This window comes from Methylibium sp., from assembly GCF_965279545.1.
GTDB lineage: Bacteria > Pseudomonadota > Gammaproteobacteria > Burkholderiales > Burkholderiaceae_C > Methylibium.
The window spans coordinates 283,545-340,828 of record NZ_OZ257250.1 but is presented as its reverse complement, the minus strand read 5'-3'; the positions used below and the strand labels follow the sequence as shown (position 1 = coordinate 340,828).

52 protein-coding genes and 2 pseudogenes (2 of these 54 cut by a window edge) are annotated in these 57,284 nt (G+C 64.8%); 28 read left to right on the top strand and 26 right to left on the bottom strand.

The annotated features are described in order from the left end of the window. The 3 genes from ACQY9S_RS01590 to ACQY9S_RS01580 all read left to right on the top strand — a co-directional run. Positions 1-12: the end of a hypothetical protein gene (locus ACQY9S_RS01590; RefSeq protein ID WP_428422824.1), read on the top strand. 1,791 nt of this gene lie to the left of the window's left edge; only the last 12 of its 1,803 coding nucleotides appear in the window; the start codon falls outside the window, past its left edge; its stop codon occupies positions 10-12. A 79-nt stretch (positions 13-91) separates the two neighbouring features. Next, positions 92-1,261, top strand: a complete 1,170-nt coding sequence (locus ACQY9S_RS01585) for a hypothetical protein (RefSeq protein ID WP_428422823.1) — start codon at positions 92-94, stop codon at positions 1,259-1,261. 158 nt (positions 1,262-1,419) lie between these two features. Further along, on the top strand, positions 1,420-2,355 hold the full coding sequence (locus tag ACQY9S_RS01580) for a hypothetical protein (RefSeq protein WP_428422822.1): 936 nt from the start codon (positions 1,420-1,422) through the stop codon (positions 2,353-2,355). A gap of 28 nt (positions 2,356-2,383) precedes the next feature. Here ACQY9S_RS01580 and ACQY9S_RS01575 read toward each other — a convergent pair whose 3' ends face one another. The 3 genes from ACQY9S_RS01575 to ACQY9S_RS01565 form a co-directional block, all read right to left on the bottom strand. Further along, positions 2,384-3,313: a hypothetical protein gene (locus ACQY9S_RS01575; RefSeq protein WP_428422821.1), complete on the bottom strand. Its 930-nt coding sequence runs from the start codon at positions 3,311-3,313 to the stop codon at positions 2,384-2,386. Between the two features lie 72 nt (positions 3,314-3,385). Next, a complete protein-coding gene (locus ACQY9S_RS01570; RefSeq protein ID WP_428422820.1) occupies positions 3,386-4,255 on the bottom strand; it encodes a hypothetical protein in 870 nt (289 codons plus the stop codon). Beyond that, positions 4,252-6,009, bottom strand: coding sequence for a hypothetical protein (locus ACQY9S_RS01565; protein WP_428422819.1), 1,758 nt, complete (start codon positions 6,007-6,009; stop codon positions 4,252-4,254). The genes ACQY9S_RS01570 and ACQY9S_RS01565 overlap by 4 nt, the downstream gene beginning before the upstream one ends. Before the next feature lie 404 nt (positions 6,010-6,413). Here ACQY9S_RS01565 and ACQY9S_RS01560 point away from each other — a divergent pair, with 404 nt between their 5' ends. Genes ACQY9S_RS01560 through ACQY9S_RS01550 form a run of 3 tightly spaced genes read left to right on the top strand, consistent with a single transcriptional unit; the run spans position 6,414 to position 9,012 of the window. Further along, positions 6,414-7,403, top strand: coding sequence for a hypothetical protein (locus ACQY9S_RS01560; protein WP_428422818.1), 990 nt, complete (start codon positions 6,414-6,416; stop codon positions 7,401-7,403). Positions 7,404-7,416: 13 nt separating this feature from the next. Then, the gene (locus ACQY9S_RS01555) at positions 7,417-7,659 is read left to right on the top strand and encodes a hypothetical protein (RefSeq protein ID WP_428422817.1); all 243 of its coding nucleotides are present in this window, start codon (positions 7,417-7,419) and stop codon (positions 7,657-7,659) included. A 21-nt stretch (positions 7,660-7,680) separates the two neighbouring features. After that, entirely contained in the window at positions 7,681-9,012 is a 1,332-nt protein-coding gene (locus ACQY9S_RS01550) for a phospholipase D-like domain-containing protein (RefSeq protein ID WP_428422816.1), read from the top strand. A 45-nt stretch (positions 9,013-9,057) separates the two neighbouring features. On the opposite strand, the gene ACQY9S_RS01545 is transcribed toward ACQY9S_RS01550, so the two are convergent. After that, on the bottom strand, positions 9,058-9,633 hold the full coding sequence (locus ACQY9S_RS01545; protein ID WP_428422815.1) for a poly-gamma-glutamate hydrolase family protein: 576 nt from the start codon (positions 9,631-9,633) through the stop codon (positions 9,058-9,060). 97 nt (positions 9,634-9,730) lie between these two features. Then, positions 9,731-9,868: pseudogene (locus ACQY9S_RS01540) on the bottom strand (hypothetical protein); the annotation flags it as partial. 47 nt (positions 9,869-9,915) lie between these two features. Here ACQY9S_RS01540 and ACQY9S_RS01535 point away from each other — a divergent pair. Continuing rightward, positions 9,916-10,254 (top strand): hypothetical protein, encoded by a 339-nt coding sequence (locus tag ACQY9S_RS01535; protein WP_428422814.1) that lies wholly within the window; start codon positions 9,916-9,918, stop codon positions 10,252-10,254. Between the two features lie 125 nt (positions 10,255-10,379). Here the strand turns inward: ACQY9S_RS01535 and ACQY9S_RS01530 are convergent, their stop codons facing one another. Then, positions 10,380-11,156, bottom strand: coding sequence for a hypothetical protein (locus ACQY9S_RS01530; protein ID WP_428422813.1), 777 nt, complete (start codon positions 11,154-11,156; stop codon positions 10,380-10,382). Between the two features lie 210 nt (positions 11,157-11,366). Continuing rightward, positions 11,367-12,833, bottom strand: a complete 1,467-nt coding sequence (locus tag ACQY9S_RS01525) for a caspase family protein (RefSeq protein ID WP_428422812.1) — start codon at positions 12,831-12,833, stop codon at positions 11,367-11,369. Between the two features lie 464 nt (positions 12,834-13,297). Between ACQY9S_RS01525 and ACQY9S_RS01520 the strand changes: the two genes are divergently transcribed. Beyond that, positions 13,298-18,292 (top strand): Eco57I restriction-modification methylase domain-containing protein, encoded by a 4,995-nt coding sequence (locus ACQY9S_RS01520; protein ID WP_428422811.1) that lies wholly within the window; start codon positions 13,298-13,300, stop codon positions 18,290-18,292. A 61-nt stretch (positions 18,293-18,353) separates the two neighbouring features. Here ACQY9S_RS01520 and ACQY9S_RS01515 read toward each other — a convergent pair whose 3' ends face one another. After that, positions 18,354-18,740, bottom strand: a complete 387-nt coding sequence (locus ACQY9S_RS01515; RefSeq protein WP_428422810.1) for an H-NS family nucleoid-associated regulatory protein — start codon at positions 18,738-18,740, stop codon at positions 18,354-18,356. 108 nt (positions 18,741-18,848) lie between these two features. Then, the gene (locus ACQY9S_RS01510) at positions 18,849-19,199 is read right to left on the bottom strand and encodes an HU family DNA-binding protein (RefSeq protein WP_428422809.1); all 351 of its coding nucleotides are present in this window, start codon (positions 19,197-19,199) and stop codon (positions 18,849-18,851) included. 629 nt (positions 19,200-19,828) lie between these two features. Between ACQY9S_RS01510 and ACQY9S_RS01505 the strand changes: the two genes are divergently transcribed. The 3 genes from ACQY9S_RS01505 (at position 19,829) to ACQY9S_RS01495 (ending at position 21,734) form a co-directional block, all read left to right on the top strand. Beyond that, positions 19,829-20,059, top strand: a complete 231-nt coding sequence (locus ACQY9S_RS01505) for a hypothetical protein (protein ID WP_428422808.1) — start codon at positions 19,829-19,831, stop codon at positions 20,057-20,059. A 326-nt stretch (positions 20,060-20,385) separates the two neighbouring features. Beyond that, positions 20,386-20,907, top strand: a complete 522-nt coding sequence (locus tag ACQY9S_RS01500; RefSeq protein ID WP_428422807.1) for a hypothetical protein — start codon at positions 20,386-20,388, stop codon at positions 20,905-20,907. Positions 20,908-21,149: 242 nt separating this feature from the next. Beyond that, positions 21,150-21,734, top strand: coding sequence for a hypothetical protein (locus ACQY9S_RS01495; protein WP_428422806.1), 585 nt, complete (start codon positions 21,150-21,152; stop codon positions 21,732-21,734). Positions 21,735-21,818: 84 nt separating this feature from the next. On the opposite strand, the gene ACQY9S_RS01490 is transcribed toward ACQY9S_RS01495, so the two are convergent. Next, positions 21,819-22,061, bottom strand: a complete 243-nt coding sequence (locus tag ACQY9S_RS01490; protein WP_428422805.1) for a hypothetical protein — start codon at positions 22,059-22,061, stop codon at positions 21,819-21,821. A gap of 413 nt (positions 22,062-22,474) precedes the next feature. On the opposite strand from ACQY9S_RS01490, the gene ACQY9S_RS01485 reads away from it, so the two are divergent. Next, the gene (locus ACQY9S_RS01485) at positions 22,475-23,059 is read left to right on the top strand and encodes a JAB domain-containing protein (RefSeq protein WP_428422804.1); all 585 of its coding nucleotides are present in this window, start codon (positions 22,475-22,477) and stop codon (positions 23,057-23,059) included. A 43-nt stretch (positions 23,060-23,102) separates the two neighbouring features. On the opposite strand, the gene ACQY9S_RS01480 is transcribed toward ACQY9S_RS01485, so the two are convergent. Further along, positions 23,103-23,348 (bottom strand): helix-turn-helix domain-containing protein, encoded by a 246-nt coding sequence (locus ACQY9S_RS01480; RefSeq protein ID WP_428422803.1) that lies wholly within the window; start codon positions 23,346-23,348, stop codon positions 23,103-23,105. A 396-nt stretch (positions 23,349-23,744) separates the two neighbouring features. Here ACQY9S_RS01480 and ACQY9S_RS01475 point away from each other — a divergent pair, with 396 nt between their 5' ends. Both ACQY9S_RS01475 and ACQY9S_RS01470 read left to right on the top strand, forming a co-directional pair. After that, positions 23,745-24,053, top strand: coding sequence for a hypothetical protein (locus ACQY9S_RS01475; RefSeq protein WP_428422802.1), 309 nt, complete (start codon positions 23,745-23,747; stop codon positions 24,051-24,053). A gap of 116 nt (positions 24,054-24,169) precedes the next feature. Then, a complete protein-coding gene (locus ACQY9S_RS01470) occupies positions 24,170-24,868 on the top strand; it encodes a hypothetical protein (protein ID WP_428422801.1) in 699 nt (232 codons plus the stop codon). Here the strand turns inward: ACQY9S_RS01470 and ACQY9S_RS01465 are convergent. The 8 genes and pseudogenes from ACQY9S_RS01465 to ACQY9S_RS01430 all read right to left on the bottom strand — a co-directional run bounded on the left by ACQY9S_RS01465 (position 24,828) and on the right by ACQY9S_RS01430 (position 34,830). Further along, on the bottom strand, positions 24,828-25,370 hold the full coding sequence (locus ACQY9S_RS01465; protein WP_428422800.1) for a hypothetical protein: 543 nt from the start codon (positions 25,368-25,370) through the stop codon (positions 24,828-24,830). The two genes, ACQY9S_RS01470 and ACQY9S_RS01465, sit on opposite strands and share 41 nt — an antisense overlap. Continuing rightward, complete coding sequence (locus ACQY9S_RS01460) at positions 25,370-27,868, bottom strand: DNA repair protein (protein ID WP_428422799.1); 2,499 nt, start codon at positions 27,866-27,868, stop codon at positions 25,370-25,372. The genes ACQY9S_RS01465 and ACQY9S_RS01460 overlap by 1 nt, the downstream gene beginning before the upstream one ends. Positions 27,869-27,920: 52 nt before the next feature. Then, positions 27,921-29,222, bottom strand: a complete 1,302-nt coding sequence (locus ACQY9S_RS01455; protein ID WP_428422798.1) for a metallophosphoesterase family protein — start codon at positions 29,220-29,222, stop codon at positions 27,921-27,923. Continuing rightward, positions 29,219-30,499, bottom strand: a complete 1,281-nt coding sequence (locus tag ACQY9S_RS01450) for a hypothetical protein (protein WP_428422797.1) — start codon at positions 30,497-30,499, stop codon at positions 29,219-29,221. The genes ACQY9S_RS01455 and ACQY9S_RS01450 overlap by 4 nt, the downstream gene beginning before the upstream one ends. A gap of 179 nt (positions 30,500-30,678) precedes the next feature. Further along, a complete protein-coding gene (locus tag ACQY9S_RS01445; protein ID WP_428422796.1) occupies positions 30,679-31,944 on the bottom strand; it encodes a DUF1173 family protein in 1,266 nt (421 codons plus the stop codon). A 6-nt stretch (positions 31,945-31,950) separates the two neighbouring features. After that, the gene (locus ACQY9S_RS01440) at positions 31,951-32,892 is read right to left on the bottom strand and encodes a site-specific integrase (RefSeq protein WP_428422795.1); all 942 of its coding nucleotides are present in this window, start codon (positions 32,890-32,892) and stop codon (positions 31,951-31,953) included. A gap of 327 nt (positions 32,893-33,219) precedes the next feature. Further along, positions 33,220-33,363: pseudogene (locus tag ACQY9S_RS01435) on the bottom strand (DUF1427 family protein); the annotation flags it as partial. Between the two features lie 390 nt (positions 33,364-33,753). After that, positions 33,754-34,830 (bottom strand): LacI family DNA-binding transcriptional regulator, encoded by a 1,077-nt coding sequence (locus ACQY9S_RS01430; RefSeq protein ID WP_428422794.1) that lies wholly within the window; start codon positions 34,828-34,830, stop codon positions 33,754-33,756. A gap of 276 nt (positions 34,831-35,106) precedes the next feature. On the opposite strand from ACQY9S_RS01430, the gene ACQY9S_RS01425 reads away from it, so the two are divergent. From ACQY9S_RS01425 to ACQY9S_RS01360, 14 genes are all read left to right on the top strand, one after another. Continuing rightward, entirely contained in the window at positions 35,107-35,985 is an 879-nt protein-coding gene (locus ACQY9S_RS01425; RefSeq protein ID WP_428422793.1) for a dioxygenase, read from the top strand. Between the two features lie 11 nt (positions 35,986-35,996). Then, positions 35,997-36,767, top strand: coding sequence for an SDR family NAD(P)-dependent oxidoreductase (locus tag ACQY9S_RS01420; protein ID WP_428422792.1), 771 nt, complete (start codon positions 35,997-35,999; stop codon positions 36,765-36,767). 21 nt (positions 36,768-36,788) lie between these two features. Then, entirely contained in the window at positions 36,789-37,679 is an 891-nt protein-coding gene (locus ACQY9S_RS01415) for a 3-keto-5-aminohexanoate cleavage protein (protein WP_428422791.1), read from the top strand. Positions 37,680-37,808: 129 nt separating this feature from the next. Continuing rightward, positions 37,809-38,804, top strand: coding sequence for a quinone oxidoreductase family protein (locus tag ACQY9S_RS01410; RefSeq protein ID WP_428422790.1), 996 nt, complete (start codon positions 37,809-37,811; stop codon positions 38,802-38,804). A 10-nt stretch (positions 38,805-38,814) separates the two neighbouring features. Continuing rightward, positions 38,815-39,213 carry a cupin domain-containing protein gene (locus ACQY9S_RS01405; RefSeq protein WP_428422789.1) on the top strand — a complete coding sequence of 133 codons (399 nt, stop codon included), beginning with the start codon at positions 38,815-38,817 and terminating at the stop codon, positions 39,211-39,213. After that, positions 39,210-40,238, top strand: a complete 1,029-nt coding sequence (locus tag ACQY9S_RS01400; RefSeq protein ID WP_428422788.1) for a Bug family tripartite tricarboxylate transporter substrate binding protein — start codon at positions 39,210-39,212, stop codon at positions 40,236-40,238. The genes ACQY9S_RS01405 and ACQY9S_RS01400 overlap by 4 nt, the downstream gene beginning before the upstream one ends. A 28-nt stretch (positions 40,239-40,266) precedes the next feature. After that, complete coding sequence (locus tag ACQY9S_RS01395) at positions 40,267-40,722, top strand: RidA family protein (protein WP_428422787.1); 456 nt, start codon at positions 40,267-40,269, stop codon at positions 40,720-40,722. A 37-nt stretch (positions 40,723-40,759) separates the two neighbouring features. After that, positions 40,760-42,109: an FAD-binding oxidoreductase gene (locus ACQY9S_RS01390; RefSeq protein WP_428422786.1), complete on the top strand. Its 1,350-nt coding sequence runs from the start codon at positions 40,760-40,762 to the stop codon at positions 42,107-42,109. A gap of 130 nt (positions 42,110-42,239) precedes the next feature. Beyond that, positions 42,240-42,860 (top strand): FMN-dependent NADH-azoreductase, encoded by a 621-nt coding sequence (locus ACQY9S_RS01385; RefSeq protein WP_428422785.1) that lies wholly within the window; start codon positions 42,240-42,242, stop codon positions 42,858-42,860. 78 nt (positions 42,861-42,938) lie between these two features. Next, positions 42,939-44,306, top strand: a complete 1,368-nt coding sequence (locus ACQY9S_RS01380; RefSeq protein ID WP_428422784.1) for an amidohydrolase family protein — start codon at positions 42,939-42,941, stop codon at positions 44,304-44,306. 81 nt (positions 44,307-44,387) lie between these two features. Then, a complete protein-coding gene (locus ACQY9S_RS01375; protein ID WP_428422783.1) occupies positions 44,388-46,085 on the top strand; it encodes a DUF1302 domain-containing protein in 1,698 nt (565 codons plus the stop codon). 14 nt (positions 46,086-46,099) lie between these two features. Next, complete coding sequence (locus ACQY9S_RS01370) at positions 46,100-47,461, top strand: DUF1329 domain-containing protein (protein WP_428422782.1); 1,362 nt, start codon at positions 46,100-46,102, stop codon at positions 47,459-47,461. A gap of 1 nt (position 47,462) precedes the next feature. Next, positions 47,463-48,533, top strand: coding sequence for a WD40/YVTN/BNR-like repeat-containing protein (locus tag ACQY9S_RS01365; protein ID WP_428422781.1), 1,071 nt, complete (start codon positions 47,463-47,465; stop codon positions 48,531-48,533). Beyond that, complete coding sequence (locus tag ACQY9S_RS01360; RefSeq protein ID WP_428422780.1) at positions 48,530-50,992, top strand: efflux RND transporter permease subunit; 2,463 nt, start codon at positions 48,530-48,532, stop codon at positions 50,990-50,992. Before ACQY9S_RS01365 ends, ACQY9S_RS01360 begins: the two co-directional genes overlap by 4 nt. A gap of 379 nt (positions 50,993-51,371) precedes the next feature. On the opposite strand, the gene ACQY9S_RS01355 is transcribed toward ACQY9S_RS01360, so the two are convergent. From ACQY9S_RS01355 to ACQY9S_RS01325, 7 genes are all read right to left on the bottom strand, one after another. Further along, a complete protein-coding gene (locus ACQY9S_RS01355) occupies positions 51,372-52,136 on the bottom strand; it encodes an MHYT domain-containing protein (RefSeq protein WP_428422779.1) in 765 nt (254 codons plus the stop codon). Positions 52,137-52,230: 94 nt separating this feature from the next. Next, positions 52,231-53,280 (bottom strand): XdhC family protein, encoded by a 1,050-nt coding sequence (locus ACQY9S_RS01350; protein WP_428422778.1) that lies wholly within the window; start codon positions 53,278-53,280, stop codon positions 52,231-52,233. Between the two features lie 2 nt (positions 53,281-53,282). Then, a complete protein-coding gene (locus ACQY9S_RS01345) occupies positions 53,283-53,756 on the bottom strand; it encodes a hypothetical protein (protein WP_428422777.1) in 474 nt (157 codons plus the stop codon). 607 nt (positions 53,757-54,363) lie between these two features. After that, positions 54,364-55,068: a putative 2OG-Fe(II) oxygenase gene (locus ACQY9S_RS01340; RefSeq protein WP_428422776.1), complete on the bottom strand. Its 705-nt coding sequence runs from the start codon at positions 55,066-55,068 to the stop codon at positions 54,364-54,366. Further along, positions 55,068-55,742, bottom strand: coding sequence for a nucleotidyltransferase family protein (locus ACQY9S_RS01335; RefSeq protein ID WP_428422775.1), 675 nt, complete (start codon positions 55,740-55,742; stop codon positions 55,068-55,070). The genes ACQY9S_RS01340 and ACQY9S_RS01335 overlap by 1 nt, the downstream gene beginning before the upstream one ends. A 3-nt stretch (positions 55,743-55,745) precedes the next feature. After that, complete coding sequence (locus tag ACQY9S_RS01330; RefSeq protein WP_428422774.1) at positions 55,746-56,708, bottom strand: XdhC family protein; 963 nt, start codon at positions 56,706-56,708, stop codon at positions 55,746-55,748. 23 nt (positions 56,709-56,731) lie between these two features. Beyond that, on the bottom strand, positions 56,732-57,284 hold the 3' portion of the coding sequence (locus ACQY9S_RS01325) for a VWA domain-containing protein (RefSeq protein ID WP_428422773.1). Its footprint extends 617 nt past the window's final position; the window shows 553 of its 1,170 coding nt (coding positions 618-1,170); its start codon lies beyond the right edge, outside the window; the stop codon is at positions 56,732-56,734.

Here is a 57,284-nt window from a genome sequence, read left to right as displayed (position 1 = left end):
GCTCCGGTTTGATCATGACGAACGCACCTTCCGCCATGGCGCGCAATCGCGACACCATCGGGCCAACCCCACGCTTGAAACTGGTCGCGTCGTGATCCTCGACCCTGCCGAACTGCTGGATCTGGTCGACGAAGGCCTTGCCGCGTTGCCCGCAGCGTGCGCCCCACCGGCGAAATGGAAGTTGCGCCAGCTTGCGAACGCAGCGACCCAGCAAGTGTCCTCGTCGTCGCCGGCAACCCGGGACCTGGCCGCAGCCATGCAGCCCTTCGGCTTCCTGATCCTCGACCGCTCGATCGACGCAGCCGCGAAGCGTGTCGTCGTCTCCGTGCCGTTGCCCCTCTGCAATGCGGTCGCCAAGGTGCGGCAGGGACTGGACTGCATCTTTCTCTTCGATGGCCTGTTCGACGTTGCGGTGGCGAACATCGCCATGAGTCATGCGCTGCAGGGCCTCCCGTCGCTGTTCGACACGAACTTCCCGAAGCCTGACTACCCCGACGTATCCGCGCGGGCGTGGGTCAGCGTCCTGTTCGGCGCCTTGATCAATCGCTTCGTGACGCATGCTGAACCGCTGCCGGACTTCCGTCTCCTCATCGCGCCACCGGGCGTTGACGTCGAACTCCACCACACGCTCATGGGCGCCGCTTGGTGGACCCTGCTGCACGAGTTGGGTCACTTCGAGCTCGGACACCTGCAGGCCGAGTCGACCGCCACCCGCCCCTCGATCAGTGGCGAACTCGTGCTGGACGAACACCTGTCCACCTATCAACTGGAAGAGTTCGCGGCAGACGACTTCGCCTTCCAGTCGCTCACCGACACCGGCCAGGCCCTCGCCTATGGCTGGGCAACCTACGCGCTGGCGCCATCGATGATGCTGGAGACACTCGCAGCGTCGGAAGGCGCGCCAACACACCCACTGTCGGTCAATCGGCTCGAACGCGCGCGGAGCTTGTCGTCGGCGCGAGACGCTATCCAATCCGAGATCGGTGCCGAGGAGCATCTGCGGCGACACGGCGGCGCCCACGTCAATATCCGCCGCGAGCATGCCAACATCCGCTCGATGGACGATCAGCCCATGTTCGATGGTTGGCCGGCCGAGGCTCTGCACGCCGCGCTGGGCGGGATGAGTGGGCTGTTCGAAGCCTCTGGCTTGGATCTCGAAGTCTTTCGGGAGTCAACGTTCAGCTGGCGCAACCTGGCGGGCCTGGGCGTTGCCCGTGCCGAAGGTGATCCGAATTCAATCTCGCAAGGCGGCAAGGAATGACATCGGGCTCAAGCGCGCAGTCCCTGGGCGCCGCGCTGTTCGAGCGCGCAGCCCGCCACTTCATCGCCCGGTACTGGCCGGGCGAGTTGCTCCAAGCCTCCGCCAGCGGCAAGTCGGCAGACCCCTGGCCGACGCGCGCACTTCGACGGACCGCCCATGTGGCCAAGTCGCTGCAAACGTTCGTCGAATCCGCGCCCCTGGTCTCTCAGACGCACTTCCTGCGCCACCTCATGGTGGTGCCGGTCGCCGGCCCGGTCGCGGCGGCCATGCCGCCTTTCGAAGGAATGGAGTTCATCGTCGTGGGCGAGCAGTTCATCGACCTGCTCAAGTTCCACTACCAGGTCACAGCCGGCTTCCGCATGGCCGATTACCTTGCACAGACCGGCGCGCTCTCAGAGCCGATGTTGCAGACCCGGTCGCTCGCTTACTGGGCTGGACTGGAGTGGATCCACGACTGGTTCAGGGGTGACGGCGGCGAGGTGCCCGACCTGTCGGACCAAGTTGCTTCCAAGCTTTCGCTCGGCCTGGACTCGGATGCGCTCATGCAGGGCTTGTTGTTCATGGTCCTGCACGAATGCGGACACTTTGCGCTAGGCCACGTCACCGACGGCCCGAGCAACCACGGCGTGGCCGCATTTCGTCAACTCTCCGAGTGGCTGCTGACCGAAGAGCAGGAACAGGAACTCGCTGCCGACGCATGGGCCGTTCGCGCGATGCACTGGCCGAACCCAGGTTGGCAATGCACGGCCATCACGCGTCTGTTCGTCCTGTTCGGCATTGCCCATGCCGCGCTCGGCACGCGCTCCCCGGAGCACCCCTACCTGCCCGATCGCTGCGCGCACCTCGTGGCCGCTCTGCAGGCGAACGGCGTCGCAGTTCCTGCCGACACGCTGCGCTTGCCCGAAGTGATCGCACAGGAGTACGACTACCGAAAGCGCAAGGCGGGCGACGCATCTCCGCCGACTCGCGACGAAAACCTCGCATTGCTCATCGGCTACCTGTCGACGGTGTCGCGCCAGTTCGAGGACGCCGGCGGCGACGCCGCGCTGCTCGCTTGGATGCGCTCGCGCAACGCCATTACCCGTCCCTGGTAGTGGTGCGCGGCGGTCGCCCCTGGGCCTGTCAAACCAGATCGTCAGGCAGGCCCTCGACGAACCGGTCCAGGCGCGGTCCGATCGTGTTCACGAAGTAGCGCCACATCCGCTTGAACTGCAGATCCCCGCGACGTGAGCCCGAGTCGCCCCACCACCGGTTCTTTACCAGACCCGCGGCCTGCGCAGCGACGCTGGCCTCCCACCATGCCTGGTTCTGCACGTTCAGCATCGCCTTGCGAGGCAGTTGGTAGCGGTCCATGAACGTGCCGAATAGCATCTGGTCGAAGAGCATGGCGCGATGGATCGCGGCCGGATGCGTGGTCCGCCCACGTCGCAGCACGGGACCGCCATCGCGGTCGTAGGCATGGTGGAGCAAGATCAGGGTCAGCAGCTTCTGGAAGTAGAGGTCGAGCCGGAGGTCGTCTGAGGCAGGAAAGTCGTCTGCCGCCTCGGTGATCGCCAGCCACATGTCGACGGCATGCACATCGGCATCCAGTTCGATGTAGCGACGCTGCCAGCGGAACCTCTCGTCCACGGTGGTCTCGCCCGTTGTCCGCTCCAGGTACAACAAATGCCCGCGCAGCGCGTGTGCGGCCTCATGCAGATAGACGTGCTCGACCACCATGCCGAGAAAGCGCAGCGCCCACTCCTCGCGCTCCTGCGCCGAGAGGTAGAGCTGGAGGAACTCTCGTGCGTCCAGCGCCGCCGTGATGTACCCGTGGATCAGCTCGGGGAGGCCTGCGTAGAGGGCAATCCCATAGCGGTCACCATGGCGGATGAGATGCGCATTGGCATCCGGGTTGTCGACGAAGAAGACATCCAGCCTCTCCAGGCGCCAATCGAAGCGTTGCTCGAGTTCGCGTCGGGTGGTGCCGATGACTTTCAGACAATATGCCCGCCGATCGCGCGCGGACTCGCCAGACGCGTGAGGATCGATCAATCCGCCGAGACGGAGCACCTCGGGGTGCTGCCGCCATGTGCGCTGAACACGAGCCACAAGACCGGGCACGAGGAGCGGGATCCGCCTTCGCTACTCCGACAAGCCCTCGGCGATCCAACGCGCGATCACCGGGTCGTCCAGGTAGCCACTGATGCCATGGCGGTTGTCGGTGTGGTTGTCGACCGTGCTGCGATTCTCGATCGGCGGATCGATGTCCCACGTGCCCCGGTCCAACGGGCGCAAGGCCACGACATCGCGTCGATCGAACGCGTTGAACCATGCCGACACGCCTTCCGGCCTGGCGAGGGCGGGCGGCAGCAAGTGCTCGCGGATTGCAGTCACGCCCAGCGGCGACCCCACGGTGATAAAGCGACGCACATTGGCCCGAGCACCCAACTGCCGCAGGCTGCGGTAGGTGACGATGGAGCCCAGGGAATGCGCCACAACGACACTCGGCTCATCGCCGATGGCATCGACGACCAATTTGTCGATGGTCCGGCCGACAACATCGTTGGTCAGGTAGACGTACACATCCCTTGTGAACGCATCTATGCTGGCCTCGCCCAGAGGCGTCCGATCCAGCGCCCGCAGGATCGCCTGCACCCACGGCCAGTTCAGCGGCCCCTTCTCAGCAGGCAGGCCACCCAACTGCTCGGCGATCGCAAGCTCCGAGATTCCGGCGCCGGCCGCCAGTTCGGCCAGCAGACGGCCACGAAAGTCTGCCTCCGCAGTGTCGGGGTTGTCACCCCGCGTACGCACATCGGCAACCAGCGGCGTCCCCAGCGCCTTCACCAATCGCTCCAGTTCGTCGCCGTAGTAGGGAAATGCCACCGACATCCCCTGCGGCCGCGGAAGGCCCGCGTTTGCGAGGCCTACGTCCAGCGCTTCCTCCCAGACACGTTGCAGATCGGCGCGGACCTTCCCCTGCTGGTCTCGGCCATGGACGAACACGAGCTTCATGGCTCCCTCCCAAACGCCGTCTCAAGCATGTCGGCCCCCTCTGGCGCGAACGTGGACCACAGCGAGGGCAGCAGGTGCTGCCTCGCAGTGCGAAGAATCGGCGGCATCACGTCCTCGAACCGCCCCAGCAGGGTCCACCCCTGGGTCAGCATCGGCATCCAGGGTGGATAGTTCAGCATCACTTGCGCAGCGGTCGAAGATTGAAGCGCCAGCATCGCGACATCGAAGGGCACCGGTTCGGGCTCATCGCGCATGTACTGGAACACCGACTCGACGCCGCGTGCATCGCCGGCCTGGGCGTAGGCGTAGGCCGCGTAGATTCCCAGCGTCGGGTCCACGCGCTTGAGCACGCGCAGGTAGCGGGCGTGTCGGGCCGCGGGCCCCCGGTCAGGCCGGAACGACCCGTGGCGCGCGGCCACCGCGACGAACGCTCGCCGCAATTCCAACTGTTCGGCAACGTGCTCGTACTCCCGATAGTTGCGAGAGCCCCGTGCAGGCGTGTAGTTGACGGTGACCACGCGACCGTTCTCGACCACCACCGTGCCCACATAGCCCGGCAGGACGCAGAGCACAACGGCTCGGCCATCGGCGAAGCGAATCAGCGCCGCACGGGGCACATACGCGTTCTTCCGGTAGTCCTCGTGCACGCGCACCTGGAAGGCGCCGGCCTCCTCGAAGACATCGGACCCGGTGCCGGTGACCACCGCCGAACGAACACCGACACCGTGCACCGTGAACCCTGTGCGCGTTTCGAAGCTCACCCGCCCCTTGGCATCGAGGATGGCGCTCATCTGCCCACGCAGGCCCACGGGATCCGGCATCGCCTCGAGGTTTGGCGTCCGCGCCATGAACGGTGTCGGATCATTCAGCAGGCGACTCTGGAACCGGCCGATCGTGCCGGCCAAGCCGGGCAGCAGTTCGGCGCGGTCTTCCGAAGCACCGAGCCCCGTCAAACTCCGCGCCGGTTCTGCGGACTCGGTGACGTCCGACAGAAACTTCGGCAAGGCCGACTCAACCCGCACGTCGGGATCCTGCTTCAACGCGATCGACACCGCCGCTGCGGCCTCCGGCACGGCGTTGGCGAGGTGCATGCGCAGGGGGCGCGAGGGCACGACCTGTCGCGACGCCGCGCCGTCCTGCCAAAGCTGTACGACAGTAGGCTCGCGACCCTGCAGCGCTTCGATCAGGCATTGCGTCAGCAGGCCGCGGTGAGATCGAATCGCCTCGTCAGGCGGCACCTCGAGCGCCGGATCACCCGGAAGCGTAGCGTAGAAGACATCCACCTCTGGGAGCGGCTTGCGCGGCGTTTTCGTCGGGAAGATGACTCCCGGCGACAACATGCCCACCCGAAGGTTGGCGGGTAAGGATCGACATGCGTCGGAAATCACCACGACATGCTCGATACCGCATGTACGGGACCGCGCGATCGAACCGTTGACGTTGATCGACTCGTTCGGGTTGTCCGGCGCCCCCGACAGCAACCAAACCTCGCAGTCGGGCGCCTGGAGGACACCGTGGCCGGAGAAGTAGACGATCAGCTGCGAGTAGACGCCGCTCGCAACAATCTTGTCGACCGCTTCGTAGACATCCGATTGCCGGACCCTGCTGCCGCCGGCGTCGGTCAGCAACGTGCACTCGACGCCCTGCCCGCGCCCCCAGGCGACGATTTCGTCAGCGCCTTTCGCCGCGGCCTGCAAGGGCGGGAAGGCGCTCGCAGTCCTGTCGACGCCGATGGCCACCATGGCTTTGCGCACAACTCATCCCTCCGTTGAAGCACCACCGCGACTGGCCGGACCAAGCGCGCTGGCGGAATCCCTTGCGATGACGGTGAGACAGGCCGGCGACGCAACGTGCAGGGCATTGTCGTCAAACCTGCGTGCTTCTATCAATGGGGCGAGCGGCAGCCCAGGGATAGCCCGGAAACCAGCCCTTTCGCGCCGCGCCGCGATGGGAGCCGGCGAGAGCCGGCCTGGTGCGCTCGCAAATACCGGCGGGCATGTCACACAACCGTCATCGCGCGCGCGACCTTTCGCGAGATGATCACCATAGCACCGCGTGTTGACGTCACCTATGTTGATGATTTGGTGCGGTTCCCCAGCAACGAGAATTCCAGATGCCGCAGTCCGCCAGGCGGCGGAAGCACACTGGGAGGGCAGACATGGCAAACACATCCGCGACACTGCTGAAGGCGCTTGACCTCCTGACTCGCGCCCCGGAACCCGAGATCGAAGCGCTAGGCGCAGTGCGCCGATCGCACATCTCGCGCGTCCGGTCGATCACCGAAGACAAGAACGTTGTGGCAGTCGGAATCAGCGAAAAGGAGTCCGATGGCGAGCGCACGGGTGAACTGAGCGTCTGCTTCTACGTCAGGAAGAAGATCGCGCCGAGCAAGGTCAAGGCCAGCCACGCGCTCCCTCCGGTGCTCAACGTGCCGGGCGACAAGGCCGTGTTCACCGATGTAAAGGAGATCGGCGAACTGGCGCCCGAGGTGGCAAAGAAGGGAAAGCCGTTGCAAAGTGGCTTCAGCGTCGGACATGTCCGCTCGACAGCCGGGACGCTGGGCGCCATCGTCAAGCGAGACGGCAAGCTCTTCCTGCTCAGCAACTCTCACGTCCTGGCGCGAAGCGGCAAGGGCAAGCCCGGAGACCAGATCGTCTATCCCGGGCCTGCAGATGGCGGGGCAATCCCCGCTAACCTGGTCGCCACGCTGACCCATTTCAACCCGTTCGACACGACCGGAGCGATGATCAACCGGGTAGATGCCGCACTGGCGGAGATCGACGCTTCCCGCCTGGGCGCGCTTGTGTTCGACATCCACAAGGCGACCGCGCCGCTGGGCGTCATCAAGCCGAAGCGCGGCATGACCGTCGCGAAGGCAGGCCGGACCACCGGCAAGACCACCGGCGAAGTGATCGACGTCAACTTCCGCTTCGCTCTTCAGTATCCGGGTGTCGCCGGCAAGGTTGGCTACCTGGACCAGGTGCTGTGCACGCGCTACACGGACGGCGGCGATTCAGGCTCGATCGTCGTGGACACCGAAAGTGGCAAGATCGTCGGGCTGCACTTCGCTGGCGCGAACGGCGGCAGCGTGTTCAACCCGATCCACCCCGTGATGAGTGCTCTGAAGTTCAAGTTCACGGAGTCATGACGCAACGCACATGGTGTCCGAGAAGACCGCAAACAAGGCACGCGAGCTGTTTTCCGATCAACTGTTCGGAAGCGGAGCGCATGCCATCGCGGTCGACAAGGTCAACATCGAGGGACAAGAAACCTTCGCCCTGATCGCGATGGTGCCGCCATCGCATAAGCGGAAGCTGCCCACGGCGGTCTCGGTCACCGTCGGTAAGAAGCAATTGAGTGTTCCGGTGGTCGTGAGGAAGACCGAACCGTTCAAACCCGAATGATTCAACCAGGGAGGTAGCAGCATGCCCGCATTCGTCCTTCGTCCCGGCGCAGCCCCGGAGTCACTGGTCGGCGAGCCGACCATCGAGGCTTTCCGAGGCTGCCAGCTCGAGGACTACAAAAAGAAGAAGATCCCCGCGTTCAACGTCGACGAAGAGATCATCGCGTACGCGTCGCCGGACTCGACCTACGCCGTGACGAAGCGCCTGCTGGATGCAGCGAAGAAGTCGATCCTGATCGGGATCTACGACTTCACGGCGGCACACATGAAGACCATCCTGCTCAACGCTCTGGCGCGCGGGGTCAAGGTCACGCTGATGCTGGATGTCGAGACCACCGGCGGCGAAGAGGATCTGTTCAACGAGCTGATCGAACTGGGCGTCGACGGCGTGCGCGCGCCCGCGTGCACGAGCGAGCGAGCGCACTACTTCGCGTCGTGCCACGAGAAGTTCATCGTCGTCGACGGCGTGTGGACGCTGGTTCAGAGCGGCAACTACTCGAACAACAGCATCCCGCTGAACGAGCATGACGGCGGCGACCCGGATGCCTTCGTCAACGGCAACCGCGACACGGGGCTGGCCGTCAAGTCGCGCGTGCTCGCGAAGTTCTTCACCGAGGTGCTGCGCTCGGACATCGCGCTCGAGTTGAATGCCCCGGAAGGCGTTGTCGAAAGCGTGCAGCCGGAGGAGCCCGATGTCGGCTGGGTCGAGGCTGCACCGAAGAGCCTGCCGTCGCAGTTGTTCCCGAGTAAGACATTCACCTTGACCGAGCCGCTGAAGATCCAGCCGGTCCTCAGCCCCGACAACTACATGAGCACGATGCCGGACGCGCTGAAGGCGGCCAAGAAGTCCATCCTGATCGAGCAGCAGTACATCCGTGGAAGCCAGCCAGACATCTCCATCCTGCTCGCGGCGATCAAGGCAGCGACGGACGCGAACGCGGACCTCGACGTCCGCATCGTGCTGGGCAAGATCTTCGGGGCTGATGATCTGAAGAAAGAGGAGAAGAACCTCGACCTCCTGAAGAAGAAGTACGGGTTGAAGCTGGGACCGAACATCCGCTTCATCAACACCAATCGGTTCGTCCACTGCCACAACAAGCTGATCATCATCGACGGCCGCCAGGTGCTGGTGAGTTCGCAGAACTGGTCGGACTCTGCGGTCAGCAAGAACCGCGAGGCCGGTCTGCTGCTCAGCCACAAGGGCATAGCCAAATACTTCACCGGCATCTTCGAGAGTGACTGGAGCACCGCCTTCACGAAGTTGCCGAAATTCGGTCCGCCTCGGGTCGAGTTGGCGACCCTGCGCGAAGGCGGCTACGTCCAGGTCGTGCCGGCCGACTACCGCGAAGTGTGAGTTGACGGTTTTCGCGGTGCCGACACCTGGGGTGCCGGGCCGCGGTCAGCCAGACAGCGCGTTCCTCACCGCGCGCACCAGCACCGCGCGACGGTGGGATCGCCGCAAGCCCAAGGAGATCTCCAACTGCACACCGCCACCCGCATCTCCCCGGTTGCAGATGTTTTGCGGGTCGGTGGCGTCGAGCCCAGGTGGCGCATCCTCACAAGCCAGTCCTGCGGCCTTCAGTTCCGAGGCAATGGCGCTGCGCAGCGCGCTGTCCAAGCCACCTATGAGGACGACTTCGCCCGGCGCTCCGCAGCCGTGCACCGATACCACCCGCCAGCACGCCTGCAGCATCTCGAGGCATCCCGGCTCGTCGAACAGATGGCTCGACAGGTGAAACGCCGCGAAGTTCCCCGCCCGCAGCAAGCCCTCGAAGAGGTACAGACCGAACTCCTCGCCTGCGATGGCACGGGCAATGTCCGATGTGTATGCTTCGATTCCTCCGCCGTGCGGAGCGACGATGGCCGTCGAGGATCCCGGGCGCGGTACCTGGACGATCCGATAGTCCTTGTCTTGCTCGTAGGCAGCAGCCAGGTCGGCAAACGACTCGAAATCCCTGGCAAGTTTGGTCGGCATGCAGCATTGTGTTGTGTCGGGAAGGCAAGCACGCGGCGTATCCAACCCCATTGCTTGTGCCTTCTGGCGCAAGTGACCGGCTCACCAAACCCACAACGTTGCCAGCCCTGTCGACGACAGGCCCGCCGCTCATGCCCGACGGCCAATCCGCCGAGACCTCGAAGACCGGCGTGGGATTGGCGAGGTCACGGCCATGAGGAAACACCCTGGTGATCGTTCCATAGGCAGCGAACAAACCGCAACTTCACCGAACACGAGACCGATTCCGAGCAGGGCAACCGCATGGTTGTGCTGCTTCGGGTCGACTTCATGGCTGCGCGCTCCCGTCAGGCCGGCGTCGGGAAGGCCTGCACGAAGAAACTCAACCACATGCTCTGCGGTCAGGCAACCGCCCCAGCCGTCAACATGGAACGCCGTGCCCAGTCCAACCAGATCCCCAAGAGGCGCGCGCTCGAACACGGGGAAGACGGCCTTGCGCAGGCCGAAGGGGTCACCGACCTCGAACGGCACACTCGGCTTCCCGGCGGGGGCGGTAAACGGGACCTGCCGAGCGCCGTTCGCTCTTGCCTCGCAAGTCTGAACCAAAAAGCATGGGTCAGCCACAGGGCGGCCATCGGCTGACTCTTGCACGGCCGATGCTCTCTTCCTTGCCATCGCCCAGAGTTCGGTGCCCAGAACTCGACACGAGCACGACGAAGTCGTTCAGGTGCATCCGATCAAGACCGACGGCTTGATGTGCCAACACATCATCCACCGGAAGTGACGCCTCGTCGAGCGCGCGCAACGGCTCGCTGAATGCGCTTGGCCTCGTGACGCAGGCTGAGCCGATTGATCTCGCGCTTGCTCGCAGCGATGAGCACGATGCTTACATCGCCGGGTGGCGCGCTCGCTGGAGTTGCTGATGTCTGCACGTCGGGCACACGATCAGCTCGCGCACAGAACATCGGCACTTCAATTCCCTGAGCTCTCACCCGTTCACGAACGGCGATCGCTTCATAGTAGAGATAGTTCAGGATCGAATGCATCCTGCCGATCTGCTGTTGGCACGCGAGATGGGCATCACGCGCGACAAACGGTGTTGCCGCCAGCAGCATGTCAAGGACTCGACCACACTCCCTGAGCCCGTCGCTACGCGCCTCGAAGTTGGCTGCGGCTCTGTACTCCCACTCGCGACACGACTCTCGAAGCCAAGCAAGTTCCTCGAAGGTCAAATGCTTCTCTCCATCCGCGAGGCGTGCCTTGAACCGCTTCGCACCGTGTTCGAGTCGCCCAAGTTCGAGAATCAGTGCCTCGTCAAGATGTTCGAGTTCTTTCGCGAGCGAAGGATCGATCCACTCCAGCCATGGCGACAGGACCTCATCGCCTTCATGGAGTTCCTCGTAGCGGCCCGCGCCGACCCAACGCACGCCCGTCGCAAACTGGTGGTCGTACTTGTAGATGCGCAGCGGAGCGAAGGCGCCCCGGAGCCGCTCGATACTGCCCCCGAATTCCTCCTCAAACTGCGCCGGACCGATCGATGACATGCTGCCCCCTTGCCGTCTTCGCGATGGAGTTTGCCGCAAGGCCTGATGGTATCGGTCGCCCTCGCTGCGAACGCACTTCTGGCAGAGAGCGCCCTTCGAGTGCGGAGAGGGCACGCGTTGCCGAACCGCGAAAGGACCGCGGTGCGGCCACCTGCCGTTCCTCTTCCGGCGAGCTGGCCATAGGTCGCCCTGCCTCTCGCGCGACTCGACTCAAGTGCGGCGCTTGCGCACTGTGAACCCCTTGGGGAATCGCACCGATGCCGGGTTGGTCTTGCCCGGCGAGTAGGTCACGGTCAGGAGCCGGCTGGGCACGATGAGTTCCTCCGCGAGGAACAGTTCGAACGTGTCCCGATCCATCGTTTTGTAGCTCATCGGATTCTGGTCCTCGTCGACAAGATCGGCATCCTCGACCCAGAGGATGTTGACGGAGGCGATGAAGACGCCCTCCACCTTGAGCACCTTGCTGTCCCCTGCCCTCAGGACTACGTCCACGGGTACCGCGTGTTTCTTTCCGGGCAAGGCATGAAATCGGTCGACGTAGGGCAGCAAGCACTCGGAGATGAACTCGAAGCTCTCCGACAGTTCTGCGTGGCGCTGAAGCTGGAACACCTCGTCGAAGTACCGGCCCTTGATCACCTCCCGGATTCGACCGTTGGAGTCGAAGAAGATCTCGAACAGCATTCCATCCAGCACCGCCTTGCGCCGGTCCTCGCCCATACCCTGGACTTGCCCAACAAAGCTCTTGATGTACGCGAGCGCGCTGTTCGCGTTTCCGCATGCGGCCTGGTAGACGTTCCGCCCTATGACGAACAGCGAGTTCACGTTGAACTTTCTCGCGGCCGCAGGCGTGAATTCGTCGATCGCAGCGTTCTGCTGCGACCAGGTCAGGACCTTGAGCTTTCGGATGACCCGGTGCGACGCCCGGGACTCGTCGAGAATCAGCAGGCTGTCGCTAAGCGCCGTGTCGCCGTAGGCGTCGATGCGCGCGCCCACGCTGAGGTTGAAGAAGAATTCCCCCGCGAGCGAGGTGTGCTCCCACGAGATTTGCTTTTGCTTCGTCGCGGCACTCAGCGTATTGCGCACGCGCTTGAACATCGCCTCGATCGTGCAATCCTCGGCGTCGATGTGCTGCAGCAGTGCCTCTGTGTAAGAACCATTGCGCCCCTTGCCGTCACTCGCGACCTGCCCGGGCGAAGTCGCGAACGCGACCAATGTGCCTCGAGGTGCGTAGACCGATGCCAGCCCGCGAGTGGCGGCGGAGCGATGCCAGCCGCGCTCGAACGGGTTGTTGCGACAGGCATCGAGCATGATGATGCTCGTCGACGTGGGCGCCTTCTCCATTGTGTCGATCACCTTGTCCAACGACAGGGAACTGTGTTTGGCGTCCGTCTCGGAAGAGGTGTCCGTGTCCAAGGCGATCAAGTAGTTGATGCCTTCGATCTGGATGCCATGCCCGGCGAAGAAGAACAGCCCGACCTCGGCGTCAGCCAGGTCTCGCTTGAACGCCTTCAAGGCCAGGTCCATCTCCTTGTTGGAGCAATCGACAGCCCTGCGAACCGAGAAGCCGAACGTCTCGAGTCGCTTCGCGACATCGATCGCGTCGTTCGCAGGATTCTTCAGGGCAGCGCCTGGATAGTCGGCGTTCCCAATGACGAGTGCCGTTCGGGAATTCTTCATGGCGTCGCGAAGGTTAGCAAACATCTGCCGGCCTGCCGCCGACGAGTTTCTCGCACGCCTGCCCCGAGCCGATTCCGGTGCCGCAACGTCACTTGCCACGCTCAATCGCCGGGAAATCGCGCCCGTTGACGCGGCGCACGTCCGATCTGCCTTCGGCGCCGAGACGTTTGCCCCGACACTGAGCGGGCTCTCGGCCCCCGGGCCATCGCGCCCATCGCGGCGCACCTGATTGCTTCAGGCGTTGCGGTCGTTACCCGCCCTCTCGCCAGCGACGAACCCGTCGCGAGCCTGACGCCGGAGTCCTGACTCTGGCACGTGACTGCGCTTCAGCGCGCGGTACCTCGACGAGTGCTATCCGCGCCTCGTCTGTCTTCACGTGAGTCGACCGCGACTCCATTCATCCATCCCACCGGGAGCACGTCTCCCGAGGGTGGCGGTGTTCCCCATTCCCCTGGAGAACACCCATGGCCCGTACCACCGCGCCGTCCCTGTGGCTACCCGGCTTCGAGCCGGACGCCGTTGAGACCTCTTCCGATCCCACCGAAGTTGCCCACGGCGCTCAGGTCGTTGCCGAAGCCATCGCAGGCCAGGCCGCCGAAGGGCCGGAACACATCGCGTCGCCTGCCCGCACCAGTTGGCGCGTCACGAGCAAACGCAGTGCCGAGGAACCGCCACGCGTCCCGTGGCCGCACCTGCACCGAGACCATCTGCTCGACCTGAGCGGCGCGGTCACCAAATTCGACGCCAACCTGGCGGCGATCGACACCCTGCGTCACATCGAGCAGGAGCAGCGCCCGCCGACGCCGTCGGAACGCAGCACCCTGCTTCGCTACACCGGTTGGGGCGGCCTGCCCGTGAGCTTCAACCCCGAAGCGAACGACAAGTCCTGGGCGGCACGTGCAGACCGTCTGCGCCAAACCCTGGGCGACGCTGACTACGACTCGGCGCGTGCGTCGGTCAACAACAGCCACTACACCGAGGTTCACGTGATCGAGGCGATGTGGCAGGCGGTGGAGCGCTTCGGCTTCACCGGCGGACGCATCCTCGAGCCTGCGGCCGGCGTCGGTCACTTCATCGGGGCGATGCCACGCGCGCTCGCCGAGCGCAGCACGACGACCGCCATCGAGATCGACCAGGTGTCTGGCCGCCTTCTCAAAGCGCTCTACGCACCTGGTGGCGTGGACGTGCGGATTGCACCGTTCGAGAAAGCACCCCTGGCCGACAACTGGTTCGACCTGGTCATCGGCAACGTCCCCTTCGGCAAGTACAAGGTCGCCGACGTGAGCAACCGGGCCTATGCCCGTTTCAGCATCCACAACTACTTTTTCGGCCGCGCACTCGACCTGGTGCGGCCCGGCGGACTGGTGTGCTTCATCACCAGCAGCCACACGATGGATGCCCAGTACGACGGCGTACGCGAGTACATCGCAGCGCAGGCTCACCTGGTGGGTGCGATCCGCTTGCCGCAGGGTGCATTCGCCGGACTCGCTGCGACGGAGGTGCAGACTGACATACTGTTCCTGCGCAAGCGGCATCGCGCCGAGGAAGTGGCGAGCGAATGGGTGGAGTTGGGCATAGTGCCCGACAGCCTGCGGCATCCGCAGTGTCACGAGCGCTACCTTCAGATCAACGCCTGGTACGCACGGAACCCCCAGTTCTGCATCGGCCGCATTCGCCGCCAAAGCAACGGCTACGAAGAAGTGCCGGTCGCGGTCTTTGAAGGCAACCTCGAGACCGCGCTGCTTGAGCGCATCGCACAGTTGCCTGCAGGCGACTACCAACCTGCTGTGGCCAAGACAGCGCCACTGCGAGTGGTCGTCCCAGCGCAAGCCGGAGCGCGCCCTGGCAGCTACCGCCTCCATCAGGGGCGGGTGCATCGGGTCGAGGGCAGCGAGATGGTCGATGTCCATGACCAACTCAACGCCACGCAGCGCGCCCGCGTGACGGGCCTGTGCGCGATCCGCGACCATGCCCGGGCCCTGCTCGATGCGCAACTGGCGGACGACGACGATGGGCGTTTGAGGCTCCTGCGAGCCATGCTCAACGGGACCTACGACCGCTATGTCGCCCGGCACGGGTGCCTGTCCACACGGGCGAACGCACTGGCGTTCCGGCGCGACCCGGACTACCCGCTGCTGCTGTCGCTGGAGTACTACGACGAAGAGAGCGACACCGCGCGCAAGGCGGCGCTGTTCACACGGCGCACGTTGACGAGAGTGGTAGAGCCAAGCACGGCGGGCGAGCCGGCCGAAGCGTTGGCCGCGTCCATCCAATGGCGCGGCCGGGTCGATCCGGCCTACATGGCGGCGCTGCTGGCGGCGCCCGAACGGGATGTGCTGGACGCGCTGGCCGAAGCGGGCCAAGTCTTCCTTGACCCCGCCGACGGAGAGTGGAGAGCCGCCGACGACTACCTGTCGGGCAACGTGAAAGCGAAGCTCAAGCAGGCGGCGATGTCCGGCTCGGCCTACCAGCGCAATATCGACGCACTGGAACAGGTGCAGCCGGAAGACCTGTTGCCTGCGGCCATCGAGCCGCGCCTGGGCGCGGTGTGGATCCCTGCGATCGACGTGGAGGGTTTCGTCCGGGAGGTGTTGGAGCTCAAGGACTGCCAGGTGAGCTACTCGGCCGAAGCCGGCGCCTGGTCGGTGAAGTACGGCGAGTGGGAAGCGCGTCAGAACGTCAAGGTGACCCAGGAGCTCGGCACCTCGCGAATGAACGCGATCGAGCTGGTGCAGTGTGCGCTGAACGTGCAGGTGCCGACCGTTCGGGACCGCGATCCGGAGACTGACAAGTATTTCGTCAATCCCGACGAGACGCTGGCAGCACGCGAGAAGCTGGGGCTGATCAAGGAACGCTTCGCGGCCTGGGCCTTCGAGGACACCGAACGCCGCGAGAAGCTGTGCAGGATCTACAACGACCTCTTCAACGCAACGCGGCCGAGGCGCTTCGATGGTTCGCACCTGAAGCTGCCGGGGTTCTCACGCTGCTACGAACTGCATCCGCATCAGCCCGATGCCGTCTGGCGCATCGTGCAGTCCGGCAACACCGGGCTGTTCCATGTGGTCGGCGCCGGCAAGACGGCGGTATGCGTGATTGCGAGCATGGAGCTGCGTCGGCTGGGGTTCGTCAGCAAGCCCTGCCACGTGGTCCCCAATCACATGTTGCAGCAGTACACGGCCGAGTTCGTTCGGTTGTATCCGAGTGCGTCGGTGTTGATGGCGAGCAAGGAAGACCTGGAAGGCGACCGACGGCGCGAGCTGGTGTCGCGCATCGCCACGGGCGATTGGGACGCGGTGGTCATCACGCACTCGAGCTTCGAGCGCATCAAGATGTCGCCGCAATTCACCGAGAGTTTCATCAAGGAGATCATTCGCGAGATAGAGATGGCGGTACGCGCAGAGAAGAGCAACGACAAGTCCAACCGGATCATCAAGCAGCTCGAGGCGATGAAGAAGAACTGGGCAGCACGGCTGGAGAAGCTGCTGTCCGACAAGAAAAAGGATGGCCTGCTCACGTGGGAACTCCTGGGCATCGATTGCTTGTTCGTCGATGAGGCCCATCTTCACAAGAACCTCTACCGGTTCACGAAGATGACCCGGGTGGCGGGCCTGCCGATGACCAGCTCGGAGCGCGCGTTCGACTTGTTCCTGAAGACGCGCTACACGATGCAGATCCATGGGCATGCACAGCGTGGGGTGGTGTTCGCAACCGCGACGCCGGTGGCCAACACCATGGCCGAAATCCACACGATGATGCGTTACCTGCAGCCTCGGCGCCTGGAGGAACTCGGGCTGCAGCAGTTCGATGCCTGGGCGGCCACTTTCGGCGAGAGCGTCACCGCGCTGGAGATTGCGCCCGACGGCAGCGGCTACCGCATGCACACGCGCTTCGCGCGGTTCATCAACGTGCCCGAGCTGATGGCCGTGTTCGGCGAAGTGGCCGACATCCGCACGGCGGAGATGCTGAACCTGCCGGTGCCCAAGCTGCGTGGTGGCAAACCGCGCACCGTGGCGTGCCCGGCGAGCCAGGCGTTGAAGGCGTTTGTGCAAACACTCGTAGAGCGGGCCGAAGCGGTCCGAAACGGAAGGGTGAAGCCGCTGGACGACAACATGCTGGCGATCACCACCGATGGCCGCAAGGCTGCGTTGGACTTCCGGCTGGTGGCACCCGGCGCCCGCTTCGACGAGACCGGCAAGGTCGCCGTCTGCGTGCGGGAGGTCCACGCCATCTGGCTGCGCACGTCAGCCCTGCGCCAGGCCCAGCTGGTGTTCTGCGATCTGTCGTCCCCCAAGGGTGGCAGGGAGTTCAGCGTCTATGACGATCTGTGGGAGCGGCTGATCGACGCCGGCATCCCGGAGAAGGAGATCGCCTTCGTGCACGACGCGCAGACCGATGTCCAGAAGGCAACGCTGTTCAAGGCGGTGCGCGAGGGTCGGGTCCGGGTGCTGATCGGATCGACCGCCAAGATGGGGATCGGCACCAACGTGCAAACCCTGTTGGTGGCCTTGCATCACCTGGATGCTCCATGGCGTCCCTGTGACGTCGAACAGCGCGAGGGGCGCATCCTGCGCCAGGGCAATGAGTGCGAGGAAGTGGAGATATTCAGGTACGTCACCGAAGGTTCTTTCGATTCGTACATGTGGCAGACCCTGGAAACGAAGGCGCGATTCATTGCGCAAGTGATGAAAGGCGACCAAGGCATCCGGTCGCTGGAAGATGTGGAGTCGGCGGCGCTGTCGTATGCCGAGGTGAAAGCCTTGGCGTCAGGCAATCCGCTGGTGATCGAAAAGGCCGGCGTCGATGCCGATGTGGCCAGACTCTCGACGCTGTTTTCGGTGTGGCGCAACCAGCGCTACGCCAACGAGAGCGAGGTGAGTCGGCTGCCGATGATGATCGAGTCACTGGAGAAGAAGATCGAGCTGTATGCACGCGACGCAGCCCAGTTGCAGATGCCGACGCAACAAGGCATCGCACTGGACGTACTCGGACGGAAGTACGCCGGGCCAGACGCGGTCGGGGAAGCGTTGCGCGGTGTCGTGAGAGCCACCAGGGACGAGGCCAAGCGCGGCATCCAGACAATCGAGCGAATCATCGGGCGCCTCGGCACGTTCGAGTTGGGCGTGCTGGCCGCTCGCGGCGAAGAGGTGCCGAGCCTGTACCTGGCAGGTGCCTGCCAATACCATGCGCAGCCCTATCAGACAGGGCCTGGGCTGGTGGCAGCGCTGCTCGATGCACTGGCGGCAATCTCGACGCAACACGGCAGCGCCGTGGGGCAACTCGAGGTGCGCCGCAAGCGACTGGAGGACTTGATGCTGGAACTGGCGCGTCCCTTCGAGCACGAGGCTCGCCTGGTGGACCTGCTCGCGCGTCAGCGCGAGTTGGCCAAACGCCTGGACCTCGACAGGAGCGAAGCTGGCAGCGCCCACATGGACGCCGAGGCAACCCCGCTGGCCGCATAGTGTGTTTTGTCTCGCCCCCACGCCCGAAAGGACGTGGGGGCGATTTCTTTTCCGGCGCGACTCAGGTAGCCGCGGCGGCATCGACCCGGAGCGAATCCGGCGTCGCGCCCGCCGCCAAGGCGGCGACGAACCAGTTCGGTTTGCGCCCGACGCCGGTCCAGGCGTTGCCGGCGGCGTCGCGGTACTTGATGGTGCCTGGTTGCTTGCCCTGACGGCCCTTCTTCGCGGCCTTCTTCCTGGGTGGCTTCGCCGATTCGACTTTCGGGGAACCGGAAGCGGCAAGGCCGAGGTCACGCGCAGTCAGGCCGTAGTACGCGATGGCCTCCTTCATCCGGGCGACAACGCCGGGAATCTCCTTGCGCTTGAGGTCCTCCGCTTGACGCCGCAGCGCGTCGCTTTGTTGCAGCAATTCGGTGGAAGTGGTGTGCGAACTCTTGGTCTTGGCCATGTCCTCTTTCTGCAATGACAGGGAATCGTTGGGCGAGAAGTGGGCTCGGGCATTGAGCCTCACGGTTCGATGAGGCCCTCGCGTCTGCCCAATCCGCCCGGAAGACTATCAGGCCTTCTTGACCTTCGCAGCATTCTTCGCCAGCACGACCGCGGCGGCCTTGGCCGCCTTGCGCGCTGCGCCCTTCGGGTCCACGGCCGCCTTGAAAGTCGCGCCAGCCGTGAACTTGGGCAGCTTCGCAGCCGCAATCTTGATCTTGTCGCCAGTAGCCGGGTTGACGCCATTGCGGGCGGCCCGCGCATGCTGCTTGAACGAACCGAAACCAGGGATGACCACCGAGCCGCCCTTCTTGACCGTGGTCACGATCGCATCGAGCAAGGTCTCGACGATGCGACCGGATTCAGCCTTCGACAGGGAATGCTGGGCGGCCAGGTGTTCGATCAGTTCAGACTTGTTCATGTTCGGGAGGGAATGGATTGCGACCGCACTTGCGGACACGGCGATTGTCCCGCACCGCGACTCAAATGGGGCTGCACGCGGTTGTCGACCTCGGGGCTGAGACAAACCGCCATCCAAAACCCCCCGTCATTCCCCGTCGTTTTGGGTGGCATCGAATGCCAATGCCTCTCATCGCCTTGAAGCACATCAAGGCCGATGTCAGACTCAAGGTGCTATCTGCGGACATCGCGTCTGCGCAGCCTTCACTGGGGATCTCGGTCCTCCTGAAGTCCAGCTTGCTGGCGTCGCAGTCGTTACCTGCCTTGTAGAGGTCGGACTTCGGTCCGACCGCGACTGACGGCCCCTGGCCGTCACTGAGCCGCTCCACTGCTTGCAGCGGAGCATCCCGAACGGGGAACCCCAGGTTCCCTGCCAGGGCTGGGTGTTCCCCTTCTTGCGAAGGAGAACACCATGTTCGCTGTCCCTGCGACAAGAGAAGTGCGCGCCGTCGGCGTGCTGTTGGGAGGTTCCGGGCTTGCCCGGCGCCTGGTCGTGCAGCCGCGTCCGCTGGCTGCGTTGTTGAAGCCGTTGCCGCCCGACTCGCAAGAGGCGTGTGGTTGCGCACAGTCCCGCGCTGTGGAGGTCGGCCCATGCTGACCAGCCTGTACCGCAAGCGCATTGCGAGCCTGGCGGTTCAACTCGCCAAGGACGACCCGTTGATGGTCAAGGAAGTGATTGCCCGGCTGCGCCAGTCGGGCGAGATCGAGCCCGACGACCTGGTCTACCTGGACCAGATCGCCGACCGCTGGATCAGGATCGCCGAGGAGAACCGGACGAAGGAAACGCAGCGCCCGCCACGGTCAACCGTGCAGGCAGCTTGACGCCCTTCGTTCGCGCCATCGCCGCAACGATCTTCTCCAGCAGAGCCGGACGATCACGATCAAGCGTCTGCGCCCATGCGGCCAGCGCCTGTTCAACGTCGTCCGGCGTTCGCGCCCCCTCGAAGTCGAGACCGAGCAATCGGAACTCCTCGACTTCCTGGGGCGTGAACCGTAGTGCCGTGCCTGCGCGAAGCATCGTGTGGGCCTTGTTTCAAGTTCGTGTGCGAGCGGTCAGCGTACCAGCCTCGCGCGTCCATTCAACCTTCGGGGAGTCCACCGTCTCCCCACCGGGGATGGGTGTCCCCTCTGCCATCGGAGCCGACACCATGTCCCCTGAGAAACCAAGACTTCGTGCGAAGCGCTCCGGCGTCGAGTCCGAGGAAGAGCGTGCCTGGGTCACCTTCTACCGGCGCGTCGGCCACGACCTGGCCATCGCCACGGAAGTGCTGGCCCAGCTCGAAGCCGATCCCGAGATGAAGCGCGCCCATCTGGCGCTGTACCTGTGCTGCAAGGAGTCCTTGCGCCTGCACAAGGCCAGGCTGGCACGCAACAAGCGGATCGGCCAATTCGTCCGCTGGGTCTGCCACGGGCTGTTCGTGCGACCGGCGCACGCCTTGCGACACGCCGGGCGCCAAGGCGGCGACCTGGCCGTCGAGTGCCTGCCGGAGACCGTCAAAGAACCGGCCGTCCCCCAGGTGCGCCAGTTGACGCGAGAGCCCGAGTTCGCGCAAGCGGCTTCGGCCTTCGGTCCACAAGCGACCTCGCCAACGGCGCCAACCGGCGCCATCGACGCCGAGCTTGCCGCCTCGGCCTCGTCCCGCACCAAGGCCTCCCGCGCGGCGGCCTGACTTGATCGCCGGGACGGCAACGCCCTGGCCTGTGGCTGCGCAGCGCCCGCCGCGCGGCTCCGATCGCTGAACGCTCACGCCCACCGCTCCGGTGGTGCGTGGCGTTCGGCACCCCCTTTCATCTTCTTCGCTGCGAGGTGCCCCGGCACCTCCGAAGCCTGCCCGCGGCCGCGCCCGGCAACACCTCCCCTTCCCGTCGACCTGCTTCACGCAGATTGGCATCCCTCGCAAAGGACCCATTCATGACCACTGCCGCCGATACCCTGCGTGCCATCGAGGCACGCGCCGAACGCGCCATCGTCCAGGAACTGCGACTGATGACGCAAGAGATCCTCGCGCTGCGCACCCAGCTCGTGCTGCAGGAGCGCGCCCACGCCGATGCCCTGCTGCTCAAACTGGACCACCTGGAGCGCGGGCAGACCGCATCGCCAGCCGACGGCTCCAGCACGCCGGACTATCTGATGCCGACGCTGAGCCTCACGCTCTTCGAGACACCGATGCCGAAGGCCTACCGCGTCTACTTCTACGCCCATGAATACGGTGACCTGGAGGACGTCGTCACGGTGGACACCTTCGACTTCGGCGTTCAACTGGTTCGCGACCGACTCACGCGAGACGGCGACTACGCGATCACGGCCAGTTGGATCAAGCACCAGGGCGAGATGACCGTGGCAACACCACGCGGCATGGTCGTGGCCCGCGTCGAAGCCGATGATCGTGACGCCCCCACGCCGGAACCCGTCGTGCTTGAGGCCTGCAACGCACTGCGCGCCGGCGACACCTCGCGCATTGAGCATCTCTTCGAGCGCCTGCTCGAAGCTGCGTAACCCGCATCAGGCAACTGCGCCATTGCGGCGAGAACGCTGCCGGTTCGGCGCCCACCCACCGGTGGCGCCGAACCGACGTCGGAGTCATGCCACCCGCCGGCAGGTCTCCATCTCGCGGTCGATGAGCCAATGCAGGAACTGAGTCTCGCGCGACGCGCCCCAGTAGTGGGCCTTGCAGCGCGCGATGTAGGCCTCCAGGTCAGCGAGCGTGCAGACACCCACCGGCTCGATGGCCGTGATCTTGGTGAAGCGTTCGACCTCCGTGCGGGTGAGTCGAATCTGGTGCCCGAGGTGGATCATGAAGGCAGTTTCGGAAAGGACTTGCACGTCATCTTGGCGCGATTTCAAGGGCCTGTGCGCTCGTCTGGACCACCGGGCGCAAAGATTTCTACAGCGTGACTGCAGTCGCATTTCATTCACAGCGTGGCCACAGATTGCCGGCCCCGGACGCCCCGCCGTGACCTCGAAGCAACATCCGAGCGCTGCCCGACTCTCGTTGGCGGCCCCGCGTCGCCACCCGCAATCGACTTGAACGGTCGGCGGTTTTCGATGGCATTGGGGCAAACCGGGTTGCGGACGCCCTTACCTGTGCTCACACTTTGTGGGCATTCACCGCGTTCGTTGTGAACGCTCCGGCAGCTTGACCGGCGTCGCAGTCGTTACCTGCCTCATCCACCTCATGCGGGGACATCGTCCCCAACCGGGTGCGGCGTTCCTGCTTTCCATCGAAGGAGAACGCCTTGACCCCTACCACCCTCAGCCGCGCCGAACTGGTCGCCGAGTTGCTGGCAAACAGTTCGCGGCCGGACTCGGCCGGCGCACCCCGAGTCGGCGATTGCGAGGCAACCAGCGCCTACGCGATGGCCCCCGACGCCGTGCTGACGCGCAAGCTCAGCGCCGCGCGAGAACTGCTGATGCGGGACCTGCAAGCGCAGATGCGCCACGGCCCGATCATGGATTCGCCGCAGACCTTGCGCGACTGGCTGCGCCTGCATTGCGCCGGGCTGGAACACGAGGTGTTCCTCGTGCTGTACCTGAACGCCGGCCATGCGTTGATCGAAGCAGAGCAACTCTTCCGGGGCACGCTGACACAGACCTCGGTCTATCCGCGGGAAGTGGTCAAAGGCGCCCTGTCACGCAATTGCAGCGCCGTGGCCATTGCCCACAACCACCCCAGCAGCGGCAGCGCAGAGCCCAGCCGCGCCGACGAGCACTTGACGCAATCCCTGCGCAGCGCCTTGGCGCTGGTCGATGTGCGCCTGATCGACCACTTCATCGTGTCGGGCGATCAGGTACTCAGTTTTGCCGAACGCGGACTTGTGTAGCGCCATGCACGCCGAGACCGCCGCATGTGCCGTCTGCGGAGCCTCAAAGCTCGGCTTCGGCCATCAGCTCGGTCATGGTCAGGTCCATCGCCCGCGCAATGCGAACGATGGACAGGATCCCCGGGTTCTGCCCGCCGCGCTCGATGCTGCTCATGTAGGAGCGGTCGATCACGCTGCGATGCGCCAGCTCTTCTTGTGAGACGCCCTTGGCCAGCCTGCACCGCCGAATGGCAGCGCCCAGTGCAACAAGCACCGGGTCGTTCGCGTGCCGGGGTGAGGAAATGGGCATGCCGGCATGGTCGGCATATGATGCCAATCACACCACGGACGATCTTCCACATGTCTTCATGTGACGCGCACCTGACCTGCGTGCAGCGGTCTATTCGCGGCGATGTCAGCTCGCGCACTCGTATCGAACGACGAACGGCGGACGCACCGCTCATCTCAACCCCAAGGGGCCCCTGCCCCAAGGGGTTCCTGGGGTTCCCTTCCTACCGACGAAGGAGAAGCCCCATGACAACGAGCAACGCCCCGAGCTGCCCGATCTGCCCTGGCCACGGCGTGCCGCTGGGCACGCTGGGCCGCTTGCGCTGGTACCGCTGCCGCGATTGCGGCATGGACTTCAATCGACTCGCCCGCACGCGGACGGGATCGAGACCAACACCTCAACGAGAAGGAGTCCGCCTTGGATAAGTCCACCGTGGCCACCCTGCTGCAACTGGCCGAGCCGCTGGTTGCGCTGTCGATCACCCATTTGACACAAGCCACCCGCGCCAAGCTCGCTGCCGACGATCTGTCGATCAACGCCTACCCCAGCGACTACGGCGGCCTGGTCTTCGTCGGCGCGCCGCCGTACCGGTTGCCCGCCGAAGCCGACCTGGCAGCGATCTTCGAGGCTGCCGCCAAGGCCGGCATCGTCTGGCTCAAGTTCGACGCCGATGGACCGGTCGTCGATGGCCTGCCCGTCTATGACGATGACGGCGATGCCGGCTGACCGCCGGGTCCCCGCCATCCTGCGCTGAAACCATCGCCACCTCAACGGTGGCACCGAGACCCCACAGGGCGTCGCGCCGAAAGGCCGACGCCCTGTTCGCATTTGGAGTTCGATTCATGAACACTTCCCTTGGAGATCGCCCGACGAGTCGGGTGATTGTCAACGGAGCCCAGCGCCTCTACGTCATCGCTTTCGATGGCGGTGTGAGTTGCCTGGGCTTCGACAACGCGCGCGACCATGCGAACCAGATCGCCGAGAGGCTTCGCCGGCCCGAGCTGGCCTTCGCCGCCTCCGACCACGCGGAGCCCGCCGGCTACACCAAGTACATGCGCGCAGTTCAAGCCTGGAGCTCGTCCTCGGCCAGCCGGCACACCTACTTCGATCCCGGGACCGCGCCCGAGGCCGCACGTGTACTCGAGCGTGGTCGCAATGAGGGCAACAAGGTACGGCTCGTGCTGGGCGACACGGCCGCCGGCGAGTCGTGGCTCGACGAGTACGACGTCGTCGGAACGATCGGACGTTCGAGCGGCCCGCTCAGGGTGCCGCTTCTGATCGAAGAAGGCGAGGACGGCGGAGGAGCGATCCTGACGGCTTGCCTGCTGTGTGTCATCGACTGGCGCAGCAGCCGGGTGCTCTATCGACATCCGGCCTATCGGGTCGTGGATCTGGCCATCGCCCCCAGCGGCGACGATCAACGCCCTTGGGTGGTTCGCCGGCGCGAGGAGACCGTCGCGCGGTTCGAGGACGTCGGTAAAGCGGCGGCGTACCTCGCCTTCATGCGGGGCTTGCCGGTGGAGCCAACGATCTTTCGTTGACGGCCGCGCGCAGCGGGGCGTCCTGGACCCAGTCCAGTGCGCCCTGCTGCGCCAGCGCCTCGGATCGCGGATAGCGCGTCAGATAGGTTGCAAAGTCCTCGGGTGCCGACGAGCCCGGCACGTAGATCACGTCGGTCACACCCTGTGCCGCGATGACGTTCTCCAACTGGTCCGGTTCGAGTCCGAAAGCGACGACCGGCCCCGGCATCCGGCGCCGCTGAATCTTTGGCGTCAGCAGGAAGAGCGTGATGCCCTTGCGCACGTATGCGTTGTCGCGGTCGAGTGACCGCGCGGCGTCAGCGCCCAACACCCCTGTCAGCATCCCGGACAACTGGTCTTTGTCCGGCAAAGCAAGCGCGAGTTCGTGAGCGTCGCGTTGTTGCAGCCATTGCAGTGCGCAGGCCATGGCCGCAGACAAAGCCGCGCCAGGTTCTGCGATGGATGCAATGTGAAAGTGCCGAGGGTCCATCGAAACAGAAACGTGAAAGAAGTCTTTTCCCATTATCCCTGGGCGGATTCTTGCGCTGGCCGCGTCGCCCCTGCAGACCCTGGGCAAGCATCATGCGCCATCGCATCCAGGTCGATCACCGCATCGGCCATCGCCGTCAGCTCCGGCGACTGCGAGATGAAGAACTCACGCTCATACCCACCCAGGCGCAGCACTTCGCGCTTCATCGCCATGAACAGCCGCTTGCGATCCGGGTCCAGCGCGCCGTCGATCTCGTCGGAGAACAGCGTCGTGTAGCGCCGTCCGGTGTGCTGCGCGAGGTACAGCGCCACGGCACGTACGAGAGTCTCGTTGATCGCCACCCGTTCGCCGCCGCTCATCAAGCCGACACTCTTGCTGTCGCCCGTCTCACCGTCGTGCACGACGATGTCGAAGCCTTCCTTCTGCTCACCCTTGCCGGTTTCCAGCAGGGTGTGGATCGACACCGTGAAACGAGACCCGTGGCAGGCCAACAGCAGGTCGTTGGCCAATCCGGACAAGGCAGGGCCGGCATCGTCGATCGCCAGCGCGATCAGGCCGTCGTTGCTCAGGCAACGTGCGAACAGGTTCCAGTTGCTCAATTCGGCCTCGACACGGCTTCGACGTGCCACGACCTGCCGCATGCGCGTCCCCAGCGCCTCTTGCCGCTTCGAGTTGTCGTCGAAGGCCTGCGCGTTCCGCACCGCCACCAACAGCGCCCGTTCGGCAGATGCCACAACGTCTCGAGCGCTGCTCAGCGTCGTAGTGGCGACCGTCAGAGGGGCCTCGTCGTAGCGTGCCGGCAGTGCGGCCACGGCTTCGCCCAGGCGCTTCATCGTCGCGCGAGTCTGGTCGGCCTGCCGGGCCAGTTGCTCCGCAACGACCTGCCTCGACGCCGCAATCTGCGCGCGCTCGGTTCGCTCCTCGACCGTCTCGACCCGACGGTCGAGCACATCCGGTCCCATCGCGGCAAGTTCCTGGTCAACGCCGTCCAGTGTCGCCCTGGCTTGCACGCACGCGGGCGCCTTGGCTGCCAACCCGGTCATGCGGTTCGCGCGCTCCCGGGTACGGGTTTCGCAATGCTCGGCCCAGGCCAGATCGCGCGGCGCGGTCACCAGGGTTTCGCGGCGACAGCACGCCGCCTGCAGTTCGCGCACGGCTTGCGCCTTGTCGCGCGCCAGTTGGGCAATCTGGGCGGTCGCACTGGGAACCAGGGCCTGCGCCTCGCGCGCATCCCCCAGCAGCTTGCACCGGCCTTGCAGGTCCGTGCCGGCGCAGGGAACCTCTGCCGCCAACCCGAAGCGGCGGCGCAGTTCCTCGGCCCGCATTGCCGCCCTGCCCGCGTCACGCTCGATGCCCGCGACCTTTTGTTCGGCCAGGCGCTCAATCCCCCGGCACTGCGTCAGCACCTGGACCCGTTCACGCCCCGCGCGCGCGCGTTCGACCCGGGACTCCAGCAGGCGCTGCACCAACGGCAGTCGCCGGACAGCGCGCTCGACCGAATCGGCTTCGGAGAGCGTTGTGCGGCAGCGCTGCCGCGCCTGCAGCAAGGCTTGGCGCCGGCTGCGCTCGCTCTGGAGCCGGCTGCCCACGCGCTGATCGAGCCGCTCAAGCCGCTGGCGCTCCGTTTGGTCCTGGGCCTGGAGCGCACGTGTGGCCTGTGTGTCGGCATCCTCCACGGCCCTGCGTTCGACCGCCAGTTGTGCGCGCCGCGCTTCGACAGCCCGCGACTGATCGCGCTCGGTGGCCAACTGGACCTGCCGAACCTGAGCTGCGTCGAGCGCGGACTGCGCCACCTGCTTGGCACCCTGGGCCGCGGTGACCTTCGCGGCGGCTCCATCGAGCAGCCGCCGTTCGCCTGCGAGACGTTGCCCTTCGTCGCCCAGCCCGGCCTGTTCCTGGCGGACGGCCGTCAGGGCGGTCTTGAGAAGCCGCGCCGTCTCGGCTGCCTTCTGGCCGAGCGCGCGAATCTCCTCTTGCCCGAGCAGGTCGGCCAACAGTGTCTTGATCTCGGCATTGCGGTAGGTGCTCAGCTGGCGCTTGCCCTGCGCCGAGAATACCGAGGTGAAGAAGGTGTCTGCGCTGCCGCAGATGCTCTCGATGCAGCGGGTGTAGGTCTCCACCTTGCCATCCGAGACCGTCCCATCGTCGAGCTGCACTGGCGACCAGCAGCCGTGGTCGTCCAGCATGTGCAGATAGGCCTCGGTGCGACGCCGGCCATTGAGCCGGATCACCAGCTGCGACCGGTAGCTGCGACCCTCGTGGGCCCATGTCAGGTCCTTCACGTTTTCCGGCAGGTAGACGTGGTCGTAGAACGAGAAGCCGCCGGGTCCGGCCGCCGCAGCCCTGCTGGGGAGGGTCGCAAATGGCTGCAACGAATCCATGATGGTGGTCTTGCCGCGTCCGTTGCTGCCGACGATGGCGACGAGTTGGGCACCGTCGGCAAGGCGTTCGAGGTCGAGCGTGATTTCGTCGAGGCCCAGGCCGTCGCGGATGCCGCGGAAACCTTTGAGTGTCAGTGATAGAGGTTGCATGGTGTTTAGCCAGAGATGCTGTCCATCCAGGCTCTCACGACTCAAGGTGACGTCAAGCGCATGCGTGTTCCGACAGCACTACGCAGTCCTCGTCTGACGCAGGTTCGCAACCACAGGCTGAGCTGCCAGTCGAGTCTTGGAGAATCGCCTCCGCGATTGCCTCGGGCGAGTCGCTCATCAACCGATCCAGGCAGCCAAGCAAAGGTTTTGGGTTGCACTGGGTGGTCTGCGCCCACACCCGCACCTTGTCGGCCAAGCCGGTGAGCTGCGAGATGCCCGCCGCGCGCGTGCGCACCACGGGCACGATGCGCCCCTCCAGCTTGACTTCGGCCGCGTCGCCCAGCAAGGCCTGGATCGCCGCGCGGTCGATGGCTTGCTTATCCTCTTCGGCGACAGTCCAGCGCACTCGCACGCTCGTGCCGCTGAGCGACTGCTGCGCAACCACGTCCCTCAGCGCCACCAGGTCGGGACGGCCCTCGAACACGATATCCATCGTCCGGCGCGCGGGCGTCGCGCGCAGTTCAAAGCTCGCCGTGTCAGCATCGACCTCCCAGATCAGAAACCCCTTGTCACCTTGCTCGCCATGGTGGAAGCGTCCGAGCGAACCAGCGTAGGCGATGCACTGCACGCCTGCGCCATGGTCTCTGGTCCAACCTTGATGCTTGTGGATGTGCCCCAGCATGAAGGCCGCGGCTTCGGCGGCGAACAGCGCGCCGGTCGTGAACTCGTGATCGAAGCCGGCCATCGGCACGCCGTGCTCGCTGATGCTGCCGAAGACCGTGCCATGCGAGACGCCGACGGTCGGCACGCCCAGTGCGCGGGCTTCTCGATGGATGGGTGCGAAGCCTGCCAGCAAGGCAGCCAGGTGCTCGGAGACCGATGTGGCCGCGTTGGTGGCGCCAATAGTCGCCGCAACCACAGCCTTGTTGACGGTGGGCACGCAGGTGAACAATGCCAACGGCGCCGACGGCAGCATGTCGAACCGCCAAGCGTCCGACGGCAGCCATTGCCCCAGCCGCGACAACACCACCTGCCCGATTCGATCTGCCACATGGATCGGATGCCGCGCACCCAACAGCCGGAACACCGACAGGGCCCCTGGCGGCTCGTGCGAAAACGTACCCTGCAACATCAACACAGGGCAGTGCTCGGCCAGCCGTTTGACTTGGCCCATGAGGCGCAGTGCTGCAGGCGCGTGCAGTTCCAGCGCGTGGTCGGTGGCATCGCCGGACAAAACGGCAGCCTGCACTCGCGCCTCGATCGCCTGGTCGATCGCCGCACCGAAGCAGCGGTCCGCCTCGGCTAGGGTCTTGTGCCCGTAGTGAAGGTCCGAGAAGTGCGCGATGCGGATCATGACCCGCTCCCTTCGGATTGCGCCAGTTCGCTGTCGATCTTGTCGCGGTAGCCCTGCGGGTCGTTGCCGTAGCGCTCCACCAATTCGTCCCAAGCTCGACGGCGGCCGTGCGGGTTGAGCTTCCAGCCGCTGCCCCAACGTCGGTCGGCGTAGGCCTCGTAGCGAGTCGGGTCGATGCCGCGGGCCTGCGCCTGGGCCAGCAGGCGCTCCAGCGCTGGCTCCCCTTCGCGCACGGCCGAGACTCCGAGGGCGCCGTTGCTCGCAGGCGCGCTCTCGGCCGCAGGCTCGGCTGCCACTCGCCCGGCGCCTTCGAGCACCTGCGTGGCAAGTTGCGCCTGCACGATAACGGCGTCATCGTCTTCGCGTTCACGCAGCAGCGCCGTCACGTCCACCGGCGCCTCGAGTTCGATGATCCACTGCGGCACGCGCACGGCCTTGCCGGACTCGTCGATGTGCGCCACTTCCATCAGCCTCTTCGTCAGGAAGAAGGTCGTGCGCTGCCGATCCAGAAAACCCGAGATGCGCCCGCCGCGCAGGAAACCCACGGTCTCGAATTTCTGGATCGCCGCGTTCATCGCGTAAAAGCTGTTGGTGTGCAGTTCGAAGGCGCTGATCGAACGGATGCCCGGGATGAAGAACAGGAAGCGTCCACTCAGATTGCACTGACGCTGCTGGTACTCGGAGCAGTTCTCGGGGTCGCACAGGCCGCCGTTCGTCTCACGGGCCGTGGTCCTGCGCCCACCGAAGATGCGAATCGTGCGCCGGCCGGTGTTGTCCAGTGGCACGGGCGCGTGCGTCATGCAATGACGCACCCGACCATCGGAGCTGTACTCGGACCAAAACCGTTTCTCATGCGCTCCCCAGGTCGCCAGCTCGTGCGGCATCACGGTCTGCCAGTGATCGGACGGGAAGAGCACCGGAAAGCGGTACAAGCGCAAGCCCTCGCCGCGATCCTCGGCATAGGCGTCGAGAATCTGCTGGGCGATCTCCGGGTTCGGGAAGTCCTGCCCGCGAACAGTGAACCAAGCCACGTTGCGTGGCACGAGCGGTGTCTTGAGCTGTGGCAACGCCTCGGTGATTGCACGCTCGATCTGATCGAAGGACTGACCGGCAGCAACACCCTGCTCGTACAGCGTCCTGGCCTTGGGCTGGTCGGCCGCCTTGTTGGTGAGCACCTTGATGCCGGCGCGTATCTTGCCGCCGACGGGAATGCGGGCTGGCGAGGCGCCGAGCAATGAGGGAACGGTCTTGTCGCTGGTCGTGACGAGTATTGGCATGCGTCGACTCCTGATGTTGTGCAGCCATGGTCTCGCACGACTTCATGAGGTCAAGGGCAAGCACCCGGTTACGTCGCATGCGGCCGCAAGCAAGTCGTTGCCGCGAAAAACTCCTTGGCCGTACTCGATCTACGGGCGCAGACCCAGTTGGCAATGCGCAACTCCGTCGTGAGCGTGCATCAACCCGAACCACCGGCCGCGTTGTTCCGCGCGCTGCCGATTGGGGCTGAAACGCCCTTGCCACGCGCAGCCACCGGCGGAAACGGGGGCATGGGGTCGGCGGTATTCCACACCCAGACGCCATCGCCTGCGGCGGCCGTTGCACGCTCCTTGGCTCGCTGCTCCTTGGGATCCACGAACGCGCTGACCACGTGTAGCGGTACCGACACCGTGCCCGCGTCCAGCAGCAGCGCGTTCGGAAACTCTGCCGCAGTCTTGGCGTCATAGCGCAGCGGCTTGACGAAGCGCCGCTGGTGCTGGATCAGCGCCTGGAGCAGCGGCAACTCGTGCACGCCTACGATCGGGATCCAATGCTCGTTGGTCAACATCATGCTGGCCGCGTCGATCTCGTAGGTGTACTCGCGGCGGGCACGCAGCAGCGCGGCCACGACGACGCGAACTCGATGTCCGGCGTCGGCGTCACGCGCCTCGAAAATCGCCGCGTAGCGCTTCTCGAGGCGTTCCCAGGTCTTGCCGGGTACCAGCAATGGAACATCAGGCAAGTGCTTGATCCACACCCTTTGACCTGCCAGGCACGGCTCGCTCGTCTTGAACTCGCCCAACAGAAGCGCCAGCGGCTGTTGTCCGTCATGCGGGTGCAGCACGGCGAGTTTGTCGCGCCGCCGCCGCGCGACAACCAACCGCCCGGTCTCGTTGAAGGGCTCAGGCACATACAGCCGATCGGCCAGGGCCACGCCCTTGACTGTCACCTCCCGCGCTGCCTCGAGCAAGTACTTGTGTAGCACTCCCTGGTTGCGTCGTCCCTCCATCGCCGGGCTCCAGCGGTTGAAGCCAGCGCGCTCGAACAAATAGTGCATCAACGCTCGCAGGCTCATCCGTTGCCGCGTCGTGCGGACGTCCCCTGCATCCCTTGCATCGGCCCGAGCGAGGCAGCGCCCACTGATCCGTGCCCACGGAAAGTCCACCCGCAGTTCCACCCGTCCGGGCTCGGGTTCCAGCACGGCGTCACCGATCAACTCGCCCAGTCCGGACTGCTGTGCTTCGGGCTCATAGCTGGGGCAGGCCGGATCGTGCCGGCTACCGGTGTCCGGCATGCGCTTGATGACAAACTGGCTGTGCTGCGCAACGTACATCTCGATGCCGCCCGGCACGCACAAGCAGCGCGGCCGCTCGGACGTGCCATGAATGCGGCCCAGCGCCTGCTGAAGTTGCGGGTCGTCTGCGGCCCAGACTCGGCCGGCGATGACTAGTCGCTGGGTCTCCATAGCCGCTCACGCCAGTTCGTCGACCAGTTCCGAGATCGTTGGCCTGCGCCGCGGCATCAGTTCGCGCACGGCGCTGCGCTGCGCGATGCCCAGCAGCAGGCCGACTTGGTCTTCATCAGCACCTCGTTCAAAGAGCCGCGCGGCCACCGTGTGCCGCACCGACAGCGACGTCACGCCTTCAAGCTCGGCGTAGCGGAAGAGCTTGCGGTACGCCTCAAGGATCGCGCGGCAAAGGTAGCGCCGCTGCCGGCCTGTACCGTAGGGCGTGATCACAAATCCTTGACCGGTCGGAGACAGGAAGAGCCGGCTACGTGGATCCAACCCGCGATAGGCGCCTTCCTCGCCCAGTTCGAGCCCCTGCTCAAGGCGCTCCCGTAGATACGGGTCGAGCAGTGCATCGAGGTTGGTGCTCTGGAAGTGCAGCGGCCGCGCCTTGCCGTTGATCGCCGCCTCGCTCCGCAATTCGGATTCGCGGCGCACGCGTCCGTCGGGCATCAGGTAGTCGCGCACTTCGAAGCGGGCGATCTCCAGCGGCCGCGCGCCTGTGACGAACAGCATGTAGAACAACGCCTGATCGTGCCAGGATTGGTGGCTGCGAGCCTTCACAAACGCCAACGCCTGCGCCAACTCCTCTGTGGAGACGATGCGCACGGCACGTGGGCCGTAGGGCTTGGCTGGCACGAAATCGGCCAAGGCCAAAATGATCGAGTCACGGTGGCGTCTCAGACGTTCGGCAAAGGCGATGCCTTTGTCATTGAGCCCGTCGATGCCGACGGACTGGGTCAGTTCCAGCGCGACGGCCTTGATACGTCGCTCGACCGCCGTGCGGGTCACACCGAATCGGGCCGCCACGACGCCGTAGGTATCGCCGTCGACGACGGCCTTGAGCATCTCTACGGACTCGGCAGCGAGATCGCCGCCAGCGGGCTGTTTGTCATCGTCAGACATCGGCTGACTCCCCTTCCAACGCCATCCGATCCGATTGATCGGCCCGAACCCATGCTCGGGCAAAATCACGTGCGCTCGCCAGCGGCAAAGGGTTGGTTTCGCCGGGGCTTTCGACGCCAGCTAGCTCATCGGAGTCGAAACGCCACAGGTCCGCACCATCACTTCGGTCCGCCACGTGATCGAGAACTTCTTCGCCAGGCGCAAGCAATACCGTTGCATCGCTACGCCCTTTGACAAACAGCCTTCAACGTCCTCGATGCCATTCATCTCGTCGGTGCGGTGGTTTGACTGAATTGATGACTCAAGCTTGTAGAACCAGAGATTGAACAGCCGGGGGATCTGCTCGCCAAGCAGCATCCCGAGAAGGCCAATCGGTGCGACTACCGGAGGGGCAGGCGAGCGAACATTGAAGAGCGCGTAGATCACGCCGGCCAAGACTCCGATCGCCAGAGAAGCAAGATATGGTTTCATCGAAAGCCTTGCGGACCAATACTCGTGCTCTTCACGCACGGTCTTCGCGTTGTTAATGTGGAGACGTCGTACACCGGCCGAGCAAGTCGCGACGTAGACAGTCACCCATGGGTGTTCATATCTCAGCACACTTCGAGTCTCAGCACAGCGTGTTTGAGACACGCGTGGAGCAGGCAATGCCTCGTCGGCACTCTAGGATCAATCACTCACCGAACAAACAGGCACCGCCGGTATTCACTCTTTCTGAGGCCGACACAATCGCGATTGGAGATAGACAGGCATCAGGAGATGCGGGCTTTCGCCGCCATGGCCGATGCAGGTGGCTACGGGAACTTCCGGGCCAGTTCTGCTGGGGGCTGGCGAGGACTCGGCAGCAGGTGCACTGCGATCTCAGTCTGCCTGCTTGAAGCGCGGGACGCCTGCAAGTGCGGCGTCCGTGCGCGGTCGAGCCGGCGCAGTCGATTCCCGCACTATCAGTGTCGGCAACAACACCCGCATGCTTGGCGGCTGATCGGGCATGTCGACGAGTTCGATCAGAAGCTGCGCGGCCTGGCGGCTCATCTGGTCGACCGCAACGCGAACCGTGGTCAGCGGCGGCGCGATCAAGTCGACGAAAGGCATATCGTTGTGTCCCACCAGCGAAACATCGGACGGCACCGATAGGCCACGCTCCTTCAGTGCGTCGAGCACACCCATGGCGATCAGGTCGTTGGCGCCGAAGATGGCGGTCACGGGGCTGCGGTCGAGCAGTTCGCGTGCCGCCGCCAGACCGGCCGTACGCGTAAACGACACTGCCATGACCACGCTCGCTCGCACGCCGAGCGGCTGCGCCAACTCGTCAAATGCTTCGCGCCGAGACCGGCCAGTGGACGACGTCGCAGGTCCGGCGATGTGGCCGATCTCGGTGTGACCCAACCCGACCAGGTGCTCCAGCACCAGGCGCACGCTCTCGCGGTCGTCATTGACGATACTTGAGAACCGGCGCTCGCCGAAGCCGCGATTGACCAGTACCGTGGGGACGTGCGCGCGCTGTGCCGATTCGAGCATCGGGTCGTCGCTTTCGGCCGCAAGGATCACCAGGCCTGTCACTTGGCGGTCGACCAGCGCCTCGATGACGTCCTTGCGCAAGCGCATGTCTGCTGGCGTCTGCGCGATGAGCGACATGTAGCCGCGCTGGCGCAATTCGGTCTCGATCCCTTGCACGATCGGGCCGAAGAGGGGGTTGCCTAGGTCGGGAACGACGATGCCGACCAGATGCGTTTTCTTGGTGCGCAACGACGCCGCAACGGCATTCGGTCGGTAGCCCAGGCGCTCGGCGATACCTTCGATGCGCAGCTTCGTTTGCGGCGAAACCTTCGTGCCCACGCCACGCAGCGCACGCGACACTGATGCCGGATGCACCCCGGCCTCGCGGGCGATGTCCTCGATCGTGACCTTGGGCCTGGTCAAAGGGATTTCACTGGACACGGGCAAAAGACTCCTGGTTCGTTGGCATGCGGATGGTAGGGAACTACCCCAGCACCGCACGGAAAAGTGCCTTGAGGCCTTGAAGGCGCTGTCAAACTGACGTAGGATAAGGCAATCGATTGCCTTATTTTGTCTATTCTATCGACGCGAATGTTACCAGCGTAGTCCTCGTCGGCCCTTGTTACCCAAGTGAAACTTCTGCGGCACAGGCCAACGAATCAGGGCAAGCGATTGCTCTCGTTTGTGCACGAACTCGTCGTAGCTTTGGAGAAACCCATGCCCCAAGCCCTGTCCGCGTCCGATCCGAGCGCCCTGCTCGATGCAGTGTTGAAGACCAACAAGAAGACGAGCAACCCGCGTTTGAAAGCCGTGATGGACGCGGCAATCCGCCACCTGCATGCCTTCGCACTGGAGGTCGACCTCACGCCAGACGAGTTGCACGTCGGCCTCGAATTCCTAGTCGCGGTTGGTCACGCTACCGGCCCGACCAAGCACGAAGGCATTCTGTTGGCCGACATCCTGGGCCTGGCAACGCTCACACAACTTCGTGGCGCGCGTCACGCCGTCGCAGCCGGCGGCACGGAACCAGCCTTGGTCGGGCCGTTCTGGCGTGCCAACCAGCCTTTGCGCCCCAGCGGCGCGACGATCTCGTCGCCCGGTACGCCGGGCGCCCGACTCACCGTCACTGGGCGGGTCACCGATCTGAAGGGTGACTCGATCGCCGGCGCGCGCGTCGAGACCTGGCAAGCGTCGCCCAAAGGCCTTTACGAAAACCAGGACCCTGAGCAGGAGGACATGAACCTGCGCGGGCGTTTCGAGACCGACGAGCAAGGGCGCTTCTCGTTCATCAGCGTGCGTCCCGCCGGCTACCCGGTGCCGGTCGACGGCCCGTGCGGCGAACTGCTGGCGGCCCAAGGGCGGCACACCATGCGGCCGGCGCACCTGCACTTCATCGCGGTCGCGCCGGGCTACCGCGTGCTGGCCACGCAATTTTTCGACACCGAAGACCCACATGCCTATGACGACGTGGTGTTCGGTGCTGTCGGCTCACTGCTGCGTCGCTTCGAGCCCGATGGCGCCAACGGATACCGGCTCCACGTCGAACTGAAGCTGGAGCGGGGCGAGACGCGCGTACCGCACTGCCCGCTGCCTTGAGGGCCATCGACATGAATCAACGAAGCTTTGCTCCCCGCGAACGGCTTGACGGCCAAGTCGCCGTCATCGCCGGTGGCGCCGGCGCCATAGGGTCGGCGACGGCGCAGCGGCTGGCAGCGCTGGGCGCCCGCTGCGTGCTATTGCAGCGCTTGCCCCCACCCAGTGCTCAGCACTTGCTGGCCTCGCTGCCCGGCTCCGGACATCTCGTGGTGTGCGCGTCGGTGACTGACAGTGCATCGCTCGCAGGGGCAGCGGCGCAGGTTCTCGCGCAAGCCGGTGGAGCCACGATGCTCGTCAACTGCGCAGGCTTCACCCAGCCGGTGGCGCCCGCCGATCTCGATGGCCTCACCGACGAGTTGATCGACAGCGTCTTCGCCGTCACATGGCGCGGCAGCTTCGCGGCCATCCGCGCGTTCGCACCACAGCTGCGAGCCAGCGGTGATTCACTGATCGTGAATGTGTCATCGATCGCCGCATTCACCGGCCTCGGCAGCAACCTGGCGTACGCGGCCGCCAAGGCTGGCGTCGATGCGCTGACCAAAGCACTGGCCAAAACGCTCGGGCCGCAAATCCGCGTTCTCGCGGTGTCGCCTGGCGTGGTCGACACGGCGTTTGTCACTGGCCGCGATGCGGGCTTCAACGAGCGCGTCGGCGCCACTTTGCCGCTCGGGCGAGTCGGCGTCGCAGACGACGTGGCCGCGGCGGTGACGGCTTGCGCAACAACACTGCGCTATGCGACTGGAAGCGTTTTCGTCGTCGATGGCGGTCGCTCGCTGGGCTAGTGCCTCGTACCGGAAATTTCAATGGACCGACCAACCATTCTCACTTGCGCCGTCACCGGCAACCTGACGCGGCCGGAGCAAACGCCGCACCTACCCATCACGCCCGCGCAGATTGCCGACGAGTGCCTGGAGGCGGCTGACGCCGGCGCAGCGGCGGTGCACATCCACGTGCGTGATCCGGAGAGCGGCGAGCCATCAATGTCACTTGAGTTGTATGCCCAAGTGGTCGAGACACTACGGCGACACAACCCAGCCCTAGTCATCAACTTGACCACCGGTCCCGGCGGACGCTTCGTGCCCAGCGACGACGATCCGCGGGTCGCGGCACCCGGTACGTCGTTGCTTCCTCCCGAGAGGCGCGTCGAGCACATCGCTGCACTCAGGCCAGACATCTGCTCACTCGACCTGAACACTATGAACTCGGGCGACCAAGTCGTGATGAATACACCAAGGAACGTCGCTCGCATGGCGCGCGTGATCCGAGCGGCCGGCAGCGTCCCCGAACTCGAGTGCTTCGACACCGGTGACTTGGTGTTGGCCCGCAGACTGATCGACGATGGCGTTCTTGCCGGACCGGGCCTGTTCACGCTGGTTGCGGGCGTGCGCTATGCGTTGCCGTTCTCGCCCGCATCGATCGCGTTTGCGCGTTCTCTCCTGCCGCAAGGAGCGCAGTGGTCGGCCTTTGCTGTCGGTCGAGAGGCCTTTCCTGCCGTCGCACAGACGTTCCTGCTTGGCGGCAACGTGCGCGTCGGCCTCGAAGACTCCATCTACATCGACCGTGGCCGTTTGGCCAACGGCAACGCAGACCTGGTGCGCAAGGCACGGCGCATCGTCGAAGACCTCGGCGGCACGCTGGCCACGTCAGCGCAGGCGCGGCAAGCCTGGGGCCTGCGGGTATCGAACCATGCTTGACCTCATGGCCACAGACTTCGTCGCACGACTCTTGAGTGCCCCACCACCCGTGAAACGGCCGAGCCCAGGAAGCAACGCGCAGTTCACCGTGCCGGCTTTCCGGTTTATCACCACACACAGGAACGATTCATGAGCCACCCCCCCACTGGGCGCCGACTGCGCCTAACCGAAAAGGCCGCGTCGCCGCAGGCGCTGAAGCTGGCAGTTGATCGCTTCGATTTGCCCGACGCCCCTGCAGGCCACGCGGTGGTCGAGGTGAGGGCCGCGGCTGTGAACCCGAGCGATGTCAAGGCCGCACTCGGGTTCATGCCACACGCAGTGTGGCCGCGCACGCCAGGACGAGATTTCGCGGGGACCGTGGTCGCGGGGCCGGCCGCATGGCTGGGGGTGTCGGTGTGGGGCACCGGTGGCGATCTGGGTGTCACATGCGATGGCACCCACGCCAGCTATCTCGTGCTTCCGGTCGACGCCCTGAGCCGCAAGCCGGAGTCGGTGTCTCTGGCCGCGGCAGCTACTGTCGGTGTGCCGTTCATCACTGCCAACGAGGGTCTGCGCCGTGCGGGCCTTCGCGGTGCGGGTCAAATCGTCCTGGTCTTCGGTGTAAACGGGAAAGTGGGCCAAGCTGCTGCGCAGTTGGCAACGCGTGCCGGTGCGCGCGTGATCGGTGTCGAGCGCGGTGCCGCCACCTATTTCGGACACAGCAGCACGCCAGTTGCGACCTTTGACGGGCAAGACCCGGGCTTGCCTGGCCTGCTGCAAGCAGCCACCGAAGGCCGCGGCGCCGACATTGCCTACAACACCGTCGGTTCTCCCTACTTCGAGCCGGCGCTGGCCAGCCTGGCAGTGGGCGGAACTCAGGTGCTGATCTCCACGATCGAGCGCACCGTACCGTTCGACATTCTCGGGTTCTACCGCCGCAATCTGCAGATGTTGGGTGTCGATAGCCTGAAGCTGACCGTCACGCAGTGCGCGCAGGTCCTGAACTCCTTGCTGCCCGGATTTGCCGACGGCTCACTGAAGGCCTTCGATGTCGATGAGGCCACGCTGATCCCGTTGGAGCAGGCAGCAGACGCCTACCGGCGCGTGCTCGAAGGCACAGCAGGGCGCATCGTGCTCGCACCCTGAGGCACAGCACATGCACGTGGTTCCCATCACCGAAGCTCCGCCCTACCAGGCGCCGGGGCACACCCAGATGCATATGCGGCGTCTGCAAGGCCTTGACGCTGGCCCGGCCGATTCGCTCTGGATCGGCTTGTCGGTGATTGCGCCGGCAGGCGGCACTACTGCGGCAGCGTCCGAAGTCGAAAAGTTCTACGTGTGCATCGAGGGCGAAGTTGAGGTCGAAGCCGAGTTGGGTGGCGTGAAGCAGGTCACCCGGCTGGGTCCACTCGACAGTTGTCGCATTGCGCCTCACGAATCGCGACGCCTGTGCAACAAGGGGGCGGAGCCCGCGAGATTGCTGTTGGTGATGCAACTGGCACCGCCACGGCAGCGTCCCCAAATTGCAACGAACATCGAACACCAAGAGAGATGAACTCCACGCGCCCCATCTCTGTCAATGCTTGCGTCCACGAGGGCACCCAACGCGCCGCGCGGCGCCAACTCCTGCTGGCGACCGCGCTTGCCGGGCTCGGTGCAATGACAGGGGGGCCGGTGCTTCACGCACAAGCCCGCTACCCCTCGCGGCCAGTACGGCTGGTCGTCCCCTTCGCGGCTGGCACTTCACCCGATGTCATCGCTCGCCTGTGGGGTGAGCGCTTCTCCAAGCTGGCGGGGCAACCGGTCGTGGTCGAAAACAAGCCCGGCGCCGGCACCATCGTCGCGGCGCAGTCCGTAGCGACGGCCTCTGCCGACGGACATACGCTGTTCTGGACTGTGAGCAACACCTTCTCGATCAACCCCTTCATCTACAAGAAGCTGCCCTACAACTCCGACGACTTCGTGCCCATTTCGCTCGTGCTGTCGGTGCCGTTCGTGCTGGTCGTCTCAGCAGAGTCAAAGCTGCGAAATCTCAACGACTTGATCGGCGCCGCCAAGTCGGCTCCCGGCACGTTGAGCTACGCCAGCCCCGGCATCGGCACGGTGCCACACATCGCGATGGTGCGGTTCCTCAACGCGGCTGGCGTCACCATGAACCATGTGCCCTACAAGGACTACTTCCTGCCCGATGTGATCGCGCAGCGCGTCGACGTCGCCTTCGATGCTAGCGCCACGGCCATTGGCCAGATCAAGGGCGGCAAGGTGCGTGCTCTCGGCGTTTCCAGCGCGGCTCGGGTCGAAGCCCTCCAGGATGTCGCGCCAATTGCAGAGTCTTTCCCAGGCTTCGTAGGCAACTCCTGGTACGGCGTGTTTGCGCCCAAGGCAACAGCTGACGACATCGTCGACACCATCGGCCAACATTCGCAGGCAATTGTTGGCTCCGCCGAATTCCGCCAGACGCTGACAGGCTATGGCCTGGTCCCGGTGGGCGGCAGTCCGTCAAGCTTTCGGCAGTTTCTCCCCGAAGACGCTCGCGCTTGGTCGCAGGTGATTCGCAACAACCAAATCGCGCTGGACTGAGCACGCGCGCAACTTCAAGGTGAACCCCATGGCCAAGAGCAAGACGGCGCGCGCGCGAACTTTCGACACCTACACAACGGAGCAGCACGAGCGCTTGAAGTTTCTGCCTTTCGTGCCAGCGATCCGCACGCGTTCCAGCGATCTCGTCTTCGTCTCGGGGGTCATCGGTGTCCCTGACGACTACGACCCCGCAGCTCCTCTCGTCAGCGTGCCGATCGAAATTGAAGCCGAACGGGTTTTCGCGCGCATCCGCGAGACGCTTGCGCTGGCCGGCGCCGACTTGGGCGACGTCGTGCGCATCACGAAGTACATGACCGACCTCGACGAGCATGCCGGTGTCGTGACCGTGATGCGGCGCTTCTTCGGTGATCACCTTCCCACGTCCACAACGATCGAGGTCAAGCGACTGGTGCCGCGGGGCTTCCGTCTGGAAGTAGACGCAATCGCCGCAGTCGGCGCTGAGCCTAGTCAACCGACGCGCTGATGAGCGCCAACCCAACCCTATCAACAAGGAAACAATGATGAGCAACCTGATCCGGCAACTCCAGCACAAGGCGGCGGGCAAATTCTCGCAGCCCGCAGATGCCAACTACAAGTCGGCGATTCGCATCTTCAACTCCGCGATCGACACCCGCCCCGAGGCCGTGCTGCACTGCCAGTCGGCGCAAGACGTGGTCCTTGGGGTGAATCTGGCGCGTGACCTGAACATCGGCCTTTCAGTGCGTGGCGGTGGGCACAACTCAGCCGGGCTGGCACTACGCGGTGGTGGTGGCCTGATGCTGGACACCTCGGGATGGCGCAAGGTAGTAGCCGACCCACTGACCCGTCGCGCCCGCAGCGCACCGGGTGCTACGTGGGCGGACTACGATGCCGTCACGCAACTGCACAAACTCGGGTCGCCAGGAGGCGTGGTTTCGTCCACGGGCGTCTTCGGCCTGACGATGTCCGGCGGCATTGGCGCACTGCGTGCGCGCCATGGGCTGGCCTGCGACAACGTGCGTTCTTTCGAGATCGTTCTTGCTGACGGATCGACCGTCACCGCCGATGCCGATCGGCACCCCGACCTGTTCTGGGCCGTACGCGGCGGCGGCAGCAACTTCGGCATCCTGACCGAGATGGAGTTCGAGATTCACCCGGTCGACCGCGTTGTGACCGGCATGCTGGTGTGGCCGCTCGCACAGGCGATGAGCGTCTTCGAACACTACGCCAAGATCGCGCCGACGCTTACCGACAATTGCGTAGTCGACTTCTTCCTGGCGCGCTTCCCGCAAAGCCCGCCGACGCTGGTGGCGGTGCCGCGCTACATCGGGACCATGGCGCAAGGCCTGACCGAACTGGAGCCGCTGCGCCGCTTCGGCTCGCCGCAGGACAACCTGGCGGAGATGTCGTATTGCGACTCGCAGAAGTTCCTGGACCCGGTCACGGTCTGGGACCTGCGCCAACTCTGGCGCACGCAGACCTTGCGCGAACTCGACCTCGGCGCCATGAACGTGCTGGTCGAGTTCTTCGCCCGCGCGCCGTCGCCCATGAGCATGTTCACCATCGAGCACCTCAAGGGTGGCGTTCACCGCGTCGGCGCGACCGACACCGCGGTCGGCTTCCGCGGTGCGACCATGAACCTGATGCTGACGGCGCAGTGGGTGGACCCCGCCGACGACGCCGTCAACCAGGCGTGGATCCGTGAACTCGGCGAGGCGGTGTCGCGTTTCCCCGCGATCGGCGCGTATGCCAACTACCTGCCGCAAGACGCCGACGCGAGCGACGTGCAGCGCGCCTACGGCGTCAACCATGTGCGCCTGCAAGCGGTGAAGGCGGCCTACGACGCGAACAACTTCTTCCGCTGCAACCAGAACATCTTGCCGCACCGCTGATCTTTGACGACCCCCAGGCGGACGGCTGCTTTGTCTGCCCTCCGAGGGGGGCATGAGCAAAGTGGCAGAGCGGCATTTGCTCATGAGACGACAAGAGCCGACCCACTCAACACAACTCAAGAGACATCCCATGAACCTTCTTCACATTGACTCCAGCATCCTCGGCGACGCCTCCGTCAGCCGCATGCTCAGCGCGAAGATCGTCGAGAAGTGCCGTGCCGAGATGCCCGGGCTGACGGTCACCTACCGCGACCTCGCCGAAGACCCGGTGTCGCACATCAGCGGCGACTACTTCATGGCGCTGACCGGTGCGCAGATTCCCCGCCGCCCGGAACTCGAACGAGAACTGGCACGTGGCGACGCGCTGCTGAGCGAGTTCCTCGCGGCCGACATCTACGTGCTGGGGCTGCCCATGTACAACTGGACGGTACCGAGCAACTTCAAAGCCTGGTTCGACCGCATCTGCATCGTCGGCAAGACGTTCCGGTACACCGGCCAGGGTTACGAAGGCTTGGTCGGCGACAAGCCGATGATTGTTGCGTCGACACGCGGCGGCTTCTATACGCCGGGCAATCCGGGCGCGGTGCTCGACCACCACGAGACCTACGTCCGCAACGTGTTCGGCGTGCTGGGCGTCACAAAGGTCAACTTCGTGCGAGCCGAAGGTGTCGGCATCAGCGAGGCCGTCAAGGCCCGATCAATCGAAGACGCCTTGCGCCAGGCGACAGAGAGCCAGCACCTCGCCCGCTAGCCACGCGATCACGGAGACACCCGGCGCTCGAACCATTCGAATTCGCAACGGCCGCCAAGCAGGCGGTGGAGAACACAGATGACCCAGGACAAAGTCGCAGCCGTGCAGGCGCATCTGCCGCCACGCGGCGAGTTCGTGATTCGCGACGCCGCGATCATCAGCATGGATGCGGTGGTCGGCGACCACGCGCAAGCCGACATCCACGTTCGCGATGGCCAGATCATCGCGGTCGGACCGCGCCTCGCTGCACCCGGCGCCGAAGCCATCGACGGCACGCGCAGCGTCGTGCTGCCGGGCTTCATCGATACCCACTGGCACTTGTGGAACGGCCTGTTTCGGGGTCTGGTGAGTTACTACAAACCCGAGCTCGGCTACTTCCCGATGAAGGCGCTGCTGGGCAAACTCTACCGCGCCGACGACATCCACTGGGCGGTCCAGCGCGGCCTCGCGGAGGCGCTCAACTCGGGCATGACCACGGTTCACAACTGGGCCCACAACATCCCTTCGCCGGCCCATGCCGACGCCAACATAGCCAGCCACATCGAGGCTGGCGTTCGAGGCCGCTTCAGCTACGGCTGGGCCGAGGGGCAGCCCGAAGGCCAACCGCTCGACCTGGCTGATCTCGAGCGCGTTCAACGTGAATGGTTCGGCACCGACCGCGCCCACCTGCTCGATCTGGGCATCTGCGTGCGCGGTCCCGAAACACGCACACCCGAGTTGCGCCGCACCGCCTACCTCGAAGAGTTCCGCACCGCGCGTCGGCTCGGCTTGCCGATCACGATGCACGCCGCGCAGATGCGGGCCGCCCAATCGCAAGCCATCCGGCTGATGGCCGAGGACGGCCTGCTCGGCCCCGATGTGCAACTGGTGCATTGCATCCACGCCAGCGCCGAAGATCGCCGGTTGATGGCCGAGACCGGCACCCACTTGAGTATCAGTCCGCTGATCGAGATGCAGGTCGGCATGGGCTTCCCGCAGACCGGCGAAATGCTCGAGGCCGGTGTGCTGGTCACGCTGTCGACCGACACGGTCGCCGCGGCGGGCGCCAACATGTTCGCGATCATGAAGATGACGCTCGACGTTGAACGCGGGCGAACCGAAAGCACCACCTTGTCGGCCCGACGGGTTCTGGAGATGGCGACCATCGACGGTGCGCGGGACCTGGGCATCGACGGCCACGTCGGCTCACTGGTGCCCGGCAAGCGAGCCGACCTGATCATGGTCAAGTTCGACCGCGCCAGCCTGAGCACCTTGCCCCAGGCCGACTGGGCGAGCCTGCTGGTTCACCACGCGCAGCCGGCCAACGTGGACACGGTCGTGGTCGACGGTCGCGTGCTCAAGCGCCATGGCGCACTGACGGCGATCGACGAGGCCGCGGTGATCGCCGGCGCCGAAAAGGCCGTGCGAGGGCTGATGCAGCGCGGCGGGCTGTTGGCCGGGCATTGATTGCGCAAGGCGCCCGCTTTCGACGCGTGAGTCTTTCATCCACAACAACTCGCCGGCTGTGACCGGCACACCGGAGACGACATGGACATGAACAAGCGGCACGAACTCGGGCAAACACCGGCGCACATTCGACGCCGCATCTTGGCATCCGCCATCTGTACCTTGGGTGCTACCGGCGCACACGCCGTGGAATTCGATACCGGCAACCCTGACCTCACGGTTCGGCTCGACAACTCGGTCAAGGCCAGCACGCTCTATCGGCTCAAGGATGCGAACCCGGTGCTGGCGAATTCATTTGTGAACGGCGCACCGTCCGCACTGAATCTGAACGCCGGTGACGACAACTTTCGCAACAAGGGTTTTGTCTCCGAGCGGGTCGACCTGCTTCCCGAGTTTGATCTCGTCTACCAAAAGACTTTTGGCATGCGCGTCAGCGGTGCCGCGTGGTACGACCATGCCGTGCGCAACAGCACGAAGGCGACAGACACCTTCAACGGGCAAACCCCCTACAACTCACTGCCCGACTACACGCGGCGAGAAGCCGGTCGAAAGGCCGAGTTGATGGACGCTTTCGTGTTTGGGGGCTGGGATCTGGGTGACGACAAGAAGCTGACGGTGCGCCTCGGGCGGCATGCGCTGCAGTGGGGCGAAAGTCTCTTCTATGGCGACAACGCCATCGCCCGCGCGCAAGGGCCGATCGACATCTACAAACTCCTGGCCTCACCCAACGCGCAGTTCAAAGAAATCATCCGGCCGGTGCCGCAGGTCTCCACGCAGTTGCAACTGTCCTCGGACGTTTCTGTGGGCGGCTACTACCAATTTGGGTGGGAAGCGGATCGGCTGCCCCCTGCCGGCAGCTACTTTTCCACCAGCAACATTCCCTGGGGCAAGTCGCCCTACCCCGAGCTGATCAATCTTGGCCCGCCGCTGGGTGCTTACCAACTGACACCCGACGGAGACCACAAGCCGAGCCGTTCGGGTCAGTTCGGCCTGCAGTTGAAGTGGCGCGTCGACGACACCGACCTTGGCTTTTACTTTGCCCGCTACCACGACAAGGGCGGGCAGCTGTATGGCCAGATCAACCCGGCGGGCACGCCAGACGCCGCAGGGAACCTTCCTGGCAGTTGGTACTACGCCTTTCCGAAGGGCGTCCGGGTCGTCGGCGTCAGCGCCTCACATTCGTTTGGCGACTACAACGTTTCCGTCGAAGGTTCGATACGCGACAACATGCCGCTGCGCAACCTCGGCATGTTGTACGGATTCTTCCCGGGGCAACCGGCACCCACGCCGGCCACCGGCCGCACCGCGCATCTGAACCTGTCCTGGCTGGGAATCTACGGCCCCAACTTTCTCGCCAACGAATCGGGGTTGGTCGGCGAAATCGCCTGGAACAGGGTGCTGTCAAAGACAGACCCGGAGCAGATGCTGGACACCGGCCGCACCCGGGATGCCACCGCGATTCAACTGGTCTACACGATGACCTACCGCCAGGTCTTGCCGGGCCTGGATATCAACATTCCGCTCGGTGTGCGCTACACGATCGATGGCAACTCATCCGTCACCAGCTGGGATGCAAAGAAGATCGGCAGCTGGACCTTGGGGCTCGCAGGCAACTACCTTGGCGCGTGGCAGCTGTCGGCCAGCTACACCAACTATTTCGGAAAGGCTGCCCCGTACATCAACTACGCGCCAGCCAACGGTGGGCCGCCCAACCTCGGCCTGGGCAACTCGTTGGCCGACCGCGACTTTCTGGCGCTGTCCGTCAGCCGCACGTTCTAACTCTGGAGACCCGCATGGAACAAAAGATCAAACGCACGTTCTGGGCGCTTGCCGCGCTGTGCATGGCCACCCCGTCTTTCGCCGTCGTGACCGCGGACGAAGCGGCGCGACTGAAGACCGACCTGACCCCGTTCGGCGCCGAGAAGGCCGGCAACAAGGAGGGCAGCATTCCTGCGTGGACCGGTGGCCACACCAGCCCCATTCCGGGCGACAAGCCCAACGGCCGCCGCGGCAATCCGTTCAAGGATGAAAAGCCGCTGTTCTCGATCACTGCCAAGAACGTGCAGCAGTATGCCGACAAGCTGGCCGACGGCACGAAAGCTCTGCTCGCGAAGTACCCCGACAGCTACCGCGTGGATGTATACGAGACCCATCGCACCGCGGCTGCCCCCAAATGGGTCTACGACAACACGTTCAAGAACGCGACCCGCGCCAAGCTCACCGGCGGCATTCCCGAGGGGGCTTATGGCGGTATCCCGTTTCCCATCCCCAAGAGCGGTGCGGAGGTGATCTGGAACCACTCGCTGCGCTGGCAAGGCACGGCCTTGCAGTTCTCCGTCACGCAGTACCAGTTCACGGCTGATGGCCGCACGGTCCTGACCTCTGACACGACCGCCGAGCAGCTGGCGGCGTACTACATCGAGGAAGGCAATCCTGAACAGTTCGCCAAGAGCGGCGACTACTGGATGATCCGGTTGACCAACAGCGGGCCGCCGATCCGCGCCGGTGAGCAGTTCGTCGCCCGCGCTAACCTGGACGGCGCGAAAGACTCGAGCTGGGTCTACCTGACCGGGCAGCGCCGCGTGCGCAAACTGCCCACGCCCTGCTGCGATACGCCCACGCCCACCACGGCGGGCCTGATGAGCTTCGACGAAGTGTTCGGGTGGTACGGCAGCCAGCATCGCTTCGACTGGAAGCTGGCCGGCAAAAAGGAAATCTACATTCCGTACAACGACAACATGATGTTCCAGCCGAAGACCGACGCCGACATGCTCGGCGCCCACTTCGTCAATCCCGATCACGTGCGATGGGAGTTGCATCGCGTGTGGGTGGTGGAAGCCAGCCTGAAGCCGGGCCAGCGCCACCAAGCGGCGAAGAGCCGCTACTACTGCGATGAGGACACCTGGATATGCGTCATCGCCGACCGCTGGGACGCGCAAGGCCAGCTCTGGAAGACCATCTGGGTGCCCACGTTCGTGGCACCCGACCTGCCGGGCACCATCGCCATCGGCTTCGGTTTCAACGACCTGCTATCCGGGGCGGGTTTCTATTCGAATCTGCTCAACACCAAGGCCAGTCAGTTCACGGTACCGGTCAAGCGCACGGCGGACAGCGTGTTCACGCCCGATGCCATGGCGGCCGAAGGCATCCGCTGACGTGAAACACCTGCTCGTTCTTGCGGCGTGCGCGTTGATGGGCGCCCATGCGCCGGTCGCATCGGCCGCGCCGGTGGCCGACCCCCTTGACCGCCCGGCGGTGATGACGCGGCTGGCGCAGCACGCCACCTTGCTGGGTTCGGCCCAGGCCGGCGGGCGCCTGGTCGCCGTGGGCGAACGCGGCATCGTCGTGCTCTCCGACGACGGCGGCGCGAGCTGGCGCCAGGCTCGCGTGCCGGTGTCGGTGACGCTCACCGCGGTGAGTTTCCCGGACGCCCGACATGGCTTTGCCGTCGGGCATGGCGGTGTGGTGCTGTCGAGCGACGATGGCGGCGAGAGTTGGACCAAGCGCTTCGATGGCGTGCAAGGCGCTGGCATCGTGCTGCGGAGGGCTCAGGCCCGCGGCGATGCCGCGAGCCTGCGCGAGGCCCAGCGTCTGGTGGCCGACGGCGCCGACAAGCCCTTGCTGGACCTGCACTTCTTCGATGCCCGGCGCGGCTTGGTGGTGGGCGCCTACAACCTGGCCTTCTACACCGAGGACGGCGGGCGATCGTGGCAGTCGTGGATGGACCGGTTCGACAACGCCAAGAGCCTGCATCTCTATGCCGTGCGCGTGCGTGCCGACACGATCCTGATCGCCGGTGAACAGGGCCTGGTGTTGTGCTCCGACGATGCTGGGAAGAGCTTCCGGCGCATCGAGACCCCTTACCACGGCAGCTTCTTCACGGCCGAGTTGCCTGCCGGGAAGGGCCTGCTGCTGGCCGGCATGCGCGGCAACGTCTGGCGCAGCAGCGATGCCGGTGCGACCTGGGTGCAGATCGCCTTGTCCAACGACTCCTCGGTAACGGCCTCGTCGTTGCGGGGCGGGCAGGACGTGGTCTTGGTCAATCAGGCCGGAATGGTGTTTGCCGGCCCGGCCGTCGGTTCAGACAAGGAGGGCAGCGTCTGGCATCCGACCCCGCAGCCGGCACTGCCGCCGCTGAACGGGGTGCTGCCATTGAAGACCGGCCTGCTGGTGTTGAGCGGCCAGGGCGCCACGCTGCTCCCGGCCACACGAGGGAATTCGAAATGAAGCCGGACGCGTCTGTCCCGAACGAGTTGAACGCCCGCACCTTGGCGCAGTTCGATCCTTCCAGCGGCTCGGCGCTCGAGCGGATGTTGTTCAACCACCGATGGCTGGTGCTTTCGGTCTGCATGGTCGTCACGGTGGTGCTGGGGTGGCAGCTGTCCAGGCTTCAACTCAACGCCAGCTTCGAGAAGACGATTCCCACGCATCACCCCTACATCGAGAACTTCCTGCGTCACCAGAGCGATCTGGCGGGCCTGGGAAACGCGGTGCGCATCGCGGTGGCCATTCCCAAAGGGTCGATCTACGACGCAGCGTATCTGGAGACCTTGCGCCGGCTCAGCGACGACGTCTTTCTGTTGCCGGGCGTGAACCGCGTTCAGATGAAGTCGCTGTGGACACCCACTACGCGCTGGGTCGGCGTGACCGAGGAAGGCCTGGACGGCGGGCCGGTGATACCGGAGAGCTACGACGGCAGCGCCGGCAGCCTGCAGCAGCTTGCGGCCAACATTGCGCGCTCTGGCGAGGTGGGGCAAATCGTTGCGCTCGACGCCAAGTCGAGCGTGATCTACGTGCCCTTGCTGGCACGCGGCCCGGACGGCCAGTTGCTCGACTACGCCGCGCTGTCGCAGCGGCTGGAGACCTTGCGCGACACCTACCAGGCCCGGGGCGTGACGATCCACATCACCGGCTTTGCCAAGATCGTCGGCGATTTGCTGGACGGCGTGCGCGCCGTGCTGCTTTTCTTCGCCATCGCCGCGGCCATCGCTGCCGCCATGATCTTTTGGTACACACGCTGCATCCGCTCGACCGTGCTCGTGGTGCTGGCCTCGCTGGCAGCGGTGGTCTGGCAACTCGGCATGCTGCCCACGCTGGGCTATGCGATCGACCCCTATTCGATACTGGTGCCGTTCCTGGTGTTCGCGATCGGCATGAGCCATGGCGCACAAAAGATGAACGGCATCATGCAGGACGTGGGCCGCGGAACCCACAAGCTCGTGGCCGCGCGCTACACCTTTCGCCGCCTCTTCGTGGCCGGCATGACGGCCTTGCTGGCCGACGCCATGGGCTTTGCGGTGCTGTTGATCATCGACATCCCAGTCATCCGCGAACTGGCCATTGCCGCCTCGATTGGCGTGGCCATACTCATCTTCACCAACCTGATCCTGCTGCCGATCTTGCTCAGCTACACCGGCGTGAGCCTGCGCGCCGCGCAGCGCAGCCTGCGTGCCGAAATGGCGAATGAAGCCGGGCTGGAGAGCCACAAACTGTGGCGCTTCCTGGATCTGTTCACGCAGCGCAAGTGGGCGAGCGTCGTGGTGACCGCATGCGCCTTGCTGGCCGTGCTGGGCTTTCTGGCCAGCACGCAGCTCAAGATCGGCGATCTCGATCCCGGCGCGCCGGAGTTGCGGCCGGACGGCCGCTACAACCGCGATGCGGCCTTCGTGAATTCGGCCTACGGCGCGTCCAGCGACGTGCTGGCCGTGATGGTGACCACGCCTGACGACCAGTGCTCGCGGTACGACACCCTGAACAAGGTCGATGCACTGGAGTGGGACCTGCGCCAACTCGAAGGCGTGGAAAGCACCAGCACGCTGGCGCTGTTGAACCGCCGCGTCCTGTCCAGCCTGAACGATGGCAATCCGAAGTGGTATGAGTTCCTGCACAACCAGAAGATGCTCAACACCGTCACGGCTGGTGCGCCGCGCGGTCTGTACAACGAGAGCTGCAGCCTGTTGACGATCAACGCCTACCTGCGCGATCACAAGGCGGACACGCTGGCGCGCGTGGTGGCCCACGTCGAGGCGTTCTCGCGCGCGAACGACAGCAGCGACGTGAAGTTCCTGCTAGCGGCCGGCTCCGCGGGCATCGAGGCTGCCACCAACGAGGTCGTCAAGAAGGCTTGGTGGATGATGCTCATCGTCGTCTATGGCGCGGTCTCGACACTGTGCTTCATCACCTTTCGGTCCTGGCGCGCCGTGGTGGTGGCGGTGCTGCCGCTGATGCTGACATCCGTGCTCGCGGAGGCGCTGATGGTGGCGCTGGGCATGGGAGTCAAGGTGGCGACGCTGCCGGTCATCGCGCTCGGTGTCGGCATCGGCGTGGACTATGCGCTGTACATCTTGTCGGTCATGCTGGCCCGGATACGACAAGGCGCGAGTTTGTCCGAGGCGTATCACCACGCGCTGCTGTTCACCGGCAAGGTGGTGATGTTGACTGGCGTGACGCTGGCGATCGGCGTTGTGACCTGGACGGCCAGTCCGATCAAGTTTCAGGCCGACATGGGATTGCTGCTGGCATTCATGTTCTTGTGGAACATGCTGGGCGCTTTGATCCTGTTGCCGGCACTGGCGCACTTCCTGCTGAAGCAGGGCGCCAGAAGGGTGTTTGCGGACGCTTGCGACGAAACCGCCGCGCAGGCGGCAGCGGCCGGCGCACAGACTGCTTTACCCGCCCGCGGCTGACGCGAAGCGCTCGCTAAACCTGGCCGTTTCACTCGGTAAACAATGGAAATATGCAAGCATGGCTATTGACCGCACAAGAATGCTTCTGGAGGGTAAGCAATGGGATGGACGCTCCTTCCGGATCGAGTGGTTGCTAACACTTCCACTCTGGCACTTCGATGCCGTCTACGGGTGGGGGCGTCCATCCCATTGCTTACCAAGCATCGCCAAGGCGCTATGCCCGTTGGCCGCGGTCGTTGCACAGCCAGTGCCGATGAGGTGGCCCAGCGTGATCCCGCCGCTGTCGTCGATCAATGCCGCGATGGGCTCCTCAGCGCGCCACAAGAATCGTCGGGGCCCTGTCAGCCCCCTGAGTCGCGGCATGCGGCAGATGCCCCGGTTACCGAGGTCCTATGGCTTTGTCAAATCTTGTGTAGGCCATGCTGGTGGCCAACGAGACAAGCGCCAACGCGAACACGATATGGGGAAGGTAGGCGCCCTCTAGGACGTACTGACTTGGGCTGCCGTTCGCCGAGCAGACGAAGATTGCCGCTGCCATCCCTGTGTAGTGCATCGCGCAGACGGCCACGCCCATCGCCACGGCGGCGAGCGCGCGCTGCCAGCGTCGCGTAACCGTGAAGGCGAACCACAGTGCCGCAGTGGCTGCCGACACGGCGATCAAGACCGAAGCCGCTACTACTGCCAATCTCCACTCGGTGGTCGCCCGAATGTCCATGCCGAACATTCCAAGGTAGTGCATTGTTAGAACTCCCCCTCCGATCGAGACGCCGCCAATGAGGAGGTTTCTGCGATCGGATGGATCTCGCTGCGCGATCGCGAAGCCGAAGCCCGTGACGCCTACGGCTAGGACCAGCGACGCCAGTGTCGGGAACAAGGAATACGACACCCTCAACGGGGTCGTGTAGGCGGCCATCCCAATGAAGTGCATCGCCCAGATCGCGCAGCCGCCCAGAGCAAAGGCTGGCCCCGTGACGGTGTCGTTGCCTCGCCTGCGCTCCGTCGCCATCTCCAGCGCAACGTACGATCCCAGCACTGAGATCAAGAAGGAAAGCGCGACGAGCAGCAGGTTGTACTCGTAGGGTACGGGCGCGCCGACCGGCACTCCTGAAATCATTTCGATGGCAGATGCTGAGTCGGTAGGCATGGCTGATTCCCTCTGTCAGTGTCAAGTGGCCTTCGCGATTCGGTGCCGCAGGCACCTTCGCGTGTCGTCTGGATGGAACGCGGGCGCCGCGACGCTATACCGCTTCGACCTTGGCAGTCTCGTGCCCCGACGATGCAGCCGCTGGCACGTACCGGCACTCCGTCGTTGACCGGGACCAGTCGGCAAGCGGCCCGCTCAGATCCACACCTCGCCGAACGGCCGTCATCTCCGAGATGATCGACATCGCGATCTCCGGCGGCGTCTTCCCGCCCAGGTTGAGCCCAGCGGGACCACGCAGCGCGGCGAGTTGAGGGCGAGTCAGATCAAACTCCAGGAGCCGCTCACGCCGCGCCTGGTTGTTGCGCAACGACCCGATCGCTGCGACATAGAACGCCGACGTCTTCAAGGCCTCCATCAGCCCGAGATCGTCCAGCTTGGGGTCGTGCGTCACCGTGACGACCGCGCTGCTCGCGTCCAATCCCATCGATATCACCTCGTCGTCGGGCATCTCCCGAGACAACCGAACGCCTTCCATGCTGGACCACCCCTCGTGGTACTCCTCACGCGGGTCACAGACCGTGACGTCGTAGTCCAGCATGACGGCCATCGTCGCCAGATATCGCGACAACTGCCCGCCACCGACGATCAGTAGTCGCAGTCGTGGGCCATGCACCGTGACCAGCGTTCTCCCGTCAAAGTGCACGCCGTCTCCGTGCTCGGCCGCTTCAAGCCACACGCCGCCGCTGGCCATGTCAAGTCGTCGCTGCACGACGCGATGTCGAGCGATGGCCTCAAGCAGTTCTGGAATTCGCGCTTGCGACCCGAGGGGCTCCAGAACGACCTGGACCGTACCTCCACATGGGAGCCCGAAACGCTGGGCCTCCTGCGCGTTGGCGCCATAGATCGTCGACTGCGGGAGGGCAGGTGCCAACTCGGCCCTTCGTACTCGACCGATCAGGTCGTCCTCGATGCACCCACCAGAGACCGATCCCGCCACTTGCCCGTCGTCGCGGATGATCATCAGCGAGCCGGGTGGGCGTGGCGACGATCCCCAGGTTCGGACAACGATGCCAAGCACGACACGACGCCCTCGCGACATCCATTCGACCGCGGTGCGAAGAACCTCAACATCCAAGCTATTCACGTTCACCTCCAAGCGACGGCAGTTGCCAGCGGTGAGATCGAAACCAGAGCCGCCGTAACGGCTCCAATGCCCAGTGCGGCGTGAACCGACAACAGCGCGAACGGGCCGACGGCTGAACCAGCAAGGCCAAGAGCGATCACGGCACCGATGGCAACCAGCGCCAGACTGAAGCCCGCCGCGCCGACTTCTCCGTTCACGCTCGGCGCGTGCTTCGGACCCACGACAAAGGACAGGCCCCAAGCCAGGGATTGCGTCATCGACGCAGCCATCAGGCCGTCCGCCCCAGGTAGCACCACGAGCAACATGGCGCTGGCGCCCATGGGCAAGGCGAGCCAAGCAGCGGCCACCCTGACGCCGCATGCCCTCAGCAAGCACGGCAAGAGAAACATGCTGACCAGGTGGGCACCAATAGCCGTCGTTCGATCGGACGATCCCGCGCCAACACACCATTCCGACGAGAACATCAACGAGGCCATCATGGGCACCATCACCGCACGTGTGCATCGGACAACCCAATTCCCGTCTGCACTGACCATGCAGGCCCAACCCGCCGGCATGCAGCGCCGCAACCTCGCGCCAGCAAGATCCTCACGACCGGCACCGCGGCACAGGGCCGCAAGGTACGCGCCGCACAGCCCAATCAAGCCCGCAGCCCCCAACACGCCTCGGTCTGAAGCGATCCATGCCAAGAGCGCTCCAAGTCCGGCAAGCAGGAAGTCGGCAGGCGAACGGTGTGCGCCACCGTCAGTGGCGCCGGCCGCACGATCAAGCGCCACGACGAGCACTCCCCAGGGGGCCGCTGCCAGCAAGAGGGCTGCAGCGCCGCCACCAGCCTGCGTCCAGAGCAACGCTGCTCCAGTCACGGCCGACCCGACAACAATCACGTTCGATAGGCGCCTTGGTGAGGAGCACAGGAAGACCGTGAGCGGCACGCTCGCGGCGACTGAACACAGCCACACTGCCAATGGCACGACGCCGTCCGCCAACAGAGGCGTGTACCTTCGGCCGAGTTCTCCGAGCATGAGCCAGCCGCTCCACCACACGGCCAGCGAAAGCGAGTGACCCAGCCGCTTCAGGCCGGATTCAATGAGCACTGTAGCCATGCAAACGGTCGCCCTTGGCTGCGTGGACGCTCGCATTGAAGGAGATGATGACTCGGTCCAGTTCCCCCGAATAGGGCAGCGCCTGATGGGCCAACCAGGAGGGAAACAGAACGAGTTGGCCCGGGACTGGCTGGACGTCCCGGTGCGGCGGGAGCAGGTAGGCATTGCCTACGTCCACGTGCGCACCACCGAGCACGCCGAAAGGCGGACCATAGAAGCGCGTGACGCCGTTGTTCGAACCGTACGTCGGGTTCCGCTCTCGCGCCTGTGCCTCGTCAACCTGCACCACGTAGACACCCGACCACGAACAGTTGCCGTGCGTGTGGACGTCATGGAAGGCGCCGCCGTTGCTCACCTGGAACCACATGCCTTCGATAAGGACCTGCAGATCCACGCCCTGCTTTGGCCAGTACCCTTCGTTCGCGGTCTTCACTGTGTCGCGCAATGACTGGACGACAAAGCGAACGAATCGGCTCCATTCCTGCAGCTGAACACGCTGCAAGAGATCGTCATCGCTGGCGAAGAAGGGTTGACGTGCCTGTCCTCTGCTCGCCTCCTGCCCAGCGCGCAAGGCACCGAGAACTCTGGCGATCAGCGGATTGACTTCGGCGGCCTGCGCGAATCGGTGGATGCCCAGCGGCGTCGGCCACAGCATGTGCAGCCCAGGATTCATCGCCGTGCTCATCAGACCGCCAGTTCCGTCGGCCAGCGCAAGGCGTGCCCGGTCTCATTGCTGAAGCGCTCGACGTCCTCCGGGGTGTCGACATCGATGCAGTACCGTCTGCAGTCTGTGACGAAAGGCATCACGAGTTCGGGATGCCACTCGCGCCACTGTCGGCAGCCGACATTTGCGCCGTCAGCGAGGATCTGATCTCGCACATCCGCGCTGACCAGCACGGGGTTGCCCTTCTGCCCGGCAACCTGCGGGAACACCACGCCTACTCCTTCGGGACGCTGCTTCCAGGCACGGATCAGTGCCGTGATGTCGTCAGCACCGATCAATGGCTGGTCGGCTAGCGCCATCAGCACCGCGTCGTAGCGACGGCTCAGTGCGGCAAGCCCGATTCGCTGCGAAGACATGATCCCGTCGTCGGGTGCAGGGTTATGAACGACGGTGACGGGGAAGTCCATCACCGCAGGTTCAACGACCTCGGCATGGTGACCCAGTACCACCACCACCTCGTCGACGCCGGCGCCGGACATCGCGATCAGCATGCGGCGGATGATCGGAACGCCGCCCAGTTGCAGCATGCACTTCGGACGCCGCCCCATGCGCTCACCCGCGCCGGCCGCGAGCAGAACCGCGCCAACGGTCAGCCTCGAATACAGACCTCCACCGCCTTTGAGAGCGCAGCCCATGCTTCAGCCCCCACAGCAGGATGCGGGGGCCGCGACCCGAACCGGCTCAACGGTCGGTTTCGAATGGCAGCACGAGCCGCCGACGGCAACGCTCTCGGCCAAGGCCACCAGCACGGGCGCCGCCTGCTCCTCCGGCAAACGCGCCTCGGGAAAATGCGGCTCGGGTGCATGGGCCGCGCCGCGTCGGTTCGAGACAACCGCCGCGAGCACCGACAGGGCAATCTCCTCGGGCGTGGTCGCCGCCATCGGGTAGCCCGCCGGCGCCACTATCGCTTGCACGGCTGACGGCTCACTTCCCGCCGCAATCAGCGAATCCTTGAGCACCTTGGCTTTGCGGGCGCTTGCCACGAAGGCGACGTAGCGCGGCGATAGACCGAGCGCCAGACGCAAGGCCTGCACGTCCCGACGACCCTGCGTGGCGACCACCACCCAGGCGCCTGGTGCCAAGAGTGGCGCCACATCGTTCAAGTCGTCACTCGCAACGACGCGCTGGACATCGACATAGACGGCTGGGTCCGCCTCATGGGCGATCGCCGTGACTGAGAAGCCGACCTTGGGGGCGAGTTGGGCCAGGCTCAACGCGACAGGCGAAGTGCCGATGACCACGAGCCGCGCAGCTGGCAGCACCGGGTCGACGAAGAGTTCGAGCGTCCCGCCAGAGTGGCAACTCATTCCGAACTCGAGTATGTCGCCGAGATCCTTCTCACTGCCTTCCGTGGCGGGACTGATGCGGATCAGCTTGGCCTTGCCATCGCTGAGCACCTGCCGCACGGTCCGGATCACGGCGGGTTGCGCGCAGCCCCCACCGACCCAGCCGTGCAGATGCCCATCCTGCGTGACCACCGCCTTGTCGCCCGGCCGTGCGGACGCCGGAGGAAGTGCGCGCACGACGCTGACCAGGGCGTACGGTGTTCCTTCGCTTTGCAGGCGCTGCGCTGCGGCAAAGACGGCATCTGAGGTTGTCATGGTCAAACTCCTTGTGGCTTCGATCAATGAAGTTCGTTGGCCAGGCGAGACAGGTCGCGCAGCGAGTCAAGGCGATGCAACCGCTCCACGCGACCGGGCTCGGAGAGTGCCAGCGTCATGGCCTGCGATACCGGTCGTTCGCTTGACGGGTGGAACCAGGTCACGCGAGTGCCCAATCGACACAGGCCTTCGAGTTCCTCACTCAGGCGATCCGGCTCGTCGGCGTCGTACCCGTCGGAGAGCACCCAGGCTCTCGATCCACGACCCAGTTGCCCGCGCGCGTGCGAAGTTCGGAAGTCCGCCAGACTCGTCGCGATGCGCGTGCCGCCGCCGAACCCAGCCGTGACCGCGTTTACCTTTTCCTGAATCGCTGCGGAGTCACTTCGTAGAAGGGCAGTCACCTCGGCCAGCCTCGTGTGAAAGACGAACACGCGGGCATTCATCGCCCCGACGAACGCGCGAGCGATACGCAGGAACAACTGCGCATGCGTTTCCATGGAGCGGCTCACGTCCACCAGGATGAAAAGGCGCTGCCGCTCGCGGCGCTGCACCCGCCAGGCTGGGCGAATTGGGACG

Excerpts from the sequence above, each read along its gene's own strand:
- ACQY9S_RS01570 (WP_428422820.1), bottom strand. The coding sequence starts at position 4,255 with ATGAAGCTCGTGTTCGTCCATGGCCGAGACCAGCAGGGGAAGGTCCGC.
- ACQY9S_RS01560 (WP_428422818.1), top strand. The coding sequence starts at position 6,414 with ATGGCAAACACATCCGCGACACTGCTGAAGGCGCTTGACCTCCTGACT.
- ACQY9S_RS01550 (WP_428422816.1), top strand. The coding sequence starts at position 7,681 with ATGCCCGCATTCGTCCTTCGTCCCGGCGCAGCCCCGGAGTCACTGGTC.
- ACQY9S_RS01545 (WP_428422815.1), bottom strand. The coding sequence starts at position 9,633 with ATGCCGACCAAACTTGCCAGGGATTTCGAGTCGTTTGCCGACCTGGCT.
- ACQY9S_RS01535 (WP_428422814.1), top strand. The coding sequence starts at position 9,916 with ATGGTTGTGCTGCTTCGGGTCGACTTCATGGCTGCGCGCTCCCGTCAG.
- ACQY9S_RS01530 (WP_428422813.1), bottom strand. The coding sequence starts at position 11,156 with ATGTCATCGATCGGTCCGGCGCAGTTTGAGGAGGAATTCGGGGGCAGT.
- ACQY9S_RS01525 (WP_428422812.1), bottom strand. The coding sequence starts at position 12,833 with ATGAAGAATTCCCGAACGGCACTCGTCATTGGGAACGCCGACTATCCA.
- ACQY9S_RS01520 (WP_428422811.1), top strand. The coding sequence starts at position 13,298 with ATGGCCCGTACCACCGCGCCGTCCCTGTGGCTACCCGGCTTCGAGCCG.
- ACQY9S_RS01515 (WP_428422810.1), bottom strand. The coding sequence starts at position 18,740 with ATGGCCAAGACCAAGAGTTCGCACACCACTTCCACCGAATTGCTGCAA.
- ACQY9S_RS01510 (WP_428422809.1), bottom strand. The coding sequence starts at position 19,199 with ATGAACAAGTCTGAACTGATCGAACACCTGGCCGCCCAGCATTCCCTG.
- ACQY9S_RS01505 (WP_428422808.1), top strand. The coding sequence starts at position 19,829 with ATGCTGACCAGCCTGTACCGCAAGCGCATTGCGAGCCTGGCGGTTCAA.
- ACQY9S_RS01500 (WP_428422807.1), top strand. The coding sequence starts at position 20,386 with ATGTCCCCTGAGAAACCAAGACTTCGTGCGAAGCGCTCCGGCGTCGAG.
- ACQY9S_RS01495 (WP_428422806.1), top strand. The coding sequence starts at position 21,150 with ATGACCACTGCCGCCGATACCCTGCGTGCCATCGAGGCACGCGCCGAA.
- ACQY9S_RS01480 (WP_428422803.1), bottom strand. The coding sequence starts at position 23,348 with ATGCCCATTTCCTCACCCCGGCACGCGAACGACCCGGTGCTTGTTGCA.
- ACQY9S_RS01470 (WP_428422801.1), top strand. The coding sequence starts at position 24,170 with ATGAACACTTCCCTTGGAGATCGCCCGACGAGTCGGGTGATTGTCAAC.
- ACQY9S_RS01465 (WP_428422800.1), bottom strand. The coding sequence starts at position 25,370 with ATGGGAAAAGACTTCTTTCACGTTTCTGTTTCGATGGACCCTCGGCAC.
- ACQY9S_RS01460 (WP_428422799.1), bottom strand. The coding sequence starts at position 27,868 with ATGCAACCTCTATCACTGACACTCAAAGGTTTCCGCGGCATCCGCGAC.
- ACQY9S_RS01455 (WP_428422798.1), bottom strand. The coding sequence starts at position 29,222 with ATGATCCGCATCGCGCACTTCTCGGACCTTCACTACGGGCACAAGACC.
- ACQY9S_RS01450 (WP_428422797.1), bottom strand. The coding sequence starts at position 30,499 with ATGCCAATACTCGTCACGACCAGCGACAAGACCGTTCCCTCATTGCTC.
- ACQY9S_RS01445 (WP_428422796.1), bottom strand. The coding sequence starts at position 31,944 with ATGGAGACCCAGCGACTAGTCATCGCCGGCCGAGTCTGGGCCGCAGAC.
- ACQY9S_RS01440 (WP_428422795.1), bottom strand. The coding sequence starts at position 32,892 with ATGTCTGACGATGACAAACAGCCCGCTGGCGGCGATCTCGCTGCCGAG.
- ACQY9S_RS01425 (WP_428422793.1), top strand. The coding sequence starts at position 35,107 with ATGCCCCAAGCCCTGTCCGCGTCCGATCCGAGCGCCCTGCTCGATGCA.
- ACQY9S_RS01420 (WP_428422792.1), top strand. The coding sequence starts at position 35,997 with ATGAATCAACGAAGCTTTGCTCCCCGCGAACGGCTTGACGGCCAAGTC.
- ACQY9S_RS01415 (WP_428422791.1), top strand. The coding sequence starts at position 36,789 with ATGGACCGACCAACCATTCTCACTTGCGCCGTCACCGGCAACCTGACG.
- ACQY9S_RS01410 (WP_428422790.1), top strand. The coding sequence starts at position 37,809 with ATGAGCCACCCCCCCACTGGGCGCCGACTGCGCCTAACCGAAAAGGCC.
- ACQY9S_RS01405 (WP_428422789.1), top strand. The coding sequence starts at position 38,815 with ATGCACGTGGTTCCCATCACCGAAGCTCCGCCCTACCAGGCGCCGGGG.
- ACQY9S_RS01400 (WP_428422788.1), top strand. The coding sequence starts at position 39,210 with ATGAACTCCACGCGCCCCATCTCTGTCAATGCTTGCGTCCACGAGGGC.
- ACQY9S_RS01395 (WP_428422787.1), top strand. The coding sequence starts at position 40,267 with ATGGCCAAGAGCAAGACGGCGCGCGCGCGAACTTTCGACACCTACACA.
- ACQY9S_RS01390 (WP_428422786.1), top strand. The coding sequence starts at position 40,760 with ATGAGCAACCTGATCCGGCAACTCCAGCACAAGGCGGCGGGCAAATTC.
- ACQY9S_RS01385 (WP_428422785.1), top strand. The coding sequence starts at position 42,240 with ATGAACCTTCTTCACATTGACTCCAGCATCCTCGGCGACGCCTCCGTC.
- ACQY9S_RS01380 (WP_428422784.1), top strand. The coding sequence starts at position 42,939 with ATGACCCAGGACAAAGTCGCAGCCGTGCAGGCGCATCTGCCGCCACGC.
- ACQY9S_RS01375 (WP_428422783.1), top strand. The coding sequence starts at position 44,388 with ATGGACATGAACAAGCGGCACGAACTCGGGCAAACACCGGCGCACATT.
- ACQY9S_RS01370 (WP_428422782.1), top strand. The coding sequence starts at position 46,100 with ATGGAACAAAAGATCAAACGCACGTTCTGGGCGCTTGCCGCGCTGTGC.
- ACQY9S_RS01360 (WP_428422780.1), top strand. The coding sequence starts at position 48,530 with ATGAAGCCGGACGCGTCTGTCCCGAACGAGTTGAACGCCCGCACCTTG.
- ACQY9S_RS01355 (WP_428422779.1), bottom strand. The coding sequence starts at position 52,136 with ATGCCTACCGACTCAGCATCTGCCATCGAAATGATTTCAGGAGTGCCG.
- ACQY9S_RS01345 (WP_428422777.1), bottom strand. The coding sequence starts at position 53,756 with ATGGCCTCGTTGATGTTCTCGTCGGAATGGTGTGTTGGCGCGGGATCG.
- ACQY9S_RS01340 (WP_428422776.1), bottom strand. The coding sequence starts at position 55,068 with ATGAGCACGGCGATGAATCCTGGGCTGCACATGCTGTGGCCGACGCCG.
- ACQY9S_RS01335 (WP_428422775.1), bottom strand. The coding sequence starts at position 55,742 with ATGGGCTGCGCTCTCAAAGGCGGTGGAGGTCTGTATTCGAGGCTGACC.
- ACQY9S_RS01330 (WP_428422774.1), bottom strand. The coding sequence starts at position 56,708 with ATGACAACCTCAGATGCCGTCTTTGCCGCAGCGCAGCGCCTGCAAAGC.